58 protein-coding genes, 4 pseudogenes and 1 other annotated feature (2 of these 63 cut by a window edge) are annotated in these 57,671 nt (G+C 40.0%); of the genes and pseudogenes, 14 read left to right on the top strand and 48 right to left on the bottom strand.

Translation table 11 applies throughout. The features are described 5' to 3' along the window. From gshAB to BCAMP_RS02375, 25 genes and pseudogenes are all read right to left on the bottom strand, one after another. Positions 1 to 1,497: the 5' portion of a bifunctional glutamate--cysteine ligase GshA/glutathione synthetase GshB gene (gene gshAB, locus BCAMP_RS12365; protein ID WP_051456813.1), read on the bottom strand. The gene continues 351 nt to the left of window position 1, outside the view; only the first 1,497 of its 1,848 coding nucleotides appear in the window; it begins with the start codon at positions 1,495 to 1,497; its stop codon lies beyond the left edge, outside the window. Between the two features lie 180 nt (positions 1,498 to 1,677). Beyond that, positions 1,678 to 1,878 (bottom strand): cold-shock protein, encoded by a 201-nt coding sequence (locus BCAMP_RS02260; RefSeq protein WP_035313318.1) that lies wholly within the window; start codon positions 1,876 to 1,878, stop codon positions 1,678 to 1,680. A 628-nt stretch (positions 1,879 to 2,506) separates the two neighbouring features. Continuing rightward, a complete protein-coding gene (locus BCAMP_RS12370) occupies positions 2,507 to 3,163 on the bottom strand; it encodes a phosphatase PAP2 family protein (protein WP_051456814.1) in 657 nt (218 codons plus the stop codon). Positions 3,164 to 3,311: 148 nt separating this feature from the next. After that, a complete protein-coding gene (gene dapF / locus BCAMP_RS02270; RefSeq protein ID WP_035313321.1) occupies positions 3,312 to 4,292 on the bottom strand; it encodes a diaminopimelate epimerase in 981 nt (326 codons plus the stop codon). A 184-nt stretch (positions 4,293 to 4,476) separates the two neighbouring features. Continuing rightward, complete coding sequence (gene ileS, locus BCAMP_RS02275; RefSeq protein ID WP_035313322.1) at positions 4,477 to 7,257, bottom strand: isoleucine--tRNA ligase; 2,781 nt, start codon at positions 7,255 to 7,257, stop codon at positions 4,477 to 4,479. 50 nt (positions 7,258 to 7,307) lie between these two features. Continuing rightward, positions 7,308 to 7,535, bottom strand: a binding site (T-box leader). After that, on the bottom strand, positions 7,533 to 8,126 hold the full coding sequence (locus BCAMP_RS02280; protein WP_084038440.1) for a DivIVA domain-containing protein: 594 nt from the start codon (positions 8,124 to 8,126) through the stop codon (positions 7,533 to 7,535). Its footprint overlaps the feature before it by 3 nt. Positions 8,127 to 8,239: 113 nt before the next feature. Then, positions 8,240 to 9,007, bottom strand: a complete 768-nt coding sequence (locus BCAMP_RS02285; RefSeq protein WP_035313324.1) for a YlmH family RNA-binding protein — start codon at positions 9,005 to 9,007, stop codon at positions 8,240 to 8,242. Positions 9,008 to 9,067: 60 nt separating this feature from the next. Next, the gene (locus tag BCAMP_RS02290; protein WP_035313326.1) at positions 9,068 to 9,349 is read right to left on the bottom strand and encodes a YggT family protein; all 282 of its coding nucleotides are present in this window, start codon (positions 9,347 to 9,349) and stop codon (positions 9,068 to 9,070) included. A gap of 19 nt (positions 9,350 to 9,368) precedes the next feature. Then, positions 9,369 to 9,845 (bottom strand): cell division protein SepF, encoded by a 477-nt coding sequence (locus BCAMP_RS02295; RefSeq protein ID WP_035313328.1) that lies wholly within the window; start codon positions 9,843 to 9,845, stop codon positions 9,369 to 9,371. A 12-nt stretch (positions 9,846 to 9,857) separates the two neighbouring features. Next, positions 9,858 to 10,520, bottom strand: coding sequence for a YggS family pyridoxal phosphate-dependent enzyme (locus BCAMP_RS02300; protein ID WP_035313331.1), 663 nt, complete (start codon positions 10,518 to 10,520; stop codon positions 9,858 to 9,860). An 11-nt stretch (positions 10,521 to 10,531) separates the two neighbouring features. After that, positions 10,532 to 11,665, bottom strand: a complete 1,134-nt coding sequence (gene ftsZ, locus BCAMP_RS02305; protein WP_035313333.1) for a cell division protein FtsZ — start codon at positions 11,663 to 11,665, stop codon at positions 10,532 to 10,534. Between the two features lie 33 nt (positions 11,666 to 11,698). After that, positions 11,699 to 12,956, bottom strand: a pseudogene (ftsA, locus tag BCAMP_RS02310) (cell division protein FtsA). A gap of 139 nt (positions 12,957 to 13,095) precedes the next feature. Further along, a complete protein-coding gene (locus BCAMP_RS02315) occupies positions 13,096 to 13,584 on the bottom strand; it encodes a cell division protein FtsQ/DivIB (RefSeq protein ID WP_035313335.1) in 489 nt (162 codons plus the stop codon). Further along, positions 13,577 to 13,876, bottom strand: a complete 300-nt coding sequence (locus tag BCAMP_RS02320) for a cell division protein FtsQ/DivIB (protein ID WP_035313336.1) — start codon at positions 13,874 to 13,876, stop codon at positions 13,577 to 13,579. Before BCAMP_RS02320 ends, BCAMP_RS02315 begins: the two co-directional genes overlap by 8 nt. Positions 13,877 to 13,903: 27 nt before the next feature. Further along, positions 13,904 to 14,995 (bottom strand): undecaprenyldiphospho-muramoylpentapeptide beta-N-acetylglucosaminyltransferase, encoded by a 1,092-nt coding sequence (murG, locus tag BCAMP_RS02325; protein WP_035313338.1) that lies wholly within the window; start codon positions 14,993 to 14,995, stop codon positions 13,904 to 13,906. A 118-nt stretch (positions 14,996 to 15,113) separates the two neighbouring features. Then, entirely contained in the window at positions 15,114 to 16,460 is a 1,347-nt protein-coding gene (gene murD / locus BCAMP_RS02330; protein ID WP_035313340.1) for a UDP-N-acetylmuramoyl-L-alanine--D-glutamate ligase, read from the bottom strand. 1 nt (position 16,461) lies between these two features. Next, positions 16,462 to 17,436 (bottom strand): phospho-N-acetylmuramoyl-pentapeptide-transferase, encoded by a 975-nt coding sequence (gene mraY / locus BCAMP_RS02335; protein WP_035313342.1) that lies wholly within the window; start codon positions 17,434 to 17,436, stop codon positions 16,462 to 16,464. A gap of 26 nt (positions 17,437 to 17,462) precedes the next feature. Next, complete coding sequence (locus BCAMP_RS02340; RefSeq protein WP_035313344.1) at positions 17,463 to 18,929, bottom strand: UDP-N-acetylmuramoyl-L-alanyl-D-glutamate--2,6-diaminopimelate ligase; 1,467 nt, start codon at positions 18,927 to 18,929, stop codon at positions 17,463 to 17,465. Between the two features lie 35 nt (positions 18,930 to 18,964). Further along, positions 18,965 to 21,238 carry a penicillin-binding protein gene (locus BCAMP_RS02345; RefSeq protein WP_035313346.1) on the bottom strand — a complete coding sequence of 758 codons (2,274 nt, stop codon included), beginning with the start codon at positions 21,236 to 21,238 and terminating at the stop codon, positions 18,965 to 18,967. Further along, the gene (ftsL, locus tag BCAMP_RS02350) at positions 21,235 to 21,603 is read right to left on the bottom strand and encodes a cell division protein FtsL (protein ID WP_035313348.1); all 369 of its coding nucleotides are present in this window, start codon (positions 21,601 to 21,603) and stop codon (positions 21,235 to 21,237) included. Before ftsL ends, BCAMP_RS02345 begins: the two co-directional genes overlap by 4 nt. A gap of 29 nt (positions 21,604 to 21,632) precedes the next feature. Next, on the bottom strand, positions 21,633 to 22,571 hold the full coding sequence (gene rsmH / locus BCAMP_RS02355) for a 16S rRNA (cytosine(1402)-N(4))-methyltransferase RsmH (protein WP_035313350.1): 939 nt from the start codon (positions 22,569 to 22,571) through the stop codon (positions 21,633 to 21,635). A 16-nt stretch (positions 22,572 to 22,587) separates the two neighbouring features. Then, a complete protein-coding gene (mraZ, locus tag BCAMP_RS02360; RefSeq protein ID WP_035313352.1) occupies positions 22,588 to 23,019 on the bottom strand; it encodes a division/cell wall cluster transcriptional repressor MraZ in 432 nt (143 codons plus the stop codon). Between the two features lie 346 nt (positions 23,020 to 23,365). Further along, entirely contained in the window at positions 23,366 to 23,668 is a 303-nt protein-coding gene (locus BCAMP_RS14960; protein WP_156921102.1) for a DUF3397 family protein, read from the bottom strand. A 143-nt stretch (positions 23,669 to 23,811) separates the two neighbouring features. Next, on the bottom strand, positions 23,812 to 23,991 hold the full coding sequence (gene rpmF / locus BCAMP_RS02370; RefSeq protein ID WP_035313355.1) for a 50S ribosomal protein L32: 180 nt from the start codon (positions 23,989 to 23,991) through the stop codon (positions 23,812 to 23,814). A 32-nt stretch (positions 23,992 to 24,023) separates the two neighbouring features. Next, complete coding sequence (locus BCAMP_RS02375; RefSeq protein ID WP_035313357.1) at positions 24,024 to 24,557, bottom strand: YceD family protein; 534 nt, start codon at positions 24,555 to 24,557, stop codon at positions 24,024 to 24,026. 177 nt (positions 24,558 to 24,734) lie between these two features. On the opposite strand from BCAMP_RS02375, the gene BCAMP_RS02380 reads away from it, so the two are divergent. Continuing rightward, positions 24,735 to 25,910 carry a nucleotidyltransferase gene (locus BCAMP_RS02380; RefSeq protein ID WP_051456815.1) on the top strand — a complete coding sequence of 392 codons (1,176 nt, stop codon included), beginning with the start codon at positions 24,735 to 24,737 and terminating at the stop codon, positions 25,908 to 25,910. An 84-nt stretch (positions 25,911 to 25,994) separates the two neighbouring features. Here the strand turns inward: BCAMP_RS02380 and BCAMP_RS02385 are convergent, their stop codons facing one another. The 8 genes and pseudogenes from BCAMP_RS02385 to cyoE form a co-directional block, all read right to left on the bottom strand. Next, a complete protein-coding gene (locus BCAMP_RS02385) occupies positions 25,995 to 27,053 on the bottom strand; it encodes a SepM family pheromone-processing serine protease (RefSeq protein WP_035313358.1) in 1,059 nt (352 codons plus the stop codon). Positions 27,054 to 27,056: 3 nt separating this feature from the next. Continuing rightward, positions 27,057 to 27,539 (bottom strand): pantetheine-phosphate adenylyltransferase, encoded by a 483-nt coding sequence (gene coaD, locus BCAMP_RS02390; RefSeq protein ID WP_035313360.1) that lies wholly within the window; start codon positions 27,537 to 27,539, stop codon positions 27,057 to 27,059. 6 nt (positions 27,540 to 27,545) lie between these two features. Beyond that, positions 27,546 to 28,100, bottom strand: a complete 555-nt coding sequence (gene rsmD / locus BCAMP_RS02395) for a 16S rRNA (guanine(966)-N(2))-methyltransferase RsmD (RefSeq protein ID WP_035313362.1) — start codon at positions 28,098 to 28,100, stop codon at positions 27,546 to 27,548. Positions 28,101 to 28,127: 27 nt separating this feature from the next. Beyond that, positions 28,128 to 28,406, bottom strand: coding sequence for a YlbG family protein (locus BCAMP_RS02400; RefSeq protein ID WP_035313364.1), 279 nt, complete (start codon positions 28,404 to 28,406; stop codon positions 28,128 to 28,130). A 13-nt stretch (positions 28,407 to 28,419) separates the two neighbouring features. After that, positions 28,420 to 28,869, bottom strand: a pseudogene (locus tag BCAMP_RS02405) (YlbF family regulator). Between the two features lie 41 nt (positions 28,870 to 28,910). Further along, on the bottom strand, positions 28,911 to 29,771 hold the full coding sequence (locus BCAMP_RS02410; protein ID WP_051456816.1) for a CAP domain-containing protein: 861 nt from the start codon (positions 29,769 to 29,771) through the stop codon (positions 28,911 to 28,913). Further along, positions 29,752 to 29,988, bottom strand: a complete 237-nt coding sequence (locus tag BCAMP_RS12375; RefSeq protein ID WP_051456817.1) for a hypothetical protein — start codon at positions 29,986 to 29,988, stop codon at positions 29,752 to 29,754. The genes BCAMP_RS02410 and BCAMP_RS12375 overlap by 20 nt, the downstream gene beginning before the upstream one ends. Before the next feature lie 337 nt (positions 29,989 to 30,325). Then, the gene (gene cyoE, locus BCAMP_RS02415) at positions 30,326 to 31,231 is read right to left on the bottom strand and encodes a heme o synthase (RefSeq protein ID WP_035313365.1); all 906 of its coding nucleotides are present in this window, start codon (positions 31,229 to 31,231) and stop codon (positions 30,326 to 30,328) included. A 200-nt stretch (positions 31,232 to 31,431) separates the two neighbouring features. On the opposite strand from cyoE, the gene BCAMP_RS02420 reads away from it, so the two are divergent. After that, entirely contained in the window at positions 31,432 to 32,346 is a 915-nt protein-coding gene (locus BCAMP_RS02420; RefSeq protein WP_035313367.1) for a COX15/CtaA family protein, read from the top strand. 61 nt (positions 32,347 to 32,407) lie between these two features. Here the strand turns inward: BCAMP_RS02420 and BCAMP_RS02425 are convergent, their stop codons facing one another. The 4 genes from BCAMP_RS02425 to BCAMP_RS02435 form a co-directional block, all read right to left on the bottom strand. After that, the gene (locus BCAMP_RS02425) at positions 32,408 to 35,842 is read right to left on the bottom strand and encodes a pyruvate carboxylase (protein WP_035313369.1); all 3,435 of its coding nucleotides are present in this window, start codon (positions 35,840 to 35,842) and stop codon (positions 32,408 to 32,410) included. 228 nt (positions 35,843 to 36,070) lie between these two features. Further along, on the bottom strand, positions 36,071 to 36,469 hold the full coding sequence (locus tag BCAMP_RS12380) for an FtsW/RodA/SpoVE family cell cycle protein (RefSeq protein WP_051456818.1): 399 nt from the start codon (positions 36,467 to 36,469) through the stop codon (positions 36,071 to 36,073). Then, positions 36,411 to 37,235 (bottom strand): FtsW/RodA/SpoVE family cell cycle protein, encoded by an 825-nt coding sequence (locus BCAMP_RS02430; protein WP_051456819.1) that lies wholly within the window; start codon positions 37,233 to 37,235, stop codon positions 36,411 to 36,413. The genes BCAMP_RS12380 and BCAMP_RS02430 overlap by 59 nt, the downstream gene beginning before the upstream one ends. A 95-nt stretch (positions 37,236 to 37,330) precedes the next feature. Beyond that, the gene (locus BCAMP_RS02435) at positions 37,331 to 37,606 is read right to left on the bottom strand and encodes a YlaN family protein (RefSeq protein WP_156921108.1); all 276 of its coding nucleotides are present in this window, start codon (positions 37,604 to 37,606) and stop codon (positions 37,331 to 37,333) included. 170 nt (positions 37,607 to 37,776) lie between these two features. Between BCAMP_RS02435 and BCAMP_RS14965 the strand changes: the two genes are divergently transcribed. Both BCAMP_RS14965 and BCAMP_RS14970 read left to right on the top strand, forming a co-directional pair. After that, a complete protein-coding gene (locus BCAMP_RS14965; RefSeq protein ID WP_408605176.1) occupies positions 37,777 to 37,854 on the top strand; it encodes a DUF2197 domain-containing protein in 78 nt (25 codons plus the stop codon). Beyond that, on the top strand, positions 37,820 to 37,981 hold the full coding sequence (locus BCAMP_RS14970; protein ID WP_198015679.1) for a DUF2197 domain-containing protein: 162 nt from the start codon (positions 37,820 to 37,822) through the stop codon (positions 37,979 to 37,981). Before BCAMP_RS14965 ends, BCAMP_RS14970 begins: the two co-directional genes overlap by 35 nt. A gap of 91 nt (positions 37,982 to 38,072) precedes the next feature. On the opposite strand, the pseudogene typA reads toward BCAMP_RS14970, so the two are convergent. Beyond that, positions 38,073 to 39,900 (bottom strand): annotated as a pseudogene (gene typA, locus BCAMP_RS02440) (translational GTPase TypA). 146 nt (positions 39,901 to 40,046) lie between these two features. Next, positions 40,047 to 40,835: an inositol monophosphatase family protein gene (locus BCAMP_RS02445; RefSeq protein ID WP_051456820.1), complete on the bottom strand. Its 789-nt coding sequence runs from the start codon at positions 40,833 to 40,835 to the stop codon at positions 40,047 to 40,049. 171 nt (positions 40,836 to 41,006) lie between these two features. On the opposite strand from BCAMP_RS02445, the gene BCAMP_RS02450 reads away from it, so the two are divergent. Both BCAMP_RS02450 and BCAMP_RS02455 read left to right on the top strand, forming a co-directional pair. Then, on the top strand, positions 41,007 to 41,624 hold the full coding sequence (locus BCAMP_RS02450; protein ID WP_035313374.1) for a YktB family protein: 618 nt from the start codon (positions 41,007 to 41,009) through the stop codon (positions 41,622 to 41,624). A gap of 242 nt (positions 41,625 to 41,866) precedes the next feature. Next, positions 41,867 to 42,811: a magnesium transporter CorA family protein gene (locus BCAMP_RS02455; RefSeq protein ID WP_035313376.1), complete on the top strand. Its 945-nt coding sequence runs from the start codon at positions 41,867 to 41,869 to the stop codon at positions 42,809 to 42,811. Between the two features lie 390 nt (positions 42,812 to 43,201). On the opposite strand, the gene BCAMP_RS02460 is transcribed toward BCAMP_RS02455, so the two are convergent. The 3 genes from BCAMP_RS02460 to BCAMP_RS02465 are packed head-to-tail and all read right to left on the bottom strand — an operon-like array spanning position 43,202 to position 44,149. Further along, positions 43,202 to 43,840, bottom strand: coding sequence for an alpha/beta fold hydrolase (locus BCAMP_RS02460; RefSeq protein ID WP_035313377.1), 639 nt, complete (start codon positions 43,838 to 43,840; stop codon positions 43,202 to 43,204). 38 nt (positions 43,841 to 43,878) lie between these two features. Continuing rightward, positions 43,879 to 43,986 (bottom strand): UPF0223 family protein, encoded by a 108-nt coding sequence (locus BCAMP_RS14975; RefSeq protein WP_408605173.1) that lies wholly within the window; start codon positions 43,984 to 43,986, stop codon positions 43,879 to 43,881. After that, the gene (locus BCAMP_RS02465; protein WP_408605174.1) at positions 43,961 to 44,149 is read right to left on the bottom strand and encodes a UPF0223 family protein; all 189 of its coding nucleotides are present in this window, start codon (positions 44,147 to 44,149) and stop codon (positions 43,961 to 43,963) included. Before BCAMP_RS02465 ends, BCAMP_RS14975 begins: the two co-directional genes overlap by 26 nt. A gap of 154 nt (positions 44,150 to 44,303) precedes the next feature. On the opposite strand from BCAMP_RS02465, the gene BCAMP_RS13380 reads away from it, so the two are divergent. The 4 genes from BCAMP_RS13380 (at position 44,304) to BCAMP_RS02480 (ending at position 46,211) form a co-directional block, all read left to right on the top strand. Continuing rightward, positions 44,304 to 44,453, top strand: coding sequence for a hypothetical protein (locus tag BCAMP_RS13380; RefSeq protein WP_156921106.1), 150 nt, complete (start codon positions 44,304 to 44,306; stop codon positions 44,451 to 44,453). 2 nt (positions 44,454 to 44,455) lie between these two features. Beyond that, entirely contained in the window at positions 44,456 to 44,953 is a 498-nt protein-coding gene (locus BCAMP_RS02470) for a hypothetical protein (protein ID WP_035313380.1), read from the top strand. Between the two features lie 63 nt (positions 44,954 to 45,016). Then, the gene (locus BCAMP_RS02475; RefSeq protein ID WP_035313382.1) at positions 45,017 to 45,208 is read left to right on the top strand and encodes a hypothetical protein; all 192 of its coding nucleotides are present in this window, start codon (positions 45,017 to 45,019) and stop codon (positions 45,206 to 45,208) included. Positions 45,209 to 45,515: 307 nt separating this feature from the next. Then, complete coding sequence (locus BCAMP_RS02480) at positions 45,516 to 46,211, top strand: glycerophosphodiester phosphodiesterase (RefSeq protein ID WP_269479250.1); 696 nt, start codon at positions 45,516 to 45,518, stop codon at positions 46,209 to 46,211. Positions 46,212 to 46,473: 262 nt separating this feature from the next. Here BCAMP_RS02480 and lpdA read toward each other — a convergent pair whose 3' ends face one another. The 4 genes from lpdA to pdhA all read right to left on the bottom strand — a co-directional run bounded on the left by lpdA (position 46,474) and on the right by pdhA (position 51,382). Then, positions 46,474 to 47,877 carry a dihydrolipoyl dehydrogenase gene (gene lpdA, locus BCAMP_RS02485; RefSeq protein ID WP_035313384.1) on the bottom strand — a complete coding sequence of 468 codons (1,404 nt, stop codon included), beginning with the start codon at positions 47,875 to 47,877 and terminating at the stop codon, positions 46,474 to 46,476. A 3-nt stretch (positions 47,878 to 47,880) separates the two neighbouring features. Beyond that, positions 47,881 to 49,176, bottom strand: a complete 1,296-nt coding sequence (locus BCAMP_RS02490) for a dihydrolipoamide acetyltransferase family protein (protein WP_035313385.1) — start codon at positions 49,174 to 49,176, stop codon at positions 47,881 to 47,883. A 111-nt stretch (positions 49,177 to 49,287) separates the two neighbouring features. Further along, positions 49,288 to 50,265: an alpha-ketoacid dehydrogenase subunit beta gene (locus BCAMP_RS02495; protein WP_035313387.1), complete on the bottom strand. Its 978-nt coding sequence runs from the start codon at positions 50,263 to 50,265 to the stop codon at positions 49,288 to 49,290. A 1-nt stretch (position 50,266) separates the two neighbouring features. Then, entirely contained in the window at positions 50,267 to 51,382 is a 1,116-nt protein-coding gene (gene pdhA, locus BCAMP_RS02500) for a pyruvate dehydrogenase (acetyl-transferring) E1 component subunit alpha (protein ID WP_035313388.1), read from the bottom strand. Between the two features lie 557 nt (positions 51,383 to 51,939). Between pdhA and def the strand changes: the two genes are divergently transcribed. From def to BCAMP_RS02515, 3 genes are read left to right on the top strand one after another with little or no spacing between them, the layout of a single operon-like run. Continuing rightward, complete coding sequence (gene def, locus BCAMP_RS02505) at positions 51,940 to 52,491, top strand: peptide deformylase (protein WP_035313390.1); 552 nt, start codon at positions 51,940 to 51,942, stop codon at positions 52,489 to 52,491. Between the two features lie 26 nt (positions 52,492 to 52,517). After that, complete coding sequence (locus tag BCAMP_RS02510) at positions 52,518 to 53,153, top strand: TraX family protein (RefSeq protein ID WP_035313391.1); 636 nt, start codon at positions 52,518 to 52,520, stop codon at positions 53,151 to 53,153. A 16-nt stretch (positions 53,154 to 53,169) separates the two neighbouring features. After that, positions 53,170 to 54,366, top strand: coding sequence for a hypothetical protein (locus tag BCAMP_RS02515; RefSeq protein ID WP_051456822.1), 1,197 nt, complete (start codon positions 53,170 to 53,172; stop codon positions 54,364 to 54,366). A gap of 17 nt (positions 54,367 to 54,383) precedes the next feature. Here BCAMP_RS02515 and BCAMP_RS02520 read toward each other — a convergent pair whose 3' ends face one another. After that, positions 54,384 to 55,043, bottom strand: coding sequence for a redox-sensing transcriptional repressor Rex (locus BCAMP_RS02520; RefSeq protein ID WP_035313392.1), 660 nt, complete (start codon positions 55,041 to 55,043; stop codon positions 54,384 to 54,386). 153 nt (positions 55,044 to 55,196) lie between these two features. Here BCAMP_RS02520 and BCAMP_RS02525 point away from each other — a divergent pair. Further along, a pseudogene (locus BCAMP_RS02525) lies at positions 55,197 to 57,124 on the top strand (ABC-F family ATP-binding cassette domain-containing protein). Between the two features lie 110 nt (positions 57,125 to 57,234). Here BCAMP_RS02525 and BCAMP_RS02530 read toward each other — a convergent pair. Then, a protein-coding gene (locus tag BCAMP_RS02530) for a DUF4097 family beta strand repeat-containing protein (protein ID WP_035313393.1) crosses the window boundary here: on the bottom strand, positions 57,235 to 57,671 show its end. 484 nt of this gene lie beyond the right edge of the window; 437 of the gene's 921 nt are visible here — the last part of the coding sequence; the start codon falls outside the window, past its right edge; its stop codon occupies positions 57,235 to 57,237.

Below are 57,671 nucleotides of genomic sequence, written 5' to 3' on the forward strand. Positions count from 1 at the left end.
TTTCAATAACAACCGTTCAATTGATCCAATTACTATACGTTGTAACGGTTTGCGGTAATGTGTCCCCCGTAACGGATCTTCGTTTTTGAATGCCACTAACTCCGCAATCGTATGAATGCCATCGCCAATAATGTTTGCGGGCACGCGTAAAATAATGCCTTCAACCTTGCCATCAAGGACATAAAAACGATACTCAGTACCCGCGATAAATTCTTCAATGAGCACATGAGAATCCTGCTTAAAGGCAATTTCAACCGCTTCTTGAAAATGAGTCCGTGAGACACCTTCTTGAAAAATCGAAATTCCCAGACCAAAATTAGTCGACTTCGGTTTAACAACAAAACCACTTTCGCTAAAATAGTCATACATTTGCATCGCTTCGTCCACAGTGGCAAATTCTTCGCCGCTAGGCACACGAAAACCGGCCTGTTTTAAAATTTTCTTTGTTACCGTTTTATTTTCCATAATGAGCGGTGCAATATAGGTATCAAGACTTGTCATATTCGTATTTTTTATATATTCAGTATGATTGCCGACGGTCAGTTTCAAAAACTGTTCCGCTTCATCTAGCACCTCGAAGGCAATACCGAGTTCAATTGCATGCACTATCACTAGCTGTGTCGATAGCTCCATCTTATCGAAGCCAGCTAAGGCAAAGGTGTTTTCCCAGGCTTGTTGTTGAAACAGCTGTCCTTGTTGGCAATTGTAGGTTGCTGCTGTTACTGTATCACTATCTTGCCTAAATGCGGATGAACTTACTTCGCGCCAACAGTGGGTAATGATGTCTCGATCGCTCTTACTTAAGTGTAAGTCATTCGCCATCGCAGTTAACGCTTCAAATAATTGATCGACTGTTTCAATATTAGTCGCTGTATAAGCTGACAGTAGCGTTAGCAGTGTATAAAAACGTAGTGTTTCGCTTGTTATTCCAAAACGTGCAGTCGCATCTAAGGGCACACCAACTAACGTAAGCTCCGCTTGCGTAGCTGAATTCGTTTCACTAGAAACGAAGGCAAAGCGAGACTGCAACTGTGAAGCAAGCATGACTTTGTATCCTGCTAGGTTCAGCCTCATTTGGTGAGACAATCCGGTCCGCGTTTCTGCAACTGTCTGCTTCATTGCTTGCGCTAAGTCATACACAAATGTTTCTGAGAAGATGTAATGCAGTGTAATCGCACCATTAAACGTTTCATCAGGCAGTGTTGAACTTGGCCAGAGCATTTCTGTTGACGGATGTGTACGCATCGCAACCTCTTGAATGGCACCAAAATACTTTAATGCCTCTTTTTCGGATGAGACAAACGGTGTTTTCATCACCAGGCTGTTATGATTTGTATACTTAAGCATCGGATGCTCTGCTCCTAATGCCAATCGATTGACTGGGCATTCAATCCCAGCTGTTGTTGTAAAATGACTTTCTCGTTCTATCGAAAGGAGCATTTCTTGCAACCGCTGTTTTAATCCCGGATTATGTTTTAAGTGTTCTGTGACATTCATCTATTTTCCGTCTCTCTATTATCAACGAACAGCTTGGCTGTCGTCAATCTATTTTTAAGTACGATTCATTTTAAAGTCCCACGTCTATTTTGTCAAACAGGTTGATTCTTGCGACAGCAAGGCAGTCTCGTCTTTTTACAAAAAAACAAGTGACGACAGCTGTCAGTCACTTGTTTTGGATTAAAGTTTCGTTACATTTTCAGCTTGCAATCCACGTTGTCCTTCAACGATTTCGAATTCAACGTCTTGCCCCTCGTCTAATGTTTTAAAACCTTCACCTTGGATAGCACTAAAATGTACAAAGACATCACTGCCACCTTCAACCTCAATAAAACCAAAACCTTTTTCTGAGTTGAACCATTTCACCTTACCTGTTTGCATAGTATGAACCCTCCAAATGATTTCTATAATATGGGTTTCCATATCGTTGATACAGATGACATCACATATTATAAATGAAGTTCGTTTACTTTTACAAAACAAAATCCATTTATAACATGCGAAATACCTTTTTATATTTTTTATTATAAGGGCTCTTCCTCACCTTTGCAAGCCCTTACATTTATCTTTTTTGGAACAGTTTACCCACATATATCTATTGATTATAGAAAACAAAGGAAGGCTATTAACTATCTGCCATTATGTCTAATCCTACATATGATGTGTTTTCTAAAAAAAAGGAATAATCCCCCTCAATTGTTTTGTAAATAATTACAGCAGAGCCTCTATGAGATTGTTCACTGTTTTTTTCATAAGCGCCCCTAATAGAACAAAAAGCGCTCATTTTAATTGAGCGCTTGAGACTGAAGATAAACGCTCGTATCTTCAAAATTTTTGCTGGCGATGGTCAATAATCGCTTTTTTGTTCTATATTTAACTTCGCTAGTAATTCGTCTCAGCAAGCGTCTAACGGTGTAAAACGCACGGTACGCTCGTTTATTTAAGTCGCTTTATTCCATTGTATCAGGCGGCGTATAGGCGTAGTCTTTACTGAAAACAAACCGATCGTTTAAGCCTTTTCAATAAATAACTTTTGAATACGCGGACCGAATTGTCTGAATAGCGTCGTACTTACAATCATATAAGTACTGGCCAATAAAAAACCACCGATAATATCACTTGGATAATGAACACCTAAATAAATGCGCGTATAGCCAATAAAACTGATGAGACAGGCTGTGATAATCAAATATGTTTTTCGATGATAACGCTGATTGACTGTTAGCATAAAAACAATACTTAACGTAAACGTTGTAATCGCCATTGTATGCCCACTCGGAAAACTAAAGCCACCTTGTTCAATTAACATATTCACCGGACGCTCCCGTTGAAAGAGCGATTTAAACACCCAGTTAATCCCACTAGCACCGACAAGCATATTAACGCCAAGCCAACATGCCCATAAAAACTGGCGGTAACAGGCCATAATAATAACGATTATCGCTGTAATGACAATCATGCCTTTAACCCCTGCAAAGTCAGTCGCTAGCGTGATGACTTTGGTTAGTCCAACCGGTTGAACAGCTTGACACATTGTTCGTATTGTCGAATCAAATTGTTTTACCCACAGTGCATTGGCCGAAACAGCTGCAGCCACAAACAGAAAGAGGATAAAAATAATAGCTACGACACTATAGCGCAAAATCGTTTGCTTTTTCGTTAACATTTCGTCACCTCTTCATTAGATTACATTACACTACATTTTAGCACATCATTAAGTTTACAACATCTAATTACCTAAAGGCTCCGTCTTTAGTCTGAATTGATCCTTAAAAAAAACGTTATTTCACTGGTGCTGAAATAACGTTTTTATCTTAAATACTTGATTGAGCCTCTACAAATTGAGCCGCTTGTTGCGCCATCCGTTCATAGGCTATTTGTTCAGCTGTCGTCGTTTGTGACATCACTGTCACGGCCTTGGCATCGGCGGAAATCACTAACTCAGCCTCAAATACAAAAGTGGCATTCCCAATTAAATCAATCCGATAGGTATCCGCTTCACGATAAACCTGACATTGCACACGACCCCCAGGATTATACACATCGATTTTACGCTCAAAATCACCACCATGAATGAGACGCGCCATTAAACTGCTGGCTGACATCGCAGTACCACAAGCGTTCGTAAACCCTACACCACGCTCATATGTTTTTACAAAGATGGCATCTTCGCTAAAACGGCGGACGTAACTAACGTTAACACCGTCTGTAAAATAGGGATTATCACTGTTCAGCCAGCGCGCTAATTTTTCTTGGTCTGCAAAATCAGCTCCTTCAACAAAGCTAATTAAGTGAGGATTTGGTACGGCTACTGCCGAATAATGTAACTGCTCTGAAAAAGCTGGCACGCGCTCATCGTATAGCTGTTCACCATCAATCACTAACGGCAAAGTCTCTTTAGCAAAGGTGACCGGTGAAATTTCAACGCGATAGGTTGGAATCCCTTCGGCTAGCGGTTCATCCTCAGATACTTTTAAAATCGCCTTCATTGTTTCGACGGTGAAATCAGTTAGCTGATGTTTTTCTGCCAAATAACGAGCAACTGTGCGAAGTCCGTTACCACACATCGAAGCCTCAGAACCATCTGAATTAATAACACGCATACGTGCTAACGCTGTTTTACTCGGAGAGACATATAAAACCCCATCTGCACCGCCCAAGGACTGCTGACGATCACACAAGGTCAATGCTAATTGTCGACGCTTTTCTTCTGGCAGTGCTTCACTTAACAACATTTCATCGATAATATAAAAATCGTTCCCGGAACCATGCACTTTTTTGACCGTTACTTTCATTCTGCCATAACCTCTTTCTGTTGATTAACGTTTATTTTTATTGTAGCACATTTTATTTTGAAACCGATGATTGGCTTCTTAGACAGAAAAAAAACCGGTATCGACGTTACACGTCAATACCGGTTCAAATTGTAGACAAAGTCTAAAGAGACTTCATTTTTCTTCTAAACAGTTGCTTTCACTTTTAAGCTTCTAAGTCAATGTCGCCATAATGTTCAGTCACAATGTCAGCACAGTGAGCACATAAGGTTGGATGAGCAGCGTTTGAGCCAACGTCTGTTTTCACGACACGGCAACGTTCACATGTGTCACCGTCGGCAGCAGTGACAGCAACAGCAACTGTTTCTGTTGCAATCGCATCAGCTGGCGCGTTATCTTTACCCACAATTAACTCAAAGTCACTAACGATTAACAATTGTTTCACATCGTTGTTAATTGACTTGATTAAGTCAACCGTTGCTTGATCAGCATAGATTGAAACTTTCGCCATCAATGATTTCCCGATTAATTTCGCATTACGCGCTTCTTCTAATGCTTTTTGAACAGCGTCACGGATAGTCATGAACTGTGTCCATTTTTCAAGTAAGGCTGTTTGTTCTGCTGTCTCAGTCGCAAATTCAAAATCAGTTAAGTGAACACTCTTAGCTGTTTCAAACTCAAGATAAGACCAAATTTCATCAGCCGTATGTGGTAATAACGGTGCTAATAATTGTGTTAAACCTTTCGCAATCGTGTAGAATACTGTTTGCATACTACGACGAGCCTCACTCGCTGCCGCTTCAATGTAAACAACATCTTTGGCGAAGTCGAGGTAGAAGTTACTTAAGTCAGTCGTTACAAAGTTGTTAACCGCACGATAAACAGTTGAAAACTCATATTTATTGTACGCTTCATCAATTTGATGTGCTAGGCGGTTATATGTTGTTAACATGTATTGATCAGCTTCTGACAATTTGTCATACGCCACCATATCTGTTGTTGGATTAAAGTCTGATACATTTCCTAATAAGAAACGGAAAGTATTACGGATTTTACGGTAGACATCTGAAACTTGTTTTAAAATATCATCTGAAATACGCACATCCGCTTGGTAATCTGATGAGGATACCCATAAACGTAAAATATCGGCACCCATTTGGTTCATGATTTTTTGAGGATCAACTGTATTACCAATTGATTTACTCATTTTACGCCCTTTACCATCTAAGACCATCCCGTGGCTTAAGACACCTTTATAAGGTGATTTCCCTGTGATGGCAACACTCGTTGTAATTGACGAGTTGAACCAGCCACGGTATTGATCTGATCCTTCGAAATACAAGTCAGCTGGACGGCTCAAGTAATCACGTTCTTCAAGCACACCTTGGTGAGATGAACCTGAATCGAACCAAACGTCCATAATATCAGTCTCTTTTGTAAACGTTCCGTTCGGGCTTGATGGATGTGTAAAACCTGCTGGTAATAAATCTTTCGCTTCACGGGCAAACCAAACGTTTGAACCATGTTCACGCACTAATTCAACAAGATGAGCAATTGTTTCTTTCGTAATAATTGCATCGCCATTTTCACCATAAAAGATTGGTAACGGTACACCCCACGCACGTTGACGTGAAATAACCCAATCGCCACGGTCACGAACCATGTTGTGTAAACGTTGTTCTCCCCAAGCTGGTGTCCATTCAACCGTTGCAATCGCATCAAGAATATTCTCGCGGAACGCATCAATTGATGCAAACCATTGTGGTGTCGCACGGTAAATAACAGGTTTCTTCGTACGCCAGTCATGTGGGTAACTATGTGAAAAGAAGTCCAGTTTCAAGAGACGACCTTTTTCGGTTAATAAATCAGTAATCATTGGATTCGCTTTATCATAATAGATACCTTCAAATCCTGGTGCTTCATCAGTATAAATACCGCGACCATCCACTGGTGAAATAACTTCTAATTTATAAGCTAATGAGGCAAAGTAATCGTCTTCCCCGTGTCCTGGTGCTGTATGAACACAACCTGAACCAGCTTCTAGCGTTACATGGTCACCCAAAATAACAAGTGACTCGCGATCATAGAACGGATGACTTGCAGTAACGTACTCAAGCTCGCTCCCTTTGAACGTTTTGAGCACAGTCGGTGCTTCCCACTCTAGTTTTTCAGAAACGGCTTCTAATAAGCCTTCAGCCACGATAAACTTACGGTCAGCAACAGCGACTTCGATATAGTTATAGGTTGCATTAACAGCGATTGCTACGTTTGCTGGTAATGTCCATGGTGTCGTTGTCCAAATAACAAATTCTGCATCATTATCCACAATGCCTTTGCCGTCTTTTACGTTAAAAGCAATGTATAACGATGGACTTTTAACATCCGCGTACTCAATCTCGGCTTCGGCTAAGGCCGATTCACTTGATGGTGACCAGTAGACTGGTTTTTTACCACGGTAAATGTAGCCTTTTTCAGCCATCTCACCAAATACTTTAATTTCATTTGACTCAAAAATCGGATCCAATGTAATGTATGGGTTGTCCCATTCAGCCGAAACACCTAAGCGTTTAAAGCCTGTACGTTGAAGATCGATTTGTTCACGTGCATATTTTTCACACAGTTGACGGAATTCAACCGGTGACATCTCTTTGCGTTTAATGCCTTTTTTCGCTAATTGTTGTTCAATTGGTAAACCGTGTGTATCCCAGCCTGGAACATAAGGTGATGAAAAGCCACGCATTCCTTTGTAACGCACAATCATATCTTTGATGATTTTATTCATCGCATGTCCAACGTGAATCGCACCGTTTGCGTATGGCGGTCCATCATGTAAAATAAAAGTTGGTTTATCCGCATTTTTAGCTTGGATTTGCTCATATAAGTTCATTTCTTCCCAATCAGCTTGCATTTTTGGTTCTTTGTTTGGTAAGCCGCCACGCATCGGGAAGGCTGTTTTAGGCATAAGTAACGTTTTTTTGTATTCCATCTTTATTTCCTCCTTAGATTAGCGGTAAAACAAAAGAGTCCCATCCCCTTAAAAGGGACGAGACTCGCTCGCGATACCACCCTTATTAGTACGGCAAATTGCCTCACTAAAAAATGTACTCTCTCAACACTTTAACGCAGTGGCTACGGCTAAGCTTACTTGATTCAGCTTAACAGCTCATGGATGATTTTCAACCGTGACCCCTTTTTGACCTTTCACCATTCGTCAAATCGCTAGAAAAGGGCGGATACAGTTAACGTTCCATTCGTCGCTTATTATTTTGCTGGAATTTCTTTGTTCTCTTCAATCACTTCAATAGATTGAGTCGTTTCTGTTGGTGTTTCAACGCTTTGTTTCTCCGCAACATCTACAAATTTATCGGTGATGTTTTGTTCAACATCAATGTCATACTCGAGTGAATTTGACCAATCATCATGTTCAAGTAAGTCAAGTTGTGTCGTTACAAGTAAGCGTAAACGCTCACGGAACACTTTAGATTGACGTTTTAACTCTTCAATTTCGACCGAGAGACGATGCGCTTTGTTTAAGCCCTCTTTTACAAGCTCTGCTGCATCGGCTTTTGCTTCAACAACAATCAATTCGGCTTCTTTCTGTGCTTGTCTGCGTGTTTCATCAGCTGAATCTTGTGCAATCACAAGTGATTTATTCAATGTCGATTCAATTGTTTTAAAGTGGTCTAATTGCTCATTGCTTGTTTGCAAATCGCTTGTTAATTTTTTATTTTCTTTAAGGACTAATTCATAATCTTTAATGACTTGTTCTAAAAAATCGTTAACCTCATCTTCATCATAGCCACGTAATTTTTTACCGAATTCTTTATTGTGAATATCTAATGGTGATAACGGCATTTATTCCACCTCCAAGTATGTAAACAAATTAATGTTCTATACACCTTACTATATAGTAAAATGTACCGACTAATCAAGTATAAATCAACATCTTTTGGATAATTAACGTTTTTTCAGCCTTTTATCCGCACATTCAGTTTTAATTTATCCTTTTTACTCTTGCCGATTTGTTCTAACACTTGTATTCGACCATGTTTACGCACCGACAACATATCATTCTCAGTGCATTCAAAGTTGGCCTGTTTCACAACTTGCCAATTGACTTTGACGAGTCCTCCTTCAATCATTATTTTCACTTTTTGTCGGGAAATATTCAACACCGTTGCAACCACACTGTCAAGCCGCATTGAGCTGACCGTCACAAATTTATGCTCAAAATCATCTGGAATCGCTAGTGCACCTGTAAACGGTAGCCGTTCTAACTGAATATTAACCTTGCCTATTTTCGTAAGGTTAAGTTGAACATAATTGGCCACCTCTTCTTCGACGACAAATTGCCAGTCATTTCCGACATTTAAAATATCACCAAATACCTCTCGCTTCATACCGATGTTCATTAAGGCCCCTAGTATCTCTGGGTGACTCAAGTTTGAAAACTTCGATGGGTAACGGATGGAAAATAAACACATTTGATAGTCTGCTTCGTTCTCCTCAAAGTAATCCGGCTTAATTAAAAAACGTTGCCGTTCATGTGTCAACAGTGATACGAGCATGAATTCACTATTTTTGCTAATCAATGACTGTAAAATAAATGCTTGTCGCGGATCAATAAACGGGGTCAAATATGGGCTGTATTGATTTTCAGCCTGCACTATCCAACCCGATGCCGCATCGATAAAAGGCTGTTCTTCTGGTCTGAAATGTTGATATACACCGTCCATTACATTCGTCCTTTCTATAAAAAAAGAAGCAAACGCGATGTTTGCCTCCCTCTACTGTTATTACATTGTTACTAAAAATTGATAAATCGATTGCAAGCCACGAGGCAATAACTGATTTAACACAATTAAGGCCAAAATCGCAGATATATCTAGCACACCACCGATTGGAGGAATTATTTTTCTAAACGGTTCTAAAAACGGCTCACAGATGCGTCCTAACAGTTGGCCAAATTTACTGCCTTGCGCATTAGGTACCCAACTAAGCAAGATGTAAATTAAAATCGCCCATGAGTATACAGAGCAAAACGTTATTAAAACATTGAAAATAGTGTATAAAACCACTTAGTCACCTCTTTTTTATTTACGCATCATAGTTATTAATGTATTCCGAAATAGCACCATCGACGCTAATATTTTCCGGAGCGCATAAGAAAATATTATTTCCTAGACGTTTAATTTCACCATTGACTGCGTATATATTTCCACTTAAAAAATCAATCATTCGTAGCGATTGTTCTTTATCCATTCGTTGTAAGTTTACAACCACAACTTGACGGTTTAACAAGTCGTCTGCGATTGCTTGCACCTCACTATAAATGCGTGGTTCGTGTAATGTTACATTAGTCGTCTCTGTCTCGGAACCGATTCGAACGACATTATTTTTCTTAGTGACTGCTTTTTTCTCTTTAGGCACAGCTTGACGTTTAGCCTTTGGCTGCGTGTTGCGGTTACTTACCTGTTCTTTTGTTTCTGTTTGTTGTTTTGCTGATTGCGTCGATTGAAATTCTTCTTCCTCATCTAGGTAGAAAAAGTCTTTTACCTTTGACAACATTGACATTGCAATCCCTCCTTAATTGACAGTTACAAGTTCTGTTCCAACTCTTACAAACGTGGCCCCTTCTTGCAACGCAATCTGGTAATCATTCGACATTCCCATTGATGCTTCAAGGCAAGGTGCATGTTTTAATTGGAGTGCTTGAACGTCATTAGTTAGTTGCTTCAGTTGTGCAAACACTTCGTGAAGTTCCTGTTCGCTGGCCACAAACGGCGCCATCGTCATTAACCCCACGACTTTAATGTTTGGATAATGCGTAAGTTGCTCGATAAATGGAATGACATCGTCTGGCGCCATACCATGTTTATTTGCCTCACCGGCTACATTTACTTCCACAAAACAATTGCTTTCTTCGGTTGCACGTTTATTAATTTCTTTCGCAAGTGATAAACGATCGAGTGAATGAATATACGTTGTAGCTGGCAATACTTCTTTTACTTTACGGGTTTGTAAACTGCCGATAAAATGCCAGACAATATCTGGATATTTGTCACTGAGAGCTGCCTGTTTTGCTGTTAAGACATCGGCACGATTTTCACCGAAATGACGTTGTCCTAAGGCGTAGAGTTGCTCAATGACATCAATCCCCACTGTTTTTGTGACCGCCACTAGTTGCGCTGGTTGACCGGTTGCCAACATTTTATTCGTGACCTTCGTAAAGTTATCAGTCAGTCCCATCACTAGACCTCCTAGCGGTTGCGATTACGGTTACGTAAAAAGGCTGGAATATCTAAGTCATCTGAGGCTGCATCAACTTCACGACGTGGTGCCTCATTAACTGGTGAAGGTGCAACAGTTCCTTCTGCTTTATCTTCTGAGCGTGTTGGTGCCGCTTGACGTGTGAAAGCTGGTTTCACTTGACGGTTGCCCGCTTCAGAAAAACCAGTCGCGATAACTGTTACAACTAACTCATCATTTAGATCATCATTAATAACAGAACCAAAAATCATGTTAACTTCTGGATCAGACGCACTTGAAACGATTTCAGCAGCTTCTTGCACTTCGAATAAGCTCAAGTTTGATGCGCCTGTAATGTTCATTAAGACACCCTTCGCACCATCGATTGATGCTTCGAGCAATGGTGAAGAAATTGCTTTTTTAGCTGCATCAGCCGCACGGTTTTCACCACTAGCAGACCCAATACCCATTAAGGCCGAACCACGGTTAGACATGATTGTCTTAACATCGGCAAAATCCAAGTTGATTAAACCAGGAACCGCAATTAAATCAGAAATACCTTGCACACCTTGACGAAGAACATTATCAGCTTCTTTAAACGCTTCTAACATCGGTGTGTTTTTATCAACAATTTGCAATAAACGATCATTAGGGATGACAATCAGCGTGTCGACTGCCTCTTTTAAAGCTTCAATCCCGGCTACTGCATGTTTTGAGCGTTTTGGACCTTCAAATGTAAACGGACGAGTGACAACACCGACTGTTAAGGCACCAACTTCTTTGGCAATTTGTGCAATGACAGGAGCAGCACCAGTTCCTGTTCCCCCGCCCATACCAGCAGTTACGAATACCATATCAGCACCAGCTAATACTTCCTCGATTTGATCACGGCTTTCTTCGGCCGCTTTCTTACCAATTTCTGGTTGCGCACCTGCACCTAGTCCGCGTGTTAATTTACCACCAATTTGCATCCGTGTTTCTGCCTGTGATAAATTTAATGCTTGGGCATCCGTGTTAACGGTAATAAACTCAACACCTTGAACCCCATGTTCAATCATACGATTGACAGCATTGTTTCCGCCACCACCGACACCAATAACTTTAATTACAGCTAGTGAACTTCTCGTTTCATCAAAATCATACATATAATTTCCTCCTACATCGTCGCTAGTTTTGTGTTATTCGAATAATGAACCAAACATTTTTTTTCATTTTATTTACAAGCTTATCTTCTTCAGCTTTAGGCTCTTTCATTCTTTCTTGTGGTGCATTGACGCTTTGATCTTCATACTCTTGAAGCTCATTAGGTTCACCATGCTCGATTTCATAGCTGATAAGTCCCACCGCGGTTGATAATGACGGATGTCTAACTCCAATGTAATCAGGATAAACAATCCGGACACGCGCTTGTAGCACCTGTTCAGCAATTTCCATCATGCCTGGAATAACGGTTGTTCCCCCAGTTAAAATATAACCGTTTGGCAACTTATTGAGCCCCGCTCGAACCAATTCATCATTAACCATCATTAAAATTTCTTCCAGTCTTGCTTCAATTATAACCGATAAATCCGTTTGATTGATGATAATTGGCTTAGAACCACCAATGACATCGATTTCAAATGTTTCTGCCGTGCTGGCATCGTTTGCATAAGCATAACCATGTTCCAGTTTGATTTGCTCGGCTTGACGCAATGAAATGTTTAAACCAATGGAAACATCCTTAGTGATTTGACTCCCGCCAACCGGGATGGCAAATGCATCAATCAATTGACCTTGATCAAAGACACCCACAGATGTAATGCCACCACCAATATCAATCAAAACCGTTCCGAAATCACGATCATCTTTTGTTAAACACGTTTCTGCAGCTGCAAGTGGTTGTAGTACCATCCCCGTTACTTCTAAGCCCGCGCGCTCGACACATCGTAAAATATTATGTACGATTGACTTCGAACCTGTAATCAGCGTTCCTTCAACTTCCAGTCTGACGCCAAACATCCCGGTTGGATCACTGATACCTTCTACGCCATCCACCTTATAGACACACGATTCAAAACTGATTGTTTCACGATCACTTGGTTTAGCAATTGCTTGTGCGGATTCAATCACATCTTGAATATCGTTTGCTGTTATTTCATTGTTTTCATTTTTAATGGCAATCATGCCATGACACCTTGCTAAATTTGTTTGAAAGTTTAACATGCTTACAACCACACGTTGAATCGTTACACCCACCATATCTTCAGCCTGACGAATCGCCGCTTTAATTGCCTCGACTGTTTTTTCGATATCAACTACCGTGCCACGACGAATGCCTTCTGAAGGGGCTCTTCCTACACCTATTACATTTAATTTTCCATCAGTGTGTTCGGCTATTATAACTTTTGTTGTCGATGTTCCAATGTCTAAACTTACATAAATTTCATTTTCACTCATACATCGGCACCTCCTTCGTCTCTTCATGTTTGTTTTTTTATATAAATATACCTATATTAAGTCTACACTAGTAAAAAGCGAAATAAAAGAAAAACTACACATTTTGAGGAAATTACTTCATATATGACCCTTTTCTCCCTCATTTCGCCTTATTTTTCCTACCTTGATTGTAATAGCTTTGATAAAATGCACCAACTTCTAAATCGATAATACCAGTTGATCCATCTGTAACTTGTCCCACAATCGAAGGGTAAGTCTTGATACTGGTTGAAAAATTAGCGAGACCGATGACCACTTGAAAACCGTCATTCATATTTATGTTCAAACGATTTTTATTTATTTTTGTCGGTTTATAAACAATTTCTGACATTGTGTTGCGCAGTTCAGCTGGTGTTTTCGTCAATTGTTTGGCCAATTCATTTAAGAGTTGTTTATTATTATCAAACCCGATGATTAACGGTTCGTTACCAATCGGATACTTCGAGACATTCTGTTCATCCAACAAACCCGAAGACAATAACGGGATATAACCATTAGTCTTTGGCATGTATGCTACTGGTTGCATTTCTTTAATCGTTAAACGATACGTATTAATCCCACGTCTTGTCAGCTCAGCTTTCTCAATCAAACGCGAGTCCGTAATTTTTTTTTTCTATCGCACTACTGTGTATTCCAAAAATACTAACGTCTTTTTCCACCCCAGTTAAGGCCATCACCTGCGCTGTTGTCAGACGGCTATTATTGACGACTTCAATCGATTGCAGACGACTCAAAGGTGAAATTAAAAAGACAACGATTACGATTAGCAGACCAAACACACCTAAAAGGCCAAACAGTTTCCGACGTCGAACCTTGTCTTTGTATTCCTTTAAGCCCGGTATTTTTTCTTCGATTGAGACAACTTTCGTCTTAGCTGTCATACTTTCACCTCACCTTAACTGTTCGTTTTATTTCGCTAAATCTGTCACGAGATCACATAGGTCTTGGGCTGCCTGTGGTTTCCCTAAGGCTAGGGCTGCCGCTTTCATTTTTGCTTGATACGTTTCATCTAACAAACAATGATCCAATTGTTCGACCAGTTTCGCTGCGCTCAAGTCTGTTTGTTTAATCATTTCTGCTGCCCCCTTTTCAACTAAGGCCATCGCATTCTTTTCTTGATGATTATTGGTTACATACGGACTAGGAATTAGGATTGATGGCAAGCCTAACGCGGTAAACTCAGCTAAGCTGGTTGCACCTGCACGCGAGACAACAACATCACAATTACGTAATACGGCCGGCATATTGTAAATGAACGGCACGATTTTTACGTTACTGGCATTGATAGCCTTTGCAGCTGCCTCAATCTGAGCAAAATGAATATCACCCGTTGCACAAAGAACTTGATAATCTTTTTGTGCCAAAGTTGGTAAAGCTTCAATTATTGCCTCATTCAAAGCACGAGCACCGCGACTCCCACCAAAAATCAAGGCCGTTTTTTTAGTTAGGTCAAGACCGTATTCACTTAAGACTGCTGGATTATTTTCGGCTTGAACAACCTCTGTGGCACGTGGATTACCGATTAAGGTTACTTTTTCGGTAGGAAAATCTGCCATTACCGCTTCAAAGGCCACGGCAATTTTATCGACGTAACGGCTTAAAAATTTATTTGTTAAACCCGCCACACTGTTTTGCTCATGAATGACAGTCGGAATGTTCTTTTTAGCGGCGGCATACACAACCGGTGCACACACATACCCCCCCGTCCCAACTACAACATCGGGTTTAAATTCTTTGATTATTTGTTTCGCGCGTGAAACGCCCTTCATAAAGCGGGCAATCGTTTTTATATTTTCAAGTGATAATTTCCGTTTGAATCCGGTAATTTCCATCGTTTCAAAGGCAATGCCTGCTCGTGGTACGATATCGGCTTCTAAGCCTTTTGATGTCCCCACATAGAGCACTTCTCCATCAGGGTAATTTTCTTTAAACTGACGAACTAACGCTAACGCAGGATAAATGTGTCCCCCGGTTCCGCCACCACTAATTAATAATTTCATAATACACCTCTAAGTTTGATTAATATGTTCACTTGCTTATCAAAGAAAAATACTTTTTCCTTTGATAAACAGATGACCAAAGAGCCTTAAATAGGCTCTTGTTCGTCTGTTTATCACTTTACAATGCGTTGACTGCTTTGATAAATAAATCGCCACGGACTTCGAATGACGGCACTTGATCCCAGCTCGCACACGCTGGGCTAAGTAAAATGACATCACCTGGTTCACTGCACGTATACGCAACCGGAACGGCTTCTTCGACGTCGGTCACGATTTTAATGTGTTCAACACCCGCTTCAGTTGCAACGCGGGCAATCTTATGTTTTGTTTCTCCGAATAACACAACGGCGCGGACATTTTTAAAGAACGGCTTCAAGTCATCAAACTCATTACCGCGATCTAAACCGCCAGCTAATAACACAACGGGTTCTTTAAAGCCTTTTAGAGCACTCTCAGTTGAAATGATGTTGGTCGCTTTTGAATCATTATAAAAACGACGACCTGCTAACGTCTTAATAAATTGCGTCCGGTGTTCAACACCATTAAAGCTCGACAAGACTGCCATGATATTTTCGTTGCTCTCACCCTCAAGTTTAGCAACACAAATCGCTGCCAACACGTTTTCCAAGTTATGTTCACCTGGTAAAACAATATCTGCTTGACGGCCGATGATTTCCCCTTTAAACATCAGGTTCCCATCGAGCACATACGCACCTGCTTCGACAACTTCTTTCGTAGAAAAAGGCACAATCCGTGATTTAGCAGCTGTAACAAGCTCACGTAACTCTGGTTGATTCCAGTTAACGACTAAGAAGTCATCTGCTTGTTGGTTTTCAAAAATACGTAATTTCGCTGCCACATACCCTTGGCGTGATCCATGATAATCAAGATGCGCCTCATAAATATTAACGATGACCGCGATATGAGGACGGAATGTTTCAATCCCCATTAATTGGAAGGATGATAACTCCATCGTTATGATATCTTCTGCCTTGGCTTCCATTGCAACGCCTGACGCTGGAAAACCAATGTTTCCTGCTAACAAGGCTGTTTTTGAACGGTTTAACATCTCATTAATTAAGGTTGTCGTTGTGGTCTTACCATTCGTTCCAGTGACACCGACAATTTGTGCTTCGCTAATTAAGTATGCCAATTCAACCTCGGTAATAATCGGAATATTTAAAGTCAACGCTTTTTGAATCATTTGGTTTTCGTAAGGAATACCTGGGTTTTTAACGACCAATTCAAAACCTTCATCTAACATTTCGGTCGGATGTGAACCGGTAATAACCGTGATACCTTCTTCTAACAACCCTTGGGCTGCTGGGTTCTCATCAAATGACTTTTTATCGTTGACTGTCACAAAGGCACCGAGTTCATGTAATAACTCAGCCGCTTTAACACCGCTACGAGCAAGTCCTAAAACCAATACTTTTTTATGACGAAAAGAAGTAATCTTTTTCATTTTACAGCACCTCCATTAACACGGCAGCAACGGCACAAACTAAGCCTGCTGTCCAAAAAACAAAGACAACCTTCGTTTCTGACCAACCACCTAATTCAAAATGATGATGAATCGGTGTCATGCGGAAAATACGTTTTCCATGAGTCAGTTTGAAGTACGACACTTGCATCATGACTGAAACTGTTTCAATCACATAAACGAGTCCGATTAAGAGCATCAACCATTCAACCTTTAATAATATCGATACAGCCGCCATTGAACCACCAAGAGCAAGTGAACCGGTGTCGCCCATAAAGACTTTTGCTGGATTACGATTGAAGATTAAAAAGGCCAGTAAGCCACCAATAATCGCCATACAGAAGTACATCACAGCTAAGTTATGTTGGTGATAGGCGATAATCGCAAAGGCACCGAAAGAAAAGATGGCTAAGCCCGCCAATAAACCATCTAAACCATCTGTTAAGTTCGTCGCATTTGAAAAACCAACGAGCCAAAAAATAATGAAGAGTCCATACACATACGGTAATTCAACCATAATGTTTGTAAACGGAATGTTAAGGGCATCGGTGTAACCATTTAAATGGTAAACAACGTAAAAGAGAATACCAATCACTAATTGGCCAATCAATTTTTGTTTAGCCGTCAAGCCGAGGTTCCGTTTTTCACGGACTTTGACGAAGTCATCCCAAAAACCAATAAAAGCATAGCCTAGGAAGGTAATTAATAACAACCACATGCCCGAGACGCTCCCGCGTGAAATTCCAGTGCCAATCAAGGTTGCAATAAAGACAGCTGGGACAAATACAATCGCTCCCATCGTCGGAGTACCTGATTTAGCCTTATGACTTTGTGGCCCTTCTTCTCGTTGCTCTTGTCCCACCTTACGTTGACGCATTGCTGAAATGTAAATAGGTAACGCCATCAACGTTAAAATGAATGCGATGAACGCTGTACCAATAATGAATTTTGTAGACACTTTCGTTCTCCCCTAACTGTTTTTGCTTACTTTAGATTTTTTATTGCTTGTTCTGCTACTTCACGATCATCAAAATGGTGTGTGACTGAACCGATGATTTGGTATGTTTCATGTCCTTTACCCGCTATTAAAATAACATCATCATCCTTCGCTTCATTGACAGCTAACTGAATCGCTTTTTCACGATTAATTTCTTTAAGATAAACCGCCTCTGCCGATACGCCAGCTTCCATCTGATTTAAGATCGTCATGGGATCTTCTGACCGCGGATTATCTGATGTCAAAATCGCCACATCCGCTTTTTGCACAGCAATTTTCGCCATGATTGGACGCTTCGTACGATCGCGGTCACCACCACAACCAACCACACAAATAATTCGACCTTTGACAAAGTCACTGATTGTTTCTAACACATTTTCTAAACTATCAGGCGTGTGGGCATAGTCAACAATGACAGGGAAGGCTTGTCCTGCACTAACGAGTTCAAATCGTCCAGCCACACCTTTCAGTGATTCAATTGATTTAATCGCTGTTTCCAATGGTACACCTTGTACATAGGTTGTGGCAATAGCTGCCAATGCATTATACACATTGAAATTACCGACTAACTGCATCGCAATCGGGTATGTTTTTGCTTGAAAATGAAGATTGAAGGTTGTCCCTTTGCCACTGATTGCAATATCAGTCGCTTGGAAAGTCGCCGGCTTGCGAATGCCATACGTTACAACATGAGCCGCAGTCGCCGTTATCATCCGTTCGCTGGCGGCATCATCACTATTAATAACAGCAAATTTCGGACGATTCGAACGGTAATCATTACCTAATTGGGCAAACAACAAACTTTTAGCAACGGCATACTCATCCATTGTTTTATGAAAATCAAGATGGTCTTGGGTTAAGTTTGTAAAGACTGCTACATCATAGTCACAGCCATGTACACGGCCCAATACAAGTGCATGTGACGATACTTCCATTACGGCTGTATCGACATATTCTTCGCGCATGCTTGCAAATAAACGTTGTAATGTGAGACTGTCGGGTGTGGTGTTTTTAGTTGTTTGAATCGTATCACCAATTTTTTGATACATTGTACCCACCAATCCTGTTACTTGGTTGACACTGCGTAATACATGTTCGATTAAATGCGTCACGGTTGTTTTACCATTCGTTCCTGTTACAGCAATCATCTTCATTGCTTGTGTGGGATGATTGAAAAAAGCACCTGCTAAAATTGCCATTGCACGGTTAGTGTCTTCAACAATAATGACTGGCACACGTGTTTCAGCCAACGGTTTTTGAGCTAAGATTGCAACGGCACCTCGTTCAATTGCTTTATCGACATAATCATGACCATCAACAGTATAGCCATCAATACAAATGAAAAGTGTGCCGGGAGTGACTAGACGACTGTCTTGTTGCATGTCTGTTATGTCAACGTCCTGCCCCTCATAGTTCGTTAATGGTAGCTGTTTCATCAGTTCAATCAATTTCATTTTATCATCGTCCCTTTCTTAAATCCCTACATTAATTATTGTCCCACTATCGTTCCAACGGCTTCATTAACAGCGGTTCTTTCAGTGGCAGCTGTCGTTTCTTCATCAGCTGTCGTTGACGGTTTCACATTGTATTTTTCTAACGTTTCCGCCGCTTTCATCTCTAACGTAATCTTTGTGTTCGCGTTGACTTTCTCACCAGCTTTAACACTTTGTTTAGCGACATAACCTGAACCATTAAAGGTTAAAGGGACTCCGCTTATTTCAGAAAACTTCAAGGCATCATTTTTTGACCAATTTGCCATATCTGGTATCGTAATGTTACCGTTTGTTAATAAAAGCACCCGTTGTTTCTCGAGAATTCCTTCACCTTTTTGTGGCAGTTGTTGCACTATTTTAGTCCCGTCTCCCACTACTGTGACAGATGCCTTCGATTCTTTCAAGGCTTTTTGTGCTTGAGTGATGGTTTGGTCAGTCAATTCTGGCATAACGACTGACTTAGCATTAATTGTCTTTTCTGGTTTAATATTTAAATATTGTAAACTCGTCTGCATTACCGGATTAAAAATCGATTTTATCACATCGGTACTCGATTGACCTTCTTGGATAATTGGTTTTTTAACGGTCACATACATAACAAGTTGTGGATCATCTGTTGGGGCAATGCCCATAAATGAATAAATATAATCGTTGGGACCTGTCATATAGCCTGAGCCATCGGTATTTGCGATTTGGGCAGTCCCCGTCTTTCCGGCCAGTTTGTAACCATCTAATTTATACATTGAACCCGTACCATCTTCAGCTTCGATAACAGAACGCAATTGTTCAAGTGTTTCGTTCGCTGTTTCTTTAGAAACAGGTGTTCCGACCTGAGTCGGCTTAGTGGTCGTGACTTTACCCGTCACGCCATCTTTTACTTCTTTAATGTAATATGGTTTCATCATTTTACCATCGTTAGCAATGGCACTAACACCTTGCATCATTTGCATGGCTGTCACGGTTGTTCCTTGACCGAATGATGTTGTGACACGTTCAATCGGGTAACGGTATAATATATCGCCACTCGCCTCATTGGCTAATCCACTACCCGTTGATTTACCTAATCCAAATTTTTCAAGTGACGACTTAAAATTACTCGTCCCAATCTTATCAAGTAAGTTAGCAAAAGCAACGTTTGAGGAAATAGCAACCCCTTCATTAAAACTAATTGTGCCCCATCCTTCACCATTGTTCCAGTCGTTGATTTTAATATCATCGACACTGTACGAACCTGATTTATATAAGGCGTTCGGATTGTATACGCCTTTTTGAATAGCAGTTGCCAGCGTGAAAATTTTCATAACTGAACCTGGCTCAAACGGTTCCTCTGCTACAAGGTTACGCCAAGACTTATCCAATCCTTCTCGTGTTTGCGCATTAAAGGTCGGACGTTGGCTCATAGCAACGATTTCACCTGTTTTAGGATTCATCACAACTGCCATCATTTCTTCTGGTGTGTATTTAGCTTGGGCCGCACTCATCCGTTCTTCCAATAAAGTCTGGATGCGCTTATTCAACGTTAAGGTTAACGTGTTACCATTTTCAGCTTTTTTAAGCACCTTGTCAGCGTTCGGTAAAATCAACCCTAAATTATCCTGACTATAGTTGATTGAACCATCCTTACCACTCAATTCATTTTCTTCACTCGCTTCAATTCCCATTTGACCGGTTTGAATCGTCTTGTAGCTATCGTTAACTTTAACTTCCTCATTTTTCACAATTCCCACCAAATTTGAAGCAAAAACACCGTTAGGATAAATCCGCTTATTTGTTTTAGTGAAAATAATACCTGGTAGCTTTTCTTTTTCTAAGGCCATCTTTGTGGCTGAGCTAATATTTTTACCTGCCGTACCAAACTCAACCTGGTACAATCTAGGATTATCTTCAACTTTATTTAAGGTTTTCAAAATATCGGCTTCCTTCATATCGATATACTTACTCAATACTTTCGCCGTTTTCACACGATCAACCACATGTTGTGGGTTATCTTTATCGATTGTGACACCTGGTGTCACAACCGCAACCATTGAATAACTGACGACATTTTCAGCAATGACTTCACCATTCGTATCTAAAATATTACCTCTTTGTGAGAACAATGTCTCTTTTTGCAAGTACTGTTGTGCCGCTTGAGCCGCGAGTGGCTTACCGTTAGCAATTCCGATAATTTCTAAATATAAAAAGCGACCTATCAGTATAATAAAAAACAAACCGAAAAGCACGCGTAAAATCACGGCGCCTTTTTTTCGGTTTTTCGTTAGTTTTTTCATTTAATATCCACAGCCTTAACGTTTGTTTCACTCGATTTAAGACCGCTTTTATTCGCCTCTTGATAGACACGGTCGTAACGACTTAATTCATCAACATTCGCTTTCAAATCGGCATTTGTTTGTTTTTGTTGCGTAATTTTATTCTCCTGCGTTTGAATGTGACTACTCAGCGTATAATTGTCCGCTTGCAGCGATAACATCCAAATCGATAAGAGAGCAGAAACTGTAAGTGTGACGGACACAAAGACATTTCTTACTTTGCGAAAGACACGTTGTTCGTAATTATCTACTGCTGTCTTCGTTATTGTTTGTTTTACTTCACGTTGTGGTTGCCGTTCGATTTGTCGCGCTGCCATATTTGCCATCTCACTCAGCTCCATTCTCTTTAGGTTCGTTAGTCTTTAAGACATTCTGCCACACGTAGTTTTGCTGAACGTGCGCGGTTATTCTGTTCTAATTCTTCATCCGACGGTAAAATCGGCTTGCGCGCAATAATTTTAATTTTTGGTTGGTACTCGGTTGGAATCACAGGCATATTACGAGGTACATGAGGGCCTTTAGCATAATCTTTTAAAATCAGCTTCGTGATACGGTCCTCTAGCGAGTGAAAAGTGATGACTGACACGCGACCACCAATGTTTAGTAAGTTGACCGCTTGATCTAGCGATGCTTCGACCGCCCCTAATTCATCATTAACGGCGATTCGGATGGCTTGGAATACCCGTTTCGCTGGATGACCACCTTTACGTCTCGCTGGTGCTGGAATCGCATCTTTAATCAATTCGACTAATTCACCCGTTGTTTCAATTCGTTTTTCCACTCGACGTTTTTCAATTAAACGAGCGACTTGTTTTGAAAATTTTTCTTCGCCATATTGGAAGAAAATACGCACTAATTTTTCATAAGGCCATTCGTTGACAACCACTTCGGCTGACAATGCTTGTTGCCGATCCATTCGCATATCTAACTTAGCATCTTGATGGTAGCTAAAACCACGTTCTGCTTCATCCAACTGTGGCGACGAGACACCTAAGTCATATAAAATACCATCGACTTTTTCAATCCCACGTTGTTGTAATTCTGTTTTTAAATCACGAAAATTTGCTTTAATCAAGGTGACTTGACCATCGTACTGCGCAAGTTTCAGCTTTGCATTGTCAATCGCTGTTTGATCTTGGTCAAACGCATACAGATGCCCTTTGCTGCTTAACTGCGACAATAAGTAGGCGCTATGTCCTGCACCACCTAATGTGCAATCGACATAAACACCAGCCGGTTTAATCGCCAAAGCATCTACTGTTTCATGTAATAAAACCGTTTCATGTTGAAACATATCTCCACCATCTTCTCTATAAATTAAAATCTGTCATTTGTTCTGCAATCTCACTAAACGACTCTTCTGCCCCCGCAAAGAACGCTTCCCATTCGGACTTAGCCCAAATCTCAATGCGATTCGATACACCGACTACCGTCGTTTCTTTCTCTATCAATGAATACGTCAGTAAATTCTGAGGTAGGTTAATACGTCCTTGCTTATCTAATTCACATTCGAGCGCTCCTGATAAGAAAAAGCGCGAAAAAGCACGTGCGTCTTTTTTAGTCATTGGTAATGCCTGTAGTTTCATCGTTACTTTTTCCCACTCGTGCATCGGATAAACAAAGAGACATTTATCCAAACCACGAGTGACAACGAAGTGATCACCTAATTGTTCACGAAACTTAGCCGGCATAATTAGTCGACCTTTTACATCGATATTATGAGCATATTCTCCCATAAACATAAGCGCACCTCATTTCTGCTTTAATTTTACCACATCCCCCCACTTTCCACCACTTAGAACCTAAAAAAAAAATAGCTTTTCACCTATTCAAAACCAGCTGTTCGTTTAACTAGTTTTTTTGAATCTTTTATCCTATAAAACAGCTTTTTAAAAATAGTTATTCTTAACGCACGTCTTTTCTATCAAAAAAAAGAAAGCACGTTTACACGTACTTTCTGCCAACCTCATTTCCGAAGTCAATAACTTCAGACAAATCCACAAAAAAAGCATCACTCACCTTTTTTAACTAAAAAACATTAGTACGATAGCAGACGAATAGGTCAAAGGTAATAGTATGAGTAGGATTTTAACATACCCTTTCAACACTTTTTTTTACATACAATTCTTTTTTTACAGCATTGAATACTAAAATATACACGACACCAACTACCAGATAAAACAGTAGACAATAAAGAAATAGTTGTTCGTTATCTTTCGCGTCGAACAAACAGAAACACGCAACAAGCAAACTGACAATCAACACATAGGATAAGAACGCTTTAACCCGTGCGCTTTTGATGAATATTTTCAGTACTACAAACAATATAATAGGCAACACAATTAAACCCACTGTCATTAAAGTCATTACCGACACCTCACTTATGCACATTGATCATCCGCTGATGACCTTTTAAATAAGTATACGACATATCATTTTGTTTTGCGAGAACGAAAAAAACCTCCCCAAGAGCCATGGTCTCTCGGAAAGGTTAATTAGCAAAAGTGGACGTTTCACCTTTGCGGTGTGTTGTATTATGCTTTCGCTTCTACAACTGTCACACCTTTATATTGTCCACATTCAGGACATACGCGGTGAGATAATTTTGATGCGCCACAGTTAGGGCATGCAGTCATACCTGGTACTTCTAACTTGAAGTGAGTACGACGCTTGTTTTTCTTAGCTTTTGAAGTTCTACGTGCTGGTACTGCCATTTTCAAACACCTCCTTAAATAAAAATTAAAGATTATTCATCTTTTTTAAAATAATCAGCTAAAGCTGCTAATCGAGGATCGCCCTTAGGCGCCTCAGCGTCTTCAGACTGTTGTTCCTGATTGTAATACTCTTCTTGTCCGATAACAACCCAACCCTTGCCCGCTTTTGATGCTTTTTTAGCATCCGTTGCGTACACTTGCATAGGAATATCAACGAGGACACATTCTTCTATAATCGGCATTAAATCTACCTGATTGTCAGTCATCTCATATACATCATCACTACCCGTAAACTCAGTTAAGTCTTTGACCATCATTTCGTTAAGTGTTAAGTCTAACGGATAAGGAACATCAACTAACGTACGCGCACACGGCAAAATAATTACCCCTGTAACTTTAAGAGAAATCATTACCTGCTCACGTTGAGCAACTAAGTGTCCTGACACATGGATTGAATTTGCCGAACGTACATCTTTATTTTTAGTATGCAAAATTGCAGTAAGATCTACCACTTCTTCAACGGGAAATCCAGCTCTGTTTTTTTTGTATTTGTAAAAAAAGACCATTTCAACATTTTTTATCACCTCTACATGGACAACAAGACCAATTATAGCGTTAAATCACATCATTTGTCAACCTTATTATCTTTAAAGACCGTTATTCATTGATTCATTTTTCTTTTAACACTTTTTTTTTGTTATGATAATGATTATATAACAGAAATGTGCGAAAGGATTGATGTTATGAAAGCTGTTGGAATCATTGCCGAATTTAACCCATTCCACAATGGGCACCGTTTCATTTTAAACCATGCGAAGCATAAATCACAAGCAGAAGTTTTAATTGTTGTCATGAGTGGCAACTTTTTACAGCGGGGCGAACCCGCTCTCATTAATAAATGGCGCCGGACGCAAGCCGCCTTAGCTAACGGTGCTGATCTCGTGATTGAATTACCTTTCACTGCCGCAACTGAATCGGCCGAAAATTTCGCCCGTGGTGGCGTTCAACTATTACACGACCTTCATTGCGACACCCTTTGTTTTGGGACTGAAGACGGCGATTCTATACCATACGAAGCTTTAGCTGTCTTTTATCAACAGGAGACAGCCCGTTTTGACGATCTTATTCAAGAACGTCTAGCCGAACACTATACGTATCCAAACGCACTCACAGCCGCTTGGGAAGCCTTAACACACGACACCTGGCCTAATATCAATTTTCGCCAGCCGAATATCCTGCTCGGTTTACAATATGCCATTGCCAATCAACTTGGTAATCACCCCATGCAATTATTACCACTCAATCGCATTGGCGCCCAACACAGTGATGAGCATATCGCGCACGAGGCCTTTGCGAGTGGAACGGCGATTCGTTCGCGTGTGCTTGAAGGCCATGACATCACCGCCTTTATCCCGGAAAACACACAACAACTCGTTACAGAAGCAACCAAACATACTTGGGCGGACTACTGGCCCCTGCTCCACTACCAATTATTGTTACAATCACCCGCACAACTTAGTTTGTACCACGGGATTAGTGAAGGAATCGAATACCGCCTCATCAACGCAGCCAAAAAAGCGAATTCCTTTAGCGAATGGCTCTCTTTAGTCAAAACAAAACGCTATACTGTCAATCGCATTCAACGAATGGCACTCAACATCCTCATGCAACATACTGAAGCTGACTTTCAACTGCAACAACAAAAAACATACCATCATTTGCTCGGCATGAGCACAACTGGACAAGCTTACTTAAAACAATCTAAAAAAACACGTTCATTCCCTGTAGTAGCAACTTTTTCTAAAGCACCACCTGGATACACGTTTGTTGACGAAAAGGCAACAGCGCTCTATCAGCTGCCATTTAAGAAAGTCTCCGCCAACGACTATACTCATCCTCCGATAAGGATTGAGCTATAACACTTCATCCACACAGTCATTGTTAAAAATAATAAAACGAATGCGCTGTCGAAAGTGATCGAAAGCGCATTCGTTTTATTGAGGTTACTCTTTTTTTATTGGTAATTTTTGCAGTGTGACAATCGCATCATTAAGTGATTTAACTGGAATAATCGTCATCGACGTATCAATCGCCTTCGCAACTTTAAGTGCGTCGTCATAATTCGAGTGAACTGATGAATCGGCCTTCTTCATGTCAGCGGTAATTTCATCATCGGGCGCTAAGAAATAATCCTTGCCCGCTTTAGCAGCCGTCACAATCTTTTCCTCTATTCCTCCGATACGTCCAATTGTACCATCTGCTTCAATTGTACCAGTGCCGGCAATCTCATAGCCACGCGTTAAATCTTCCGCCGCAAGACTACTATAGATTTCGAGCGAAAACATAAACCCGGCCGATGGTCCACCGATTTTTTCAGTGTGAACCGTAACCTTCGGCGTTGTCTTAACTTCTTTATCATCAACTAAGGTAATACCAATTCCTACTTTGCCTTTTTTGTCGATGTCAATTAATTTCACCTGACCGCTACGTTGAGACATTTCGCCTGCTTTAGTATACGTCAAACTGACCGATGAACCTTTTTTGCGCGAGCCGACATATGCTATAAATTCATCCGATGATTTAAATTGCTTACCATCGATGGCATGAATCGTGTCACCAGCTGCCAACAGTTTTTTTGCATCACTCTGATCGACTAACGATAAGACAAACACACCGTTATATTTCGCCTCTGCTTTGAGTCCAGCCTGCTTAAAAGCCGCTTCGACTGCATTGTTTTTAGCACTATTCATGTAATACATTTGACGAACATTAAATTGGGCATCCGTTTCACCTTCGGCGCGCAATTCGCTCGCTTTGTCGATTTCTTGATATTTCATTAACGAGGCAATGAGCAACGTCACCGGAGTTGCATGCTGTAAACCAATCGTCGTCAAACTAAAACTCCCTGTTTTGTTAGCGTGTTTGCCGGCGACACTAATCAACGGTTCTAATTTTTCAGTCGTACCTGGCTTCGTAATATAATACGGCACTGGGATAAAAATTAACCCTAATAGCAGCAAGGTAATAATGACTGTAAGTAGTTTCTGCAATGTTTTATTCATGCGCTACCCCTGCCCGAACTTTTGTGCCACGTCAATCGCCACAAAGTCTGGCACAAACTGTTGCACCGAACGACCGTATCGCGCGATTTCTTTTACAATTGAAGAACTAATCACTTCATGTTGTGGGCGCGCCATCAAAAAGACAGTCTCGATTTCAGGTGCCAGTTCGGCATTCATAGTCGCAATCGGCCACTCATAATTGTAATCGGTTGTGTTACGAATCCCCCTAACAAAACTATCCGCTTTAACAGTCCGGGCAAAATCAACTGCTAATCCCTCAGAATGAGTAACAATCACAGAGGTATCATTAGCAAAGGCTTGTGTGAGATGGTTGAGACGCTCATCAAGACTAAAAAGAGTCTGCTTCGCCTGATTAACCATAATCACGACGTACACACAATCAAACAATCGACTTGCACGCTCGACAATTTCAAGATGACCATTTGTTAACGGATCAAACGATCCGGCATAAACAGCAGTTGACATCGTTCATCACTCTCCTACTTCATAAAAGCTCAAACTAGTAATACCATATAACGCTTGTTTAAAGCGACTAAAACCACCAATCACATCCGGGAGCTCATAAGTTTTTTCATGTTCTACCACAATGATTGACTGCTCAGACACTAATTTTAACGTTTCAATTTTATTCAATAACGCTTCCATTTGATGAAAACGATAAGGCGGATCCAAAAAGATTAACTTGAAGGTATCGCCCGATTGGGCCAATTGATCAATCGTTCGCAACGCCTCACCTTTCTTAATAACTGCTTGTTTTTCTAAATGACATTTTGCGACATTCTCGGTAATAATTTTAATCGCTGGCGCGGCTTGATCAACAAAGACTGTTTCATCAATCCCCCGACTCAGCGCCTCAATTCCAAGACCACCACTGCCCGCAAAGAGATCCAATGCTTTTCCGCCATCAAAATAAGGGCCAATGATATTGAACATTGACTCCTTAATTTTATCGGTTGTCGGGCGTGTTTTATCACCTGGTACGGCTTTCAATTGGTGGTTTCTAACTGTTCCTGCTACAACTCTCATCATTATGCTCCTTTATTGTTCACTTCGTTAGAGTGAGTGATACTCTAATTCGACATTTGGATTTTCAATCGTCGTATAGGTTGTCTTTATAAATGGACGTTGCGAAACTTCCACTTTTTTAACCCAATTCAACGTTTTTAATTTAGCAACGACACCCTCAACATCATCACAATTACAGTAAACAACACCGTACTTCATTCGACGTGATGTATATTGCAAGTGACCGTAACGACGTAATGTTTTTAACTGTTTAAAATGATGACCCCAAACAACAATCCCTTGTCGTTCAATTGGTGTAAATGTCATAAATTCCCTCCTCTTAACCTACTGAGCAACCACAGCCGCCTCCGGTACTACAGCCACCGCCATGACGACGTTTCCCTTCGAAAAACGGATTGCCCACAGGCACTTTTACTTGTTCTGATACACTTTCGCCGATGAGGATACCCACTTGGTCCAATAATGATTGTACGCCCATTTCGGCTTGACGAAAAGTCATGATGACTTCATCCATGTCTAACTCTCACTTCAATCGACGTGTTTCCCGGTTAATCTCTTTGTACTCGGGATGATAACGTCCAAATCGTTGCACTTCATCGAATCGCTCTTTCATTGTTGCAAAAGCTTTTATTTTTTCTTGCGTTACTGGTGTCGTCATTAATTGTCTTTTGGCAGAATGGTATTCTGACATCGCTTCTGATTGATTGATCATCTCAGCAAGTTCGTCTGCTAAATCAAGCACTTCAATCGTTTGATAGGTTGCAAACATCTAACCACCCTTTCTTATAATACTCTCTTAATTATACTGCTTTATGAAGGGTCTGTCACTTCCGCTACATAGCCAATGATTTGCGTTGTATAAAACTGAAAGCTTCCGACCCCCATAACGTTCGCATTCTCTAGCTCCAACGTTTGACGATGACTAGCTGAACTTAACCACGCGGCAAAGGTCGCGGCACCATCGACGTAATTAGCCGCAATATTTTCTTCAACTTCCTCAAATACGAGTTCAGAGACGGTCATCCGTTTTGCTAAATCACCCTTTGTAGCAGAATCATGGCTAAAAAATTCATTCTCGTGCATGTCCTTACTATGAGCACTTGCCGCCTGCCCAATTTTTTTGTTTTCAACTAACGTACTCAAGCCCCGTTTCGTCCGATAAATATTAGTTAAATCAACAATATCGCTGTTCATCCCTGCATTAATTTGACGCCATTTTTCATCAGATAATTTAGGTACCTCATAAAGTTCCCCTTCATAAACTGATTCATAAGGATGCAGTTTCACTAACGTATCGCTATCCATAAATGAGACTGCGAATAACTCACGTGCGTTCGAATCAATCGTCAACTGGGCATAGCGATTGGGTGCAAGTTTAATTAAAGGGCGCGTATAAAGGTCGTCTTCCGATAAACTCAATTGATATTTCCCATAGCTTGAATTAACAATGATTTCAGATTCCATCGCATAGCGATTCATGATTGTCTCAACTGGCATCCCAATTTCAAAGGGATTAATTTCTAGCTTATTACCGACTACATTGATTCGAACAACACGATCTGCTAATACACCAACCGTCATGTAACCTTGCACACCTTTGGTAAATACGTATTCCTCATATTCGTAAGCCGTTTGTTCCACCCGATCTGCCTTACCATATTTTTTTTTCAATCGTCGCGTAAGGCTTGCCAATATATTTTGCAATACTCTTATCTTCGTCGTATTTCAGTGCCGTTTCTTTCGAGGCTACTTTCATTTTCAAATCACCTTGTTTCGCATCATACGTTTGAAATAAGGCAGTACTTTTATCCTTTGTGTATAAAGGAGAAGTATAGGCAATTAACATAAAAAGCACGACTAACAATAACACTTTTAAAATACTTTTCATTTTTCCCCTCTCCATCAAAAAAGATATTAACAGTAACAACGAAACGTTACTGTTAATATCTTGAGACTGAAGATAAACGCTGTACTAGGTCGTTACGACTTGCTCGCTCGGGATTACGTACCATCAATACGCGCACCGTCACTCGCTCGTCGTTCCTACTATAACACCGTTTCTTTTCAGTCAAGTCATTTTGTACACAAAGTCACTGTAATAGCATTACAAAGAAAATGAAGTCTGTTTAGACTTTGTCTACATTCTGAGATATTAACAGTAACAACGAAACGTTACTGTTAATATCTTATCGTCTTTCTTGAATTCATGCAATCATCAACTGTGCTTACACAAAAGGTGCTAACACCATCATCGCCACAAATAAAATCATTAGATAGCTTAATGAGAAGAAAAACATTGATTTTGCCCATTGATCTGGATCGGCGGTTTTATAGCCGCGTAACCCGAGCACAAGCCACGCAATATTCATAATTGTCGCTAACACAACATAGATTATACCGAAATCAAACATGAAGAATGGTAACACGGTTAAAAAGCCCACCCAGAGAAGGATGCTTTTACGCCCTCGTTCTACACCTTTAACAACTGGCAGCATCGGAATACCTGCAGCTGCATAATCAGCACGACGACGGATGGCAATTGCATAAAAATGCGGTGGTTGCCAACAAAACATGAATAAAAAGAGCATGATTGCTGGTAATTCTAACGTTGGCGCAATTGCAAACCAACCAATTAGCGGTGGTACTGCACCTGAAAACGAACCGATAATCGTATTTGAAACAAGGTTTCGTTTCGCCCACATCGTGTAGACAACGTTATATAAAAACACACCTGCTAAACCAGTAATACCGGTCATCGGATTAATCATGAACAGCAACACTTCACCGACAACGGTTAAAGCAATAAAGGCTACAAGTGTCATTTTCGGACTAATTCGCCCCGTAATTGTCGGCCGTGTTTTTGTTCGCTCCATTTTTTTATCGATGTCACGATCGTAGTAATTGTTCCAACAGCCTGCTCCCGCAATAATCGCCGCCGTACCGATTACAAGCATAATAACGGTCACTATGTTTTGTAAAAAGGGTGTGTTCGTATATTGGAAAGCAATCCACATCCCTGCAAAGGCAGCAATCGTATTCGAATCAACGATGCCCATTTTTACAAGCCCCGTCAAATCATTGATTGTAACGCGTGACGTTGCTTTGTTTGTTTCAAGACTTTTTTCTGTCATATTATAAACCCCTTACCTTCTTTTTTCCTAAAAAAACTCTTATATCAATATACCATATTTCACATAATATACACCAACTAATTGTTTAGTCATATTTCAGACACATTTATTCAAATTGCCAAAATGACCTCTTGGGTGTTTAGCGATTATAAGGTAAAATTAGAAGTGATTGTATTAAAGAAAGTGGGGTTCTCTTACACATGACTAAGTTTTTAAAAATTCTCTCAATAGTAACAATCGTCTTAATGACTGTTGTGGTGTTCGGTGGTGCTCTCGTAACAAAAACAGGCTCCGCCGATGGCTGTGGCGCTACATGGCCCTTATGTAACGGACAACTCGTTAATTTAACCGATGTCACCATCGAAAAATTAATTGAAGTGTTCCACCGTCTTTCAACGGGACTAGCCTCTATTTTCGTGATTGCACTTGCCATTTTCTCATGGCGCTATATTAAAGGACGTGCCGAAACAAAGGTTATTGCCATTATTTCAGTTGTTTTTTTAGTTTTACAAGCAATCATGGGTGCGATGGCAGTCGTTTGGAGTCAAAATGCCGTTATTATGGCATTGCATTTCGGAATTTCAATCATCTCATACGCTTCCATCGTGATGCTTGCCTTGTTCATCTTTGAAATCGACCTTAAGTTCGATGCCAAGTCGGTTAAAATGACCAAGAAATTACGCTACAGTATTTATTACTTGTTGCTTTTTACGTACATCGCAATTTACACCGGCGCCTTAGTGCGGCACATGGATGCCAGCTTAGCGCTACCGTCCTTCATGTTTGAAGATGGTAAATTTGTCATGCCGACAACAACGCCACAATTCGTGCAGTTATTACATCGAGCAGCAGCCTTCGTCTTGGCGGTTTGGATTGCTTGGCTTGCTTGGTACACATCGAAGCACTACAGCCATTCCAAAGTATTACGTGGCTGTTCATCACTCCTTGTACTCCTCGTTGTAATTCAAATCATTTTAGGGATTGCTACTGTTGACTCAAACGTCAACCTCTACATTGCCTTAATGCATTCCTTAACCATCACGATTATCTTTGCCGTCTTGAGCTACTTAGCATTGATCGCATTCCGTAGTGGTCGACGTAGCAACAACAATTAATATGCCCTATCAAAAGAGCCTGTCCAACCGTTTGGTTGGACAGGCTCTTTTGACATTTCGGTTAATCTAATTCAATCAGCAAATCAGCGGTTTCAATTGCATCACCGACTCCGATGTACACTTGTTTAATCGTGCTATCGTATGGCGCTTGAATCGTTGTTTCCATCTTCATTGCTTCTGTCACTAAGATTGGTTGGCCTTTTTCGACCTTATCGCCTTTAGCGACTAATACTTGCAGAACGCTCCCTGGCATTGTCGCACCAACGTGACCACGAACAGATGGTTCGATTTTACGACGTGTCGCAATCGTACTCGTAACGTTATTATCTTTAATTGTTACCTCACGTGGTTGACCATTTAATTCAAAGTAGAAGACACGCGTACCATCTGGCATTGCTTGTGAAATCGAGTTCAATTTAATGTTCAACGATTTACCGCGTTGAATTTCAACTTCAATTTGTTCTCCTAAACGCATCCCTTTAAAGAAGGTTGGCGTATCTAGTTTTGTTAAATCACCAAATTGATCGACCATTTTTGTATACTCAACAAATACTTTTGGATACAGTACATACGAAATAATTTCTTGTTCAGACGGTTCATAACCAATTAAGGCTGCTAATTCAGCCTTCACATCGTCAAAGTTGATTGGATCAAGCAAGGTGCCTGGTCGTACTGTAATTGGTTCACGATCTTTTAAAATTACCAATTGTAGTTTTTCTGGGAACCCTTGGTAAGGTTGACCTAATTGTCCTTCGAAGAACGAAATAACTGACTCTGGGAAATCAAGTGTCAAACCTTTTTCGTAAATATTTTCTTCATCTAGTTCATTTTGCACCATGAACAATGCCATGTCGCCAACTACTTTAGAAGATGGTGTCACTTTAATAATATCGCCGAACAACACATTGACTTTCATGTACATCGTTTTAACTTCTTCCCAACGATCGCCTAAACCAACAGCGCGTGATTGTTGTTGTAAGTTAGAGTATTGTCCACCTGGCATTTCATGGTCGTAAACTTCTGTTTGCGGTGCGTTTAAGCCGTTTTCGAAATCAGTATAGTAACGACGGACATCTTCCCAATAACGGTTAATGGCTTGTGAATTTTCTGGATTTAAGTTTGGTGTCCGACTGCTATTTACCTGACCGTAGAACAATGTGGTCATGCTTGGTTGTGACGTAGAGCTTGACATTGCGCTCGTCGCAACATCAACAATATCAACGCCTGCACTGATGGCGGCAGCATATGTATAGTTCCCATTACCGCTCGAATCATGCGTATGCAAGTGAATTGGAACGTCAACTGTTTCCTTCAGTTCACTAATTAAGCGATAAGCTGCCTGTGGTTTCAAGATACCTGCCATGTCTTTAATCGCGATAATGTCTGTTCCGACTGACACAAGGTCCTTCGCTAAGTTTTTATAGTAATCAATGTTATATTTCGGACGGTTTTCATCTAAAATATCACCCGCATAACAAATCGTTGCTTCAACTAGTTTGTTAGCATCTTTGGTCGCTTCAATCGCTGTTTCCATATTGGGAATCCAGTTGAGACTATCGAAAATACGGAACACATCAATGCCGGCCTCAGCTGATTGTTTAACGAATTCGCGCACCACATTATCAGGGTAGTTTTTATAGCCCACTGCATTAGCGCCACGCAATAACATTTGGAACAATACGTTCGGTACTTGCTTACGCATTGTTTCCAATCGCTTCCAAGGGTTTTCATTTAAGAAACGGTAAGCGACATCAAACGTAGCCCCGCCCCACATTTCGTAAGAGAACATATTAGGTAATAAGCGTGCCATTGCCGGTGCAATCGCTGTAATGTCCTTAGAACGCACACGAGTCGCCAATAACGATTGATGTGCGTCACGCAACGTTGTATCTGTTAACAATACTTCTTCACGAGATTTAATCCAATCGACAACCGCTTGTGGTCCACCCTGTTCTAAAATTTGTTTTGTACCCGCTGGTGGCGGTGTCTGTAAATCAATTTTAGGATAGCGAACTGTATCAAATAATTCTTTTTCTTTATGATCAATCCCAGGGAAGCCGTTAACGGTTACGTTGCCAATGTAGCGTAATGTTTTGCTGCCACGGTCACGTAATTGTGGAAATTCAAACAGTTCTGGTGTCGTATCAATAAACGACGTATTGTAGTTCCCTGTAATAAAGTTTGGATGCTCAACAACATTTTTTAAGAAGAGGATATTCGTTTTAACACCACGGATACGGAACTCTCGTAAGTTACGTTCCATTTTACGAGCCGCTTGTTCTAACGTCATCCCCCATGTACACACTTTAACGAGCAATGAATCGTAGTAAGGCGTGATTTTGGTTCCTTGGAAACCACTACCCGCATCTAAACGTACACCAAAACCACCCGGTGAACGGTACGTATTAATGACACCTGTGTCTGGCATAAAGTTGTTTAACGGATCTTCAGTCGTCACACGACATTGAATCGCTGAACCATTAATGCGAATGTTTGCTTGTGTCGGTACGCCAACTTCAGAATCAAAAATATTATAGCCATCTGCCACATATAATTGCGTTTGAACAATATCAATCCCTGTGATTAATTCCGTAATTGTATGCTCAACCTGCACGCGCGGGTTAACTTCGATAAAGTAAAACCCTTCATCTGAAACTAAGAATTCAACTGTACCAGCATTGACGTAATCAACATTCTTCATTAATTTAACTGCTGCATCACAAATTTCAGCACGACGTTCATCGCTTAATGTCGCACATGGCGCAACTTCAACTACTTTTTGATGACGACGTTGTACGGAACAGTCACGTTCGAATAAATGCACAATGTTGCCATGATCATCACCAAAGATTTGCACTTCGATATGTTTTGGATTCAGGATACATTTTTCAACGTATAACTCATCGCTACCAAAAGCTGCCTTTGCCTCTGAAGCCGCCCGTTCATAGCCGTCCTTCACTTCTTTTTCATTATTAACGATACGCATTCCACGACCACCACCGCCAAGAGCGGCTTTAACCATAATCGGATAACCGACTTTTTCAGCAAATGCTTTTACTTCATCAAGTGATGAAACAGAACCATTCGTGCCTGGAATAACAGGAATACCTGCGAGTAACGCTTGTTCTTTCGCTTTAATTTTATCACCGAACATATTCAAATGTTTTGGCTGTGGTCCAACAAACTTAATACCTTCTTCTTCACAGCGTGTTACAAACTCTAGGTTTTCTGACAAAAAGCCGTAACCAGGGTGGATTGCATCTGCACCCACTTCTTTGGCAATTCGTAAAATATCTTCAATATCTAAATAAGCATCGATTGGTTTTTTACCTTCACCTACTAAATAGGATTCGTCTGCTTTGAAACGATGGAGTGATGCTGCATCCTCTTTCGAATATACCGCAACGGTTTTTATATTTAATTCATTACAAGCACGTAATATACGGATAGCAATTTCCCCTCGGTTTGCTACGAGAACTTTGTGAATGTTTTTCATAATTACCCTCCTAGTATGTTTGAAACTTATCTTTATATTATAGTATTACTTTAATGTAATTGTAAAATATTTTTTCGCTATCAATGCTAATACTTTCGGTTTTTTTTACATTCCAACCGTTATTCACTACAAAAATACGTGTATTCGTTATTTTTAAGCAAAAAAAAAACGAACATATTCTCGTATGAACAAGAATATATCCGTCAAAAGCAAGCGATGTTCTCATCGTTATAGCTCTAATCGTTTCCGTTTGTTTTTCATACTAATATTAGCGACAATCCCCAACGGAATTAAAATCGACAGCAGTGATGAACCCCCTGCACTAATAAACGGCAATGCGACCCCCGTTAACGGCATCAAACCTGTTGCACCACCGAGATTAACGGCTGACTGGATAAAAATCCAGCTCGCCATCCCATAGCAGATTAGGGTTGCAAAACCGTCTTCAGCTTCAGAACCAATCCGTAAACACCGAAAAATCAAATACCCCAGACCGAGAATAACGAAGGCGACCCCGATAAACCCTAATTCTTCGGCAATGACAGCAATAATAAAATCGGTGTGTGCCTCAGGTAAATAACCTAACTTTTGAACACTGTTGCCAAGCCCTTGTCCAAAAAAAACCACCCGAACCAATCGCATAGTATGAGTTAATCACTTGATGCCCCGTCGTATCTGAATACTTAAACGGATCAGAAAAACTAATTAACCGGTTGGCTCGATTTTTCCCGAGGACACTAATGAAAATGTGTGGCACATAGATTACGAGTGTAAAAACAACAGCCACTAACCCTAACAAGACGCCATATATATTAACCAACCTTCTCATATCAATACCCGAACCCGCGATGGTGAATAAGATAATACCTAAGTATAAAATTGACATACCGACATCAGGCTCTGCCCCCACCAATATTAAAAAGCCACTAAAAATATATAACGGTTTAATCAACTCTTGATTCGTTAACGCATAATCCTCATTTTTAGTACTGTATATTCGCGCAACATATAATACGAGCGCAATTTTACAAAATTCAGCAGGCTGAATCCCAAATAACCAACTTTTAGACCCATTAATATCTTCGGCAAAAATCAATACCATCAATAGTGAAAGCAAGGCAATTCCGACCATCCACATTGATATTTTCGCTTGCTTGAAAAAGCGATAATTAAAAAAGGCAAAGAAGAAAAAGACGAAAAAACCTAAACAAGCAAATTTTATTTGCTTCGCAAAAAAATAATAGGGCGATACGTCTTTTTCAATTGAGATTGTCAAACTTGAGCTATAAACCATGATACAACCAAAGATAACCAGGGCTGTAATGGCGATTAATAGGCCGTAATCAAACGATTTCATATTTCTTAAGAGTCTTGTTTTGACAGTATTAGCCATGATGTTTCTTCCAATCTGGTGATATCACAAATAAAAATAGAGCGTAGTACACTCTATTTTATCGTTTTTTTATTCGTTCAGTGAAGGGTCACCTGTTATTTTTTCAACGTTACCGATTCATGTAAGTTGGCCAATTGACGTTCAAGTGTCATCATGATTTCACGACCAACACTAGCTTCAATCAAACCAAGTCTGACTGCAAAATTAATTTCACGCGAAAGACCGTACATCTGTGTATCAAGTACCTCTTCATAGGCTGGACATTGTGGTAATGTTAAATTATCCATCTGCACCTTAATCAATTTCCAAATCCGGTTTGCATCTGTTTTTAATGCTTCATATGCTGCATGTTTCATTTCTTTTCCATTCATCATTCGCCACGTCCTTCACTTTTACTAAAGTTCCCTACGATCCTGTTATTTTAGTATAGCATGTTAAAAATAGTGGCGCAATTACTATCCCACTTTCACTCCTTCACGAACATCATTTTTTGAATTTTTGTCGGTTTTTGTTATACTATAAGTTATACGAGGTGATTTTAATGAAAGTAAAATGTATTTTATGTGATGGCAAACAAGAAATTAATGACCAAAGCATCGAAGCTAAAAAAAATTCGTAACCATCCACTGTATTTATATACTTGCCCCGCTTGCTCAAAACGTGTCACACAACAAACGTTAATTCGGATTAACTCAAAAAACTATGATCCGCATCGTCCTAAGAGCGAGTCGTTTTACCGTTTATAAAGCTGAACCACATCCATTTAAGGATGTGGTTTTTTGACACATAAAAACCCTTGAAGAATATTCTTCAAGGGTTTTTAAACGATTCGCTTATTTAGATTTTTTTTTGTGCTTTTTCGCGTTCGTTTTTGTTTAAGATTTTTTTTACGTAAACGGATTGATTCTGGAGTTACTTCACAGTACTCATCATCAGCTAAGAATTCTAATGATTCTTCAAGCGTTAATTTACGCGGTGTTTTGATAACGTTAGTTTGATCTTTGTTAGCAGAACGAACGTTAGTCATTTGTTTTTGGCGAACGATGTTAACAGTGATATCTCCGTCTCGAGCGTTTTGACCAACAACCATACCTTCATAAATTTCAGTACCTGGTTCTACGAAAATAGTCCCACGGTCTTCAACTTGCATGATACCGTAAGTCGTAGCTTTACCAGTTTCCATAGAAACAAGTGCACCAATACGACGTCCACCTACATAACCTTTTTGTACAGGTTGGTAGCTGTCATAAGTATGGTTGATGATACCATAACCACGAGTTAATGACATGAACTCAGTTGTGTAACCAATTAAACCTCGTGAAGGAACAAGGAATTGTAAACGAACTTGTCCGCTACCGTTGTTTTCCATGTTTTTCATTTCACCTTTACGAGAAGATAATGATTCAATTACGCCACCCATGTATTCTTCAGGAACGTCAACTTGAACATCTTCGTAAGGCTCACATTTTTTACCGTCGATTTCACGAACGATAACTTCTGCTTTAGAAACTTGTAATTCGAAACCTTCACGACGTAAGTTTTCGATAAGAATTGACAAGTGTAACTCTCCACGACCAGAAACGATCCATGCATCAGGTGTTTCAGTAGGTTCTACACGTAAAGAAACATCTGTTTGTAATTCAGATAATAAACGTTCTTCAATTTTACGTGAAGTAACGTATTTACCTTCACGACCAGCAAATGGTGAGTTGTTAGTAACAAACTTCATTTGAAGTGTTGGTTCATCAATACGAAGAACTGGTAAAGCATCTAATTGGTTTTGAGGAGTAACAGTTTCACCTACGAAAATGTCTTCCATACCAGAAACGGCAATTAAATCACCAGCTTTAGCTTCTTGAATTTCAACACGTTTAAGACCAAGGAAACCAAATAATTTAGTTACACGGAAGTTTTTAACTGTACCGTCTAATTTAATTAATGATACCGATTGTCCAACTGACATTGTTCCACGGAAAACACGTCCGATACCAATACGACCAACATAATCGTTGTAATCAAGTAAAGATACTTGGAATTGTAATGGTTCATCAGAGTTATCTTCAGGAGCAGGAATTGTATTAACGATTAAGTCAAATACAGGATCCATTGTTGATTCTTGATCAGCAGGATCAGAACTAATTGAGCTTGTTCCGTTAAGAGCTGATGTGTAAACAACTGGGAATTCTAATTGAGAATCATCTGCACCTAATTCGATGAATAATTCTAAAACTTCATCAACAACTTCTTCTGGACGTGCTGAAGGGCGGTCAATTTTGTTTACTACAACGATTGGTGTTAATTTTTGCTCAAGCGCTTTTTTCAATACGAAGCGCGTTTGTGGCATTGTTCCTTCGTAAGCATCAACGATTAAACAAACACCATCTACCATTTTCATGATACGTTCAACTTCACCACCGAAATCGGCATGTCCAGGTGTATCCATGATGTTGATATGAGTCCCTTTATAGTTGATTGCTGTGTTTTTAGCTAAGATTGTGATACCACGCTCTTTTTCGATAGCGTTGCTATCCATTGCGCGTTCTTCCACTTGTTCGTGGTCGTTATAAGTACCTGATTGTTTTAATAATTCATCGACGATAGTTGTTTTACCATGATCGACATGGGCGATAATTGCAACGTTTCTTAAATCTGTACGTTTTGTCATTTTTTTCCGTTCACTCCTACTTCTATTCGATTCTATACTCTTGCCAAAAGTGGCATTTTATAGTCTTTATATAGCACTTTAAAAAAAATCTTTTTACACAATTAAAAATTATAGCACAAGTTAAGTCATTTGACTAATATGTTTTTTTAATTTTTCATAATAAAATCATGTAAAAGTGTCTCATGCACTTGTTCAGAGGCAATCAACAGTGAACCTGACTTTAACACATTTATTTCAGTGCCGTCAATCCGACTGATTTTCAAGCCCAGTTCATTGGCCATGATAAACCCGGCAGCAATATCCCAAGGCATCAAGTGTCGTGATAGATAGGCATCCGCTCGGCCCGTAATAACTGCGGCCATTTCGAGTGATGCCACACCGTAGAGACGAACACTTCGTGCTTGAGCCCCTGCTGTGGCCAAACCAAGATAGTTAGCAGCAATAATACCAAAATTCATAATTAAGGTGCTCTCTGCTAACGAAGGATTGGGTCGTCGTCGTTCGACCTGAACACCATCAACAAATACACCTTCACCAACCTTACAACTATACAACGTTCGACGCTCAACATCAAATATATACGCCAGTTGGCCGACACCATCCTCAAAAATAGCCAGTGAAATGGCATAATCAGCCTGTTGTTGGATAAAATTTAATGTCCCATCAATGGGATCAAGAATCCAAGTCACACCGCTAAATGTTTGGTGCTTATGGGTTGGGTCTTCTTCTGCCACCAACTGATGGGTCGGATAAAATGTCGCTAGCTTGTCCGCAAAAAAAACTTCAATTTGTTGATCAACAGTCGTTACCAAGTCAGTCGGACCGGTTTTTTGTGACACCTGATAACGTGCCATTTTAAGTTCTGTTTGAATTAAATCGGCGGCTTCATTAAGCCATTGGCGCACGGAACGATCGATTTCAAGTTGTTCAATCATCGTGTCACCTCCTCCTTTTTATTTTACCATAAACGCGATTTGCGAAACATATCACATTGTGATTAAACTAAAACACTTGCGATAACACTTTTAGGACGGACCGTGCTATCATTTTTTGCCAAATCAGCTATAATAGAAAGGACAGAAAGCTTTATATAAGGAGGAACAACAATGACATTTAACGGCTTTTTAAGCGATGATTTTACACAGATGACTTCACCCACGCTCGAAGGACGGATGCATTTTTTACGTGAAACCATCCAACCCAAATTTTATGAACTCGGTGGCTCTTTAACCGACTTTTTAAGTGTCTCGCTCGGAAATGAAATGTACCTCCATGTCGCTAAACACTTACGCCGTTCAGTTAACCCACCAGATAGTACTTGGTTAGGGATTTGTCACAGTAAGCGCGGCTATAAAAAACACCCGCATTTTCAAGTCGGCATTTGGAAGGATTATATTTTCCTCTACCTTTCATATATTTATGAAACAGAAAACCGCACCGCTATTTCTGATGCCTTTTTAGAAAATAATGAGCTCTTCGCTGCTTTACCTGCTGACTTTGTTATTTCACCAGACCATACTGAGAATCGTTATTTACCACTAACAGAGGCTAATTTGGCTGCCACTTTGACGCGTTTTAAAACCGTTAAAAAGGGTGAATTTTTAGTCGGAAAAGTACTTTTAAAAGACAACCCACTCCTCGCTGACCCTGTGGCGCTTGAAAAAGAAATCGAAGCAACCTTTACAGCCATGCTCCCGCTTTATAAATTATCGATGTCTATCTAAGCGCTTTCAATGATTGCACGTTGATATATCTTGATTTGTTAGCTATACTTATAAGGTTGAATCTCTTTTGAAAGGAGCCTGTCACTATGAAAAATGCAAGCACGCCGAAAGAACCAGATCCCCTGTCTGAGCAGCAGGATTGGAATAGGAATTGTCCAACTAGCTTTAGCAGGCTCTTGAACTAAGTCGTTTCTGGTTCTGCCTTCCCAATAATAGTACGTAAAAATGAGGAGGTTATTAACATGCTACAAATCTTCAAAACCGATATGAATACCGGCAAATTAATTGAACTCGATGAGATTGAAAATCACTGTTGGGTCAATTTGATTAATCCAACGACGGAAGAAATCAACCACATTGTTGAACACACGAACGTGCCGGTTGAATTTATCCGCGATCCCCTCGATAACGATGAAAGTTCACGGATTGAACGTGAGGATGATAACGTCCTTATCATTGCCGATTTCCCGATTGAAAATACGGATGATGATGTCAGTTCAATTTCGTTTGAAACAATGCCCTTGGGGATTATTATTACGAATAAAGTTTTCATCACTGTTTGTTCAGAAAATTCACCGATTTTACAATCGTTCATCCACCAAAAGGTACGTAATTTTTATACTAATATGAAAACACGGTTTGCCTTGCAAATCTTATATTTAATCTCAACCAGTTATCTGCGTTTGTTAAAACGACTTAATCGTCATTCTGATCGGATTGAAAAAGAATTACACCGGTCAATGAAAAACAAACAGCTGTATGACTTGATGGGTATCGAAAAAAGTTTGGTTTACTTTGTAACCTCACTTAAAACAAACAAGGTTGTCTTAGATAAAATGTTCCGTCAAAATATGATTCGAATGTACGAAGAAGACCAAGACTTGCTTGAAGATGTTATTATTGAAAACCGCCAAGGTCTTGAAATGGCAGAAATACATAGTAATATTTTAAGTGGGATGATGGATGCCTATGCCTCTATCATTGGGAATAACATGAACATCGTGATGAAATTTTTGACGACGGTCACAATCATTCTTTCCTTTCCAACAATGGTCTTTAGTTTTTATGGCATGAATGTCAAACTCCCATTCATGGATAATGAATACGGTTGGATTATCGCCATCGGCTTCGCTGTTTTGATTGCAATTGTCACAGCCATCTTTTTTTCACGAAAAAAATTCTTTTAACTAGACAAGCCCCAACTGAGATACTCAGTTGGGGCTTCAGATTGTAGACAAAGTCTAAAGAGACTTCATTTTCTTTCGAATGCTATTACAGTGACTTTGTTTATAAGATGATAAGACTGAATAGAAAGGCTGTTCTATCCTCTCGTTTAATCAGCTAACTTCTATGATATTTCATGGAAAAGTAGCGACGGTAAATAGTCGCTATTCTTTTCCATTCCAATATCTTCAAAGTTGAACGAGCTGATTTCACTTTCGTTCTAGTAGGCACGACGAGCGAGTGACGGTGCGCGTACTGATGGTACGTAATCCCGAGCGAGCAAGTCGTAACGACCTAGAACAGCCTTTCTATTCAGTCTCAAGCCCCAACTGAGATACTCAGTTGGGGCTTTTTTATCGAAGGTAAGGTAGCAAGTTGGGATACAAACGGTCGGTATGCTCGATATAACTACTATGCGTTTCACCAGGTAAGACGAGTAACTGCGCGTTAGGCAAGACGGCCGTGACTTGCTCAAAAAATACGGGTTCACAAACATCATTTTCACCGGCAACAATTAAAGTCGGAATTGTCATTGTCGTCAGTTGCTCCAACTCAATCTGCGGTTCTTCTAACATTAATTGAATTAATGGGTCGTTGGTCTGGCGATACTCGAGTTGCAGCAGCGCCCGTACTGCCGGTTTAAAATCCGCCGGCGTTAAATTAAGACCGAGTAACAGTAATTGTTTCAGTTGAGGCTGTTGCGCTAATCCGAGCAACAAACCAATGATCGCCCCATCACTAAACCCAAGAATGGTTACGTCTTCTAACTGTAATACTGCAATAAAGGCGGCGACGTCATCACACATTGCTTGATAGCTTGTTGCTACATTTTTGGTGCTTTGACCATGGTTACGACTATCAATCGCGTAGACAGTCCGATGACGGCTTAGTTTAGTAGTGATTTCAGCGAATAGTTCGTGTGTTTCACCATTGCCGTGTAGTAATAGTAGTGGCGGACCACTACCACTTTTTTTTGTAATATAAACTAACACCGTTGCATTTCAATTGCATGCCTTCACCTCTTTTAAGATTACATTTTAACGATTGAACGGGGTGTTTCTTTCATTTCTTTAATCGTTTTATAGATTGAGTAGCCACTTTCTTTTTCGAACTCAGCGCCAATTTTTTTTCTCTTCACCAATACTTTTTATGACCATCTTAAACGCTTTATACGCCAGTTCAAGCTCTGTTACAGGCAACCCTTTTTCATAGGCCAATTCAATTTTTTGCAAGAACTCAATCACTGCAATTGTTTCTGCTGTTGACCAAGCCACATCGATCGGATAACTATAAGTATTCATTGTATCGCTCCCTTTGATTAAACGTCGTGCGTCTGCACACACTTATCTCTTTTATATTATAAGCTATTTTTAAGATAAAAAAAGGGGTACACTATAATAGTGCTCTCATTTTAGTTTCTCAATAGATCTGGCACCACCTACTTAGGAGGACTTCATGAAAAAAATACTGTTATATTTGTTCATCTCACTAAATTTAAATGCCTTTGGTAATGCCCTCACGATTAAAATTAACTTAGGGAGTGCACCATGGACTGGTTTATCTACGAATGCTGCTTTTTTTTCTTCGACGTTCCCATTAGCGTAACGTTGACGATAGTTGGTGTCACTGCACTTATCATTAACTATTTCGCCTACAAACAGGCTTCACTTAAGCGCTCATTTTTCAACCTGCTCTTTTTATTATCGTTTAGTTATCTAGTCGATTTTTGGTATTACCTCATTCCGGATATAACAATTGACGCCTACCTAATCCGCTTACTACTGAATGTGTTTGGCATTGTTTTTATTGCCGCTGGTGTTTCAATATACTTACGCCTCAATGTCGTGCTTCATCCTGTCGATGAGCTCTTACAAGTCTTTCGTTTACAAGTCTTCCGCGGTAATGTCGTTAAAGCTCAGGTTACAAGTTTATCGATTCCATTAATCGGCTCGCTTATTTTTTGGTGGCTGAGTGGCAATCTGTATGCGGTAAATGTTGCAACGCTCGTGTCGTTTTTCTTTATGGGTTGGTTCATCGTCTTCTTTGATAAATACTTATTCCCAAGCATCAAATTGAACGCGAAAATCACCACTACTCCAAATTAATGTTTTAACTTTTATTTTTCGGGGTAATAGTTAATAGATACAAAACAGAATGGGGATGTGTGAATGGCAAAAGAGGATTTGTTTGCAAAAATTAAGACGTTAGTGCAAGAGGGCAAGTTAGATCATGCCAAGGGTTTTTATGCCGAGCATAAAGATAGCTTAGGTGATTATGCTGCCAAAGCAAAAACCTTAATTCACAGTTCTAAAGATGAAAATTTGGTGGATAAGGTGAAACACTTATTTGATCAAAAATAACTAAAAAAAACCGTACTGCGCTTGTCGCAGTACGGTTTTTTTATTATAACTTGTTCTTGGTATTTGACACATTATGATAAACTAATAACAGCTAAAAACAGAATATATCCTTCCGCTAAAATAAGGATGAAGTTTTTATACTATACAACATTTGTCGCTCGGTTCAGCATATAATTGTTCTTAGATGGAGGTTTTTTTTGTTGGCTAAAGTAAAAGCAATTCTATTTGTTTTTTTTTATGGCATTTTTTTTTAACGGCTTGTACACAAGTCAAACTAAGTAACTATGACAGCACTAATCCGCTAATCATTTCACACAGAGGCAGTCCACTTACATTTCCAGAACATAGTTTCGCTGGGTATGATGACGCTATTGTCAAGGGCACTTACTTTATCGAACAAGATTTGATTTTAAGCAAAGATAATAAGCTTGTTGTTTCACATGATGATAACCTAATGAGAATTTTAGGCGTCAATCGTAATATCAGCGATTCAAACTACCTTCAACTATCAAACTACCGTTTTACAAATGGTGAACAACTACATCTTTTAAATGACGTTTTCGAAAGATACTCCAACGCTATCAACTATGTAATTGAAACAAAGTTCAATCAAACAAACTCTTTTCATACAATGGAACGTGAGTTAATTGCGCTGATAGAAAAACATCGTTTAGAAAAGAATGTTATTTTACAATCCTATTCAATCGACAGTCTCAATTTCATGTACGAAAAATCAAAAAAGATTCCGCAGATGCTTATCTTAGATGAAGCTAAAAGTAACAAACTGCAAGAAGCTCTAGTTAATGTACCTGAACATATTCAAATCATTACCATAAGCAGCAACTATTTGACTCCCACAGCTGTTAAACTAATTCACGATACAGGTAGATTAGCGATGACTTATAATTTGGATTCCTATGACCAATTAAATTATGGAACGCAAGTGAAAATAGATGGTTTCTTTACAAATGATACAAAAAAAGCCTATGATAAAAAAAATTAACCGCTCTATTTTCAAGGAATGGAGCTGTCATCCAAAAACGATGAACAATCAACATACGATAGCTCATCACCCTTTGCTATTGATAACCACTCTGCCAAGTTAGTTGCTATCCTTCAATTATCTGAAAAATAGAAAAAGAAACCGATTGTCATATCGGTTTCTTTTTCTATTTGCAAACACTATCCACCTACACAGACCATTGTCTTATGTAAATCAAAAAAACAGTTGGCCACATTGAGTGTGACCAACTGCTCGTACTAACTTACATGTGAATCGGCATACCGAGCGCTAACTCAGCAGCTTCCATCACTGTTTCACTTAATGACGGATGCGCGTGAATTGTTAAAGCGATATCTTCAGCATTCATTCCTGCTTCGATTGCTAAACCAATCTCAGATACAACATCACTTGCGTTTACACCAACAACTTGACCACCAATGACCAAGTTGTCAGATTTACGTGTAACAAGTCTGACAAAGCCTTCAGGTGCGTTTAATGATAAGGCACGACCGTTACCACCAAGTGGGAACTTAGATGCTTTTACGTCATAACCAGCGTCTTTTGCTTCTTTTTCAGATAAACCAACTTGCGCGATCTCTGGATCAGAGAAGACGATAGCAGGCATTACGATGTAGTCAACTTCTGAAGACTCACCAGCAATTGCTTCTGCAGCTACCTTACCTTCGTAAGATGCTTTGTGAGCAAGTGGTGCACCGGCAACAATATCACCGATTGCGTAAATGTTAGGAACGCTTGTACGTCCTTGTTTATCAACTTCAATTAAACCGCGCTCTGTTAATTTAACACCCGCTTGTTCTAAACCGATTTCAGCAGTGTTTGGTGAACGACCAACCGTTACCATGACGTAATCTGCTTCCACAGTTTCCTCTTTATCGTTCGCTTTATATGAGACAACAACGCCTGTATCTGACTCTTCAACACCTTGTGCTAAAGCGTTAGTAATAATTGTTGCGCCCTTGTCTTTCATTTTACGCTTAACCGGTTGAACCATATCTTTCGGGTATTGCGGTAAAATTTCAGCGCCACCTTCTAAGATAACAATTTCAGTTCCTAAGTTCGCAAAGGCACTACCTAACTCAGTTCCGATATAGCCACCACCAATGATGACTAATTTTTTCGGTACTTCAGGTAACGCTAACGCTGACGTAGAGTTAAGTACACGTTTAGAGTATTTAAAGCCTTTAATTTCAATTGGCGTTGATCCTGTTGCGATGATCAGATTTTTGTATGTGTATGTTTCAGCACCGTTTTCGTGCATGACACGAATCGTGCTTTCTTCACCAACATAAGCTTCACCGGCAACAACAGTTACTTTATTTTTTTTGAGAAGACCAGCAACACCTGCTGTTAATTTATTAACAACGCCGCCCTTCCATTCTTGTGCTTTAGTGAAGTCTAATTTTACATCTTCAGCTAATACACCCATCACATCTGAGTGTTGCGCTTCTTGGTAGCGGTGACCGATTGTGATCAATGCTTTTGAAGGGATACAGCCAACGTTTAAGCATGTCCCACCAAGGTTTTCTTTTTCAATCAATGTTACTTTTTGACCAAGTTGTGCGGCACGGATTGCTGCTACATATCCCCCAGGTCCACCACCGATAACGATTGTTTCTGCATCAATTGGAAAATCGCCTACTACCATTGTCTATCCCTCCATTAATAACAATTCTGGATCAGCCAGTAATCGTTTAATATGATTCATTGCATTTTGAGCTGTTGCCCCATCAATAATACGGTGATCAAAGCTTAATGATAACGCGATAACCGGTGCAACAACAACTTCGCCATTAACAACGATTGCTTTGTCAGCAATACGACCAATTCCTAAAATCGCAACTTCAGGATGGTTAATAACAGGTGTGAACCATTGTCCACCAGCAGAACCGATGTTTGAAATAGTAATTGAACCGCCACTCATTTCAGTTGCCGCTAATTTACCGTCGCGTGCTTTAACAGCCAATTCATTAATTTCAGCAGAGATTGCAAAAACAGATTTAGTGTCAGCATCTTTGACAACCGGTACTAATAAACCACGGTCTGTATCAGCCGCAATACCGATGTTCGCATAGTGTTTGTAAACAATTTCGTCTGTTGCATCATCAATTGACGCATTCAACACTGGGAATTTTTTAATCGCACTTGTTAACGCCTTAACCACATATGGTAAGTAAGTTAATTTAATGTTTTGTTCAGCCGCAACTTCTTTGAAACGTTTACGGTGTGTTACTAATTTAGCAACATCAATTTCGTCCATTAACGTTACGTGAGGTGCTGTATGTTTCGAGTTAACCATTGCTTTAGCAATTGCTTTACGAATACCAGACATTTTTTCACGTGTTTCACGTTCACCGACTGCAAGTGGTACTGGCGCTTCTTTTGGTGTTGCTGCCGTTGTTGACTCTGCCACTGGAGCTGTTTCAGCTACTGCAGACGCGTCTCCATTTAAGAATGCCTCAACGTTTTCTTTTAAAACACGGCCAGCTTTGCCTGTGCCTGCAACGCTTGAAATCGCAACGTTGTTATCACGAGCAAATTTACGAACAGATGGCATTGCAATAACACGATCGTTTTCGCGTGCCACTTCTGCAGTTGCAACAGCTGGTGCCGCTGCTACAGGTGCTGCTGCAGCTTTAACTGGTGCTGCAGGAGTTACTGGCGCTTCTACTGGCGCTGATGCCTCTTCTTCTTGGTCATTATCATGACCTGGTGCATCGATGGTAATTAATAAATCACCAACGATTGAAACTGTTCCTTCAGTTACGTGAACTTCTAAAACCGTTCCTGTAACAGGACTTGGAATTTCTTCGACACTTTTATCGTTTTGGATTTCTAATAATGGTGCATCCTCTTCAATTGTATCGCCTGCTTTTACAAACCATTTTACGATTTCGCCTTCGTGAATACCTTCACCAATATCTGGCATTTTAAATTTAAATGACACGTTTATTCATCCCCTTACATCATAGTAGTAAGTAGCTTCACAGATGCGAAGCTACTCGAGACTGACACAACTTATCGTTCAGCCTAATATATTTGTTAATACAGCTTTAATTTAGAAAGAAAGAATTTCTTTTGCTTTGTTGTAAATATCTGTTTTGTTTGGTAACCAAGCTGTTTCTGCTTGTGCAAATGGGAATACTGAATCCGCTGCTGTTACACGACCAACAGGTGCATCTAAGCTAAGGATGGCACGGTCATTGATTTCAGCAATAACGTGAGCTGCCACACCCGCTTGTTTTTGCGCTTCTTGAATAACAACCACGTGGTTCGTTTTTTCAATAGAAGCAACAAGGGTATCTGTATCGATTGGGCTAACTGTACGTAAATCGATTACCTCAGCTGAAATGCCCTCTTTTTCAAGTTCATCTGCCGCTTTAAGTGATTCTTGTACCATCGCACCGTATGCGATTAACGTAATGTCAGTTCCTTCGCGACGAATGTTTGCTTTACCTAATGGAATTGTGTATTCGCCTTCAGGTACATCTTCACGGAATGAACGGTATAATTTCATGTGCTCTAAGAAAACAACCGGATCGTTGTCACGAATTGCTGAAATTAACAAGCCTTTTGCATCGTAAGGCGTTGATGGAATAACAACCTTAAGACCTGGCGTTTGTGCCATTAAACCTTCTAATGAATCAGCGTGCATTTCTGGTGTATGTACACCACCACCAAATGGTGCACGGAATACAACTGGCATGTTACGTGTATTACCTGAACGGTAACGTGTACGCGCCACTTGACCCGCTACTTGGTCAAATACTTCGAAGACAAATCCGAAGAATTGGATTTCGGCAACTGGACGGAAACCTTTATAAGATAAACCGTTTGCTAAACCACCAATAGCTGATTCTGCAAGTGGTGTATCGAAGACACGGTCAACACCAAATTCTTTTTGTAAGTTTTCAGTTGCGCGGAATACACCACCGTTGTTACCAACATCTTCACCAAAAACGAGGACATTTTCATCGTTACGTAATTCTGTTGCAAGCGCATCTGTGATGGCTTGGATCATTGTCATTTGTGCCATGTTATTTCGACTCCTTTTCAGTGTAGTATGCAATTTGTTCGGCTACATTTTGAGTAGGCGTTTCAAACATGTTGTTAAGTAAGTCTGTTACTTTTTGTTTTGGAATCGCATCTGCTTCTTTAAGGGCAGCTTTGATTTCTTCTTTAGCGCGTTCAATGACAGCTTCTTCTTGCTCTGCTGACCAAAGGTTTTTTGATTCTAAGAAAAGACGGTAGCGCACGAGTGGATCTTTAAGTGCCCATGCTTCATCCATTTCTTTTGTACGGTAACGCGTCGGATCATCACCAGCTAAAGTATGTGGTCCGAAACGGTAAGTTAATGTTTCAATGACAGTTGGGCCTTCACCATTAACAGCGCGATCACGTGCTTCGCGAGTAACTGCATAGACTGCTAATGGATCCATTCCATCAACAACTACCCCAGGTACGCCGGCTGCAACTGCTTTTTGAGCAAGTGTCGGTGCCGCTGTTTGCAATTCACGTGGAACTGAGATAGCGAAACCGTTGTTTTGGATAACAAAAATTGCAGGTGATTTAAACGCACTTGCAAAGTTGATACCTTCATAGAAGTCACCTTGTGATGAACCACCATCACCTGTGTATGTGATTGCAACACTTTTTTCGCCACGTTTTTGAATACCAAGCGCCACACCAGCTGTTTGAACATACTGTGCTCCGATGATAATTTGTGGTGAGATAATGTTTAAATCTTTTGGATATTGATTTCCTGCAAAATGTCCACGTGAGAATAAGAAAGCTTTCGCAAGTGGTAAACCGTGCATGATGATTTGCGGAATATCACGGTAGCCCGGTAAGATGAAATCTTCTTGTTCTAACGCAAATTGTGTACCTAATTGAGAAGCTTCTTGACCAGCAGTTGGCGCATAGAAACCAAGACGACCTTGTTTGTTTAAGGCAGTTGAACGTTGATCTAACACACGCGTCCAAACCATGCGTTCCATCAATTCCACCATTTTTTCATCTGATAAATCAGGCATGTATTGAGGATTTACGACTTCCCCTTTTTCATTCAAGACTTGAATTGGTTCAAATTGTTTAGCGATTGCTGCAAATTGTTTTTTCACATCAACGATAAGTTGTTTTTGCTTAGTTGCCATTTCATAACACTCCTTTTTAGGTATTTCCTACCAAATAAGTTGATACTGCATAAAATACATCAATTATTCTATTTACCTATACGGCAACATTTAAATAATTTCAATGTGCTATTATACAGCTCCCATGACTAATATAACAAAGACCGTTAAATTGGTCAAATATTCAGGTGGTTAAAAAGAGATAAATTCTTATGACCGGCTTGCGATAAAGCGTTTTCAACACAAAACCTCTTGTAACCAGATAAAGTCTCTCTGTTATATAATAATAACCAGCTATTATAGTACAGTATGCCTTTATCTTTTTAATGATATATCATTAGAGGTATGTGGTTAGTTTGCACATTTTATGCACACACTAAAGTGTTACGCCTATCAACCGTGTGCTATCAAAAGAATCCTCCCAAACAATATCTTGTTCTTTTCGTTCTTTTTCTGCTAATATGTTAATGATATGATTCTTATTTTTAGAATTACATAATCCTCTGCTATTAGTTAACTATTCGGCAAGAAAATGTGTCTAAAATAAGAACAAAATTTAATTAAGAGGTGTAACTATTATGATTACAATGAAAGATATTGTTCGCGAAGGTCATCCCGCTTTACGCGTAAAAGCCGCTGAAGTTACTTTACCACTATCAAAAGAAGATATTGCAATTGGTAACGACATGCTAACATTCTTAAAAAATAGTCAAGACGAAGAAATCGCTGAAAAATACGAATTGCGTGCTGGTATCGGTATCGCTGCCCCACAATTAGCGATTGAAAAACGTATTATTGCAATGTATCTCTTAGATGACCGCGAACGTTTGATTAGTCATGTGCTTTACAACCCAAAAATAGTCAGTCATTCTGTTGAAGATGCTTGCCTTGCTGGTGGCGAAGGCTGTTTATCGGTTGACCGTGACGTTGAAGGCTATGTCGTACGTCACATGCGTGTGACTGTGCAAGCCTTTGATATCAACTCAAAACCGATTAAATTGCGTTTCAAAGGTTACCCTGCTATGTGTGTCCAACATGAAATCGATCATATTAACGGCGTCATGTTTTATGATCATATCAATGAAAAAGAACCGTTTAAATTAAACGGCGAAGTGACAATTATTGATTAATTCACTGAGCCAGGAATGAGGGCCCCTTGCCAAAACGATTGGATGGTTTCACCTTAAAGATGATTGCACTCCTATCGATGACCTGCGATCACCTCGGCGTCTTTTTCTTTTTAGGACCTGAATGGCGCATCATTGGTCGACTCGCTTTTCCGTTATTCGCCTTTCTCTTGGTCGAAGGCTTTTATCATACGCGTAACCGTCAAAAATACTTTCTTACAATTGCTGGGGCTGGCCTCTTAATGCAACTGCCTCTCTATTTAATGGGAGAACACACTTTTAATATTTTTCTAACGTTAGCATTAGGACTAATCGCCTTACAGTTGCTATCCTATCGAAATCATTTAAGTGTCGCTTTGTTGCTATTCGTCGCTTGGTTTTTACCCTTTGATTACGGCATGTATGGCCTACTACTCATCCTTGGTTTTTATCTCTTTAAAGTGAAACCTTCGCTGCTAATTGGTTATACCATCATCGTCACAGGCCTCAGCTTAACGATTGACCATCTGAGTGTATTACAACTGTATTCCTTATTTGCCCTGCCGTTACTCTTAATGTATAACGGACAACGAGGTAAAAATTGGAAGTGGTTTTTTTACCTCTATTATCCCTTACACATCATTGTTATTAACGCACTTGCGCTAATACTTTTTTCAAACCAATAGAAATGAGAGGTTCACTATGATGTTTCAACCTTCAGAACTTGAACAGATCAAACAAATTATGACTGGGAAATTTGGCATTGAACGTGAAAATTTACGCGTCACACCAAACGGTGAGCTCGCCTTAACACCTCATCCAAATGCATTGGGTGATAAACGTACCAATCCTGAGGTCACCACTGATTTTTCAGAAAGCCAACTTGAAATCATTTCACCTGTTGTTGATTCCATCGAACAACTTTTACCTGAATTGGCCCGTATTTCAACCACTGTCAAACAGGCATTATCGCAGGAATTTTTATGGATGCAAAGCGTGCCTCCAACCGCATTGCCAGCTGAAGAGACGATTCCGCTTGCACAATTCGGTACACGTGCTGATGCCGCTTATGAAAAAACACTCTATCGTGAGTATCTTTCGACCAAATACGGACGATACAAACAACTCTATTCGGGGATTCATTTTAACTTTTCATACGACGACAGCCAGTTGCGTTCATTGTTTCCACAAACAACAATCAATGATTTTTACATCCGACTGATGGCACAAACTTTAAAATACCGCTTCTTTCTTAACTTTGTTGTGGCAGCAAGTCCTGCAACTATTAATAAGGTGACCTATCGATCAGCTCGCCTCGGTGAAGAAGGCTATCATAATTTGACAATGATTCCGTTGGATTACACATCCACCGCCAATTATCTCGCTTCTTTGAAAGCCGTGATTGCTAGCGGAATCATCGAAGGCTCACGTGAGCTTTATGAATTGGTGCGGGCTAAGGGGACGTCAATGGATTCATTCAAGGCTGAGTATGCTGTGATTAATCGCATTGAACTGCGCATGCCTGATTTAAACCCGCTCTATCCAGAAGGAATCAATCCGAGCGACCTCTATGTCATGCACCTTTACATTAGGTGGTGTAGTTCACTCGTCGATCAAAGTTACGACGTTGCTGAACAACGCACAGCAGCAGAACTTGCCAATTCCGCTGCTTTATTCGAACTAAGTCAACCGCTTGAACATAAAATCAAGTCGATTTTCGATGCCTTGTTTGTTTACTTAGAATGGGCCAATCTACCCGCCGTTTATCACGCTAGTTTACTCGAGGCCTACCAACGTTTCTTATATCCAAACAAACGCTATGCCGAACAGTTAGTAGCCGCTTATGCCAAAAGCTCATTTGATGAAGTTAATTTAAATATCGCCAAACAACAGGCATAAAAAAGAAGCATAGGCCCTTAATCAGCCTGTGCTTCTTTATTTTCATGGAGACGATCTTCAAACGCAAATAACGTCTGTAACTCTGAGACGACATCGAATGATCTCATAACAATCGATGAAGGAATCTGTGGTGTCATCACGCTGAGATTTAAAATTGTCGTCACGGCTGTCGTACCTACCTGCTTTTCAATCGTATGCCATTCTTGTTCGCTACAATCTAAGACGAGTGTGCTAATGTTTTTTTCCAACATCACTTCCGTAAAATCCGTGATTGAGTATATCGGTACACCTTCATGAATTGTACCAACTGCGTGCTCTGTCTCAGTAAAAGCGCAACTAATTGTCATGTTTTTCTCGGTCAAACTGCGGTGATTAAAAAAACGACGACCACGTTGACTGACACCAATTACTGCGATTAAATGACTCCGATTTGTCATAAACAAATTATTTAGCACAATCACTAATGACTGTACGTGATAACCATATCCTTGCTTTCCGAGAGAGCCGATATGAGATAAATCTCTTCTTAATGTCGCAGCCTCAATTTTTAAATCGTGACTCATTTCAGTTGACGATATACGTTCTACCTCATTATCAGCCAACATTTTAACGTACTGATGATAGATCGACAAGCGCTTAGCTGTTGCTTTTGGCATGTTTGGATATTTATGAAACACGTCATCACTTCCTTTTCTTACCATTCACTACATCTATTGTAGCTTTTTTAATCAAATATAGCTAGTTACGGATAATTTCAATCATTCCTTCTCGATACATTCCTTTTTGGTCGGATATCGGTTAAAATTAAGAGGTGAAGGATGTGACGACAGATGATTTTACTCCAAGTAAATCAATTAACGAAACGATTTGGCGCCGAAGCCATACTCGAAAATATTCAATTAGAAATCAAAACCAATGACCGAATTGCTCTCGTCGGTAAAAACGGGGCTGGTAAATCAACTTTAATTAAAAATAATTGCTAATCAGCTCTCTTATGATGAGGGACAAATAAGCAAACCAAAAGACGTAACGATTGGCTATCTCGCTCAAAATACTGGCCTCGAATCGACTCGTACGATTTGGGATGAGATGCTCAGTGTCTTTGAACCGTTAAAAGTAATGGAACAACGCATTCGTACCTTAGAAGAACAACTCGCTCAACCCAATGTTTATGAAAATGAGGAACGCTATCAACAAGTATCTGCCCAATATGATCATCTCCAACATGAGTTCAAAGAAAAAGGCGGCTATCAATACGAATCGGATATCCGTTCGATTCTACACGGTTTCCGTTTTTATGAAGAACGCTACCAACAAGTCATTACAAGTTTATCGGGTGGCCAAAAAACACGGTTAGCCCTTGCTAAATTACTATTATCCAACAATGATATTTTAATTTTAGATGAACCTACTAACCATCTCGATATTGAAACATTAACTTGGTTAGAAAACTATTTGGCGAACTACCGAGGCGCGCTCTTAATTGTTTCTCATGACCGCTATTTTCTCGACCGCGTTGTCAATCAAGTGTATAGCATTAGCCGTACCCATTCGAAACACTATGTTGGTAACTATTCACATTATTTGACCCAATATGCCGCTGATCTCGAAAAAGAATGGAAACAATTTGATAAACAACAGGGGCAAATTGCCAAACTGGAAGATTTCGTGCAACGTAATATTGTACGTGCCTCAACGACAAAACGCGCCCAAGCACGACGAAAACAACTTGAAAAAATTGACCGCATCGATAAACCACTTGGCGATGAAAAGGCCGCTCATTTTAGTTTTAAGATCAATAAACCGAGTGGTAAAGATGCCCTTTTAACAACCGATTTAGGCATTGGCTACGATGCTCCGTTAGCTCAGCATTTAAACATCGATATTAAGCGAACGGACGCGATTGCCCTCGTTGGACCAAATGGTGTTGGTAAATCAACCTTGCTCAAAACGTTAATCAAACAACTGCCCGCCTTGAGTGGTACTTTTACTTTCGGTGCAAACACTGAAATCGGCTATTATGATCAGGAGTTATCCAACTTAAATAGTCGCCAAACGGTCTTAGAAGAACTTTGGTCTGCCTATCCTAGTCTCGATGAAAAAATCATCCGAACGTTATTAGGTTCATTCTTGTTTACAGGCGATGACGTAAAAAAAAGCAGTCAACATGTTAAGCGGCGGTGAAAAAGCCCGCCTCGCCCTCTCTAAGCTCACGTTACAACAGGCCAACTTTTTAATCTTAGATGAACCGACCAACCATCTTGATATTGATAGTAAAGAAGTGTTAGAAAATGCCCTAATTGATTACGAAGGTACACTCTTATTCGTTTCCCATGACCGCTATTTTATCAACCGGATTGCGAATAAAGTGATTGAACTATCAGCCGATGGTGCGGTGACGTATTTAGGAGACTACGATTATTACGTCGAAAAACTAGCAATCCAAACAGAGCGGGCCGCTTTATTAGCTGCTGAAAAAACACCAGAAACACTCAGCACTGTTGTCAATGACCGTAAATTAAGCTATGCCGAAGAAAAAGCTGCTGTACAACAAGCACGTAAACAACAGCGGGCCGTTGAAGCTGTTGAACGTGAAATTTCCGAAACAGAAACCTTAATTGACACATTGGAACACCGCTTAGCTGATCCAGCCATCTTTGGTGATGTTACACAAACCCAAAAATACCATCAACAATTACTCGATGCCCAAGCAGCACTCGAACAACTGATGATTGACTGGGAACATTTATCCTCTTAACTTAACGTCAAAAAGTAGCAACCCATTAAAGGTTGCTACTTTTTGATTGTGTATCGATCAGACTAGTAATAATAATTAAGACGACACCAATGATGAAACACCAACGCGCTTTAGTTTGTGTCAACTTTTACATCTCCTGACTTATTTTCAATGGTTAATTGATTATTCTTTGTTGTCGTTTTTTGATAGGAACCATTGTAATTTTTACCGTTGACTTTTACATCACCATAAGCCGTATCAATCGTTAAACCAACTGCATTTTTCGTGCTAATTTTAATGTCGCCGTACTGATTCGAAATGTGACTTACACCTGCTAGAACACTGTTTAACACCTTAATATCGCCACTACTGGCTTCGAGTGTTAATGCCGTTAAGTCACTTTCTTTAAAGGTGACATCACCATAGCGGCTCGAAATTTGCGCCTCGTTAAATGCATTCTTTGTGCTATCAATATCACCGGATTCACTCGTAATACGCAGTTGTTTGGCCGAGCTATTATCGATTTGAATATCGCCATACGTTTGTGTGATTGTTAAGTCATCCGTTA

The organism is Brochothrix campestris FSL F6-1037, from assembly GCF_000525915.1.
In the GTDB taxonomy this organism is placed as follows: domain Bacteria; phylum Bacillota; class Bacilli; order Lactobacillales; family Listeriaceae; genus Brochothrix; species Brochothrix campestris.

Coding starts and splice junctions, on each gene's coding strand:
- BCAMP_RS02380 (WP_051456815.1), top strand. CDS start 24,735: ATGAAAGCTGTTGGAATCATTGCCGAATTTAACCCATTCCACAATGGG.
- pdhA (WP_035313388.1), bottom strand. CDS start 51,382: ATGGCAACTAAGCAAAAACAACTTATCGTTGATGTGAAAAAACAATTT.
- BCAMP_RS02455 (WP_035313376.1), top strand. CDS start 41,867: ATGCTACAAATCTTCAAAACCGATATGAATACCGGCAAATTAATTGAA.
- rsmD (WP_035313362.1), bottom strand. CDS start 28,100: ATGAGAGTTGTAGCAGGAACAGTTAGAAACCACCAATTGAAAGCCGTA.
- BCAMP_RS02450 (WP_035313374.1), top strand. CDS start 41,007: ATGACATTTAACGGCTTTTTAAGCGATGATTTTACACAGATGACTTCA.
- BCAMP_RS14965 (WP_408605176.1), top strand. CDS start 37,777: ATGAAAGTAAAATGTATTTTATGTGATGGCAAACAAGAAATTAATGAC.
- BCAMP_RS14970 (WP_198015679.1), top strand. CDS start 37,820: ATGACCAAAGCATCGAAGCTAAAAAAAATTCGTAACCATCCACTGTAT.
- BCAMP_RS02465 (WP_408605174.1), bottom strand. CDS start 44,149: ATGAATACTTATAGTTATCCGATCGATGTGGCTTGGTCAACAGCAGAA.
- ftsL (WP_035313348.1), bottom strand. CDS start 21,603: ATGGCAAATATGGCAGCGCGACAAATCGAACGGCAACCACAACGTGAA.
- cyoE (WP_035313365.1), bottom strand. CDS start 31,231: ATGACAGAAAAAAGTCTTGAAACAAACAAAGCAACGTCACGCGTTACA.
- BCAMP_RS02420 (WP_035313367.1), top strand. CDS start 31,432: ATGACTAAGTTTTTAAAAATTCTCTCAATAGTAACAATCGTCTTAATG.
- BCAMP_RS02475 (WP_035313382.1), top strand. CDS start 45,017: ATGGCAAAAGAGGATTTGTTTGCAAAAATTAAGACGTTAGTGCAAGAG.
- BCAMP_RS02300 (WP_035313331.1), bottom strand. CDS start 10,520: ATGGGACTGACTGATAACTTTACGAAGGTCACGAATAAAATGTTGGCA.
- BCAMP_RS02495 (WP_035313387.1), bottom strand. CDS start 50,265: ATGGCACAAATGACAATGATCCAAGCCATCACAGATGCGCTTGCAACA.
- BCAMP_RS12375 (WP_051456817.1), bottom strand. CDS start 29,988: ATGAAAAGTATTTTAAAAGTGTTATTGTTAGTCGTGCTTTTTATGTTA.
- mraZ (WP_035313352.1), bottom strand. CDS start 23,019: ATGTTTATGGGAGAATATGCTCATAATATCGATGTAAAAGGTCGACTA.
- BCAMP_RS14960 (WP_156921102.1), bottom strand. CDS start 23,668: ATGTGCATAAGTGAGGTGTCGGTAATGACTTTAATGACAGTGGGTTTA.
- BCAMP_RS02445 (WP_051456820.1), bottom strand. CDS start 40,835: ATGATTGAACAACTTGAAATCGATCGTTCCGTGCGCCAATGGCTTAAT.
- BCAMP_RS02340 (WP_035313344.1), bottom strand. CDS start 18,929: ATGAAATTGATTGAACTGATGAAACAGCTACCATTAACGAACTATGAG.
- ftsZ (WP_035313333.1), bottom strand. CDS start 11,665: ATGTATGATTTTGATGAAACGAGAAGTTCACTAGCTGTAATTAAAGTT.
- def (WP_035313390.1), top strand. CDS start 51,940: ATGATTACAATGAAAGATATTGTTCGCGAAGGTCATCCCGCTTTACGC.
- BCAMP_RS02260 (WP_035313318.1), bottom strand. CDS start 1,878: ATGCAAACAGGTAAGGTGAAATGGTTCAACTCAGAAAAAGGTTTTGGT.
- BCAMP_RS02285 (WP_035313324.1), bottom strand. CDS start 9,007: ATGGACGGTGTATATCAACATTTCAGACCAGAAGAACAGCCTTTTATC.
- BCAMP_RS02375 (WP_035313357.1), bottom strand. CDS start 24,557: ATGGTCTTTTTTTACAAATACAAAAAAAACAGAGCTGGATTTCCCGTT.
- BCAMP_RS02435 (WP_156921108.1), bottom strand. CDS start 37,606: ATGAATGGAAAAGAAATGAAACATGCAGCATATGAAGCATTAAAAACA.
- BCAMP_RS02400 (WP_035313364.1), bottom strand. CDS start 28,406: ATGACATTTACACCAATTGAACGACAAGGGATTGTTGTTTGGGGTCAT.
- ileS (WP_035313322.1), bottom strand. CDS start 7,257: ATGGAATACAAAAAAACGTTACTTATGCCTAAAACAGCCTTCCCGATG.
- BCAMP_RS02280 (WP_084038440.1), bottom strand. CDS start 8,126: ATGCCGTTATCACCATTAGATATTCACAATAAAGAATTCGGTAAAAAA.
- BCAMP_RS02515 (WP_051456822.1), top strand. CDS start 53,170: ATGATGTTTCAACCTTCAGAACTTGAACAGATCAAACAAATTATGACT.
- BCAMP_RS02425 (WP_035313369.1), bottom strand. CDS start 35,842: ATGAAAAACATTCACAAAGTTCTCGTAGCAAACCGAGGGGAAATTGCT.
- murD (WP_035313340.1), bottom strand. CDS start 16,460: ATGAAAAAGATTACTTCTTTTCGTCATAAAAAAGTATTGGTTTTAGGA.
- dapF (WP_035313321.1), bottom strand. CDS start 4,292: ATGAAAGTAACGGTCAAAAAAGTGCATGGTTCCGGGAACGATTTTTAT.
- BCAMP_RS13380 (WP_156921106.1), top strand. CDS start 44,304: ATGAAAAAAATACTGTTATATTTGTTCATCTCACTAAATTTAAATGCC.
- rpmF (WP_035313355.1), bottom strand. CDS start 23,991: ATGGCAGTACCAGCACGTAGAACTTCAAAAGCTAAGAAAAACAAGCGT.
- coaD (WP_035313360.1), bottom strand. CDS start 27,539: ATGTCAACTGCTGTTTATGCCGGATCGTTTGATCCGTTAACAAATGGT.
- BCAMP_RS02320 (WP_035313336.1), bottom strand. CDS start 13,876: ATGACAGCTAAGACGAAAGTTGTCTCAATCGAAGAAAAAATACCGGGC.
- BCAMP_RS02385 (WP_035313358.1), bottom strand. CDS start 27,053: ATGAATAAAACATTGCAGAAACTACTTACAGTCATTATTACCTTGCTG.
- BCAMP_RS02430 (WP_051456819.1), bottom strand. CDS start 37,235: ATGGCTAATACTGTCAAAACAAGACTCTTAAGAAATATGAAATCGTTT.
- rsmH (WP_035313350.1), bottom strand. CDS start 22,571: ATGTTTCAACATGAAACGGTTTTATTACATGAAACAGTAGATGCTTTG.
- BCAMP_RS12370 (WP_051456814.1), bottom strand. CDS start 3,163: ATGTTAACGAAAAAGCAAACGATTTTGCGCTATAGTGTCGTAGCTATT.
- lpdA (WP_035313384.1), bottom strand. CDS start 47,877: ATGGTAGTAGGCGATTTTCCAATTGATGCAGAAACAATCGTTATCGGT.
- BCAMP_RS02295 (WP_035313328.1), bottom strand. CDS start 9,845: ATGTCAATGTTGTCAAAGGTAAAAGACTTTTTCTACCTAGATGAGGAA.
- murG (WP_035313338.1), bottom strand. CDS start 14,995: ATGAAATTATTAATTAGTGGTGGCGGAACCGGGGGACACATTTATCCT.
- BCAMP_RS02345 (WP_035313346.1), bottom strand. CDS start 21,238: ATGAAAAAACTAACGAAAAACCGAAAAAAAGGCGCCGTGATTTTACGC.